This is a genomic window from Mycobacteroides sp. H003, assembly GCF_001440135.1.
Classification (GTDB): Bacteria; Actinomycetota; Actinomycetes; order Mycobacteriales; family Mycobacteriaceae; genus Mycobacterium; species Mycobacterium gwanakae.
The window spans coordinates 113,510-170,176 of sequence record NZ_LJYL01000015.1 but is presented as its reverse complement, the minus strand read 5'-3'; the positions used below and the strand labels follow the sequence as shown (position 1 = coordinate 170,176).

Genomic DNA, 56,667 nt, shown 5'->3' with positions numbered 1-56,667 from the left:
CGGTCCATCGCGATCCGACTGCCCGGCGCCACTGGCTACCCTGTCCTGGGATGGTTAGTGGCGCCTTGGCGCCGGATGGGAGATGAGGCGTGCGGCGCATCAGGGGCAGCACGGTCCTGCTGACCGCGCTCCTGACGTTCACAAGCCTGCAATTGCCCTGCTTCCCAGCCGCATTCGCTGACCCGCTGCAGCCCGCGTCGCTGCCTGCGCTGGACCCCGGTGAGGTGGTGCGTGTTGGGCCGGTCGCGGGAACGGGCACCGCGACCTCCGACTACAACCTGGGCGCGACCGATCTGTGCGAGTTCATGGTTTTCACCGGCGGGATGCTGCAGATCTGTGGTGACAGCTTCGCAGGGCAGGGCGTGGGATACGGCGGCTGGTACTCGCCGGTGGCGCTACGCGTCGACACGGAAACAGTGCCGAACGCATCCGGTGTGCGTCACTCCGGTGTGCTGGGCACCGACCGCCCACTTTTGGAAGACCCGACGCCGCCGGGATTCTCGCAACTTCCCTCGGGCGTCATCGACATCAACGGCACTAACTGGCTGTTCATCGCCGTCACCAAGAACTTGGTTCCGCAGTCGACACGGTTGGTGAAGCCTGACCCCTTCCGTGCCGGATGGCCGACCGTGCCCGGATCGGTACGACCCGGTGATTACGCGAATGGCCAGCAGACTCAGATCAGCGGCTATTACGACCCGCTATGGACCCCTGAGTCGCCGAAGGGGTGGGTGTACATCGTCAGCGACGGATTCGATCGTTCGCGACCCGTGGTTCTGTACCGGGCCAAGCCGGACACGTTCACCGACCGCGCGACGTGGCAGGGGTGGGGCGCCGATGCTCGCGGCAGATGGACCTGGGGTGCCGCCGTGACGCCGTTGTGGGATGACCACCTGGGCGAGCTGAGCATGAAGATGGTCGACGGACAGGCGGTGCTGTCTTACTTCAACCAGACCACGGGCAACGTCGAGGTGCGGGTTGCCGACAACCCCACGCGGCTCGGCGCGGTACCGGCGACCACGGTGGTGAACGCCGGGGCTTGGCCCGAGGTCGCCGACGAGCTGCCCGAGTCGTGGGACAACACCTTGGCTCAGCCGTATGGCGGATATATCGGGCCGGACTCCACGCTTGATCGGCTCAGCATTTACGTCAGCCAGTGGAACACCGATTCGCGCGACCATGCCCCCTATCGGGTGATCGAATTCGCGGTGAACCCGTTGCGGGCCGGTGTGGGCTAACTAACATTCGCTTGTTACCAGGGTTATCGACGCGTCTATGGCGGCTGGTTAGGATAGTTGCCGATGATTGCTAGCGGAACCTTGATCGACATCGCCGCCGATGAGTGGATAACCGGCGGGCAGGGTTCGCGTACCTTCGAATCTGTGGACGCTGAGGAGCTGGCAACCCGCGCAAGCGAGGCCCTGGCGTCTGGAGACGACAGCGAGGCGTTGCGTCTCGCCAATGATGCGCTGGAGCTGGAGCACAAGAATTCCCGGGCCTGGCGCATTCTGGCGTACTGCCTCGGCAGCATGGGGCGGCACTTCGATGCGATTGATTGCGCACTCTCTGCCGTGCGATACGGCGGCCATGACGCCATCAACCACTACGCCCACGCGTGGGCGCTCAAGGGTGCCAGCAAACCAAATGAAGCCCTCGCGGCGGTCGATGAGGCCCTCGATATCGAGTCCGGATTCGCCGATGCGCTCGCACTGCGCGCGGTGATCCGCAATGAGCTGGGCGACCGGGCGGGGGCCATCGAGGACATGCGCAGGGCGCGGGCGCTCTAGCCCTCCAGCGGGTGCCGCTTGAGGAACTCGTCGATGAGGGCGTTGACCTCGTCGGGGCGTTCCAATGCGGCCAGATGTCCGGTGTTCTCCATGATCACGAACTCGGCGCCGGGGATCGCTTCGGCCATCAGCTCGGTCTCGGCGACGGGAAAGGTGGGATCCTCGCGCCCGGCGACAACCAGGATCGGTGTACCGATGCGCCCGAACAGCTCGCGTTGGTCGGGCCGTGCCGGAACGACGCTGTTGACCGCCCAATAGACCGAGTCGACGTTGAGATCGCGCAGTTCGGCGCGGATCGCCTGTTCTACCTGGGGGCGCTCGCGCATGATGGTGGGGCCGACAAAGGCCTTCACCGCTCGGGTGGTGAGTGGTTCGCGGAATTTTCCCAGCAGCCGGACTATCTCGGTGAGCAGCCGAAACTCGACGGTCTGACGCATGTTCGCGCGCGAGGCGGTGGCGTTCATCAAGACGGACGCTCCGGCACGGCCGGGATGCAGTGCCGCGAAGGTTCCCCCGATCATTCCGCCCCAGGAATTGCCCACGAGGTGTGCGCGCTCGATGCCGAGGGTGTCGAGGATTTGTTCGATGCTGTGTGCGCAGTCTTCGAATCGGAACATTCGGTGCAAGGCCTGGCTGTCACCATGGCCGGGCGGGTCGACGAGGATCACGGTGTAGCGGTCGGCGAAGTATCGGGCCTGTTCGGCCCACATGGACCCGGTCATCAGCAGGCTGGGCCAGAAGAGGATGGCGGGCCCGTTACCGCCGACCCGCACATGCAGGCCGCCGAGGCAGCTCTGGACGTACCGGTCCTGCAATGCGGCACCGCTCATGCGCAGCAGGCTAGCGGTTGTGGGCGGTTGACAGGGAAGATCTGCAGAATGTGGACATGATTGCTGCCCGGTTCCTGCCGCCAGTGCTGCTCATCTGCTCAAACATCTTCATGACCTTTGCCTGGTACGGGCATCTGAAATTCAAGGATCACCCGTTGTGGGTGGTGGTCCTCGTCAGCTGGTTCATCGCATTCTTCGAGTACTGCCTGGCAGTTCCCGCGAATCGTCTTGGCAGTGAGGTGTATTCGGGCGCCGAGCTCAAGGCGATGCAAGAGGTCATCACGCTAACGGTGTTTCTCGGTTTCGCGGTGTGGTACCTGGGGGAGAAGCTCACCCTGAATCACCTGGTGGGGTTCGTATTGATCGCCGCCGGGGCCTACTTCGTATTCAACGGCCCGTTCGGATAGAGACACCATTTCTTGACTCATTCCAGAAAAGGCGCATACTGGTGAGGTGACCGCAGTACAGCCCCCCGCCCCAGCCGCTGCATTGCGCAGGGCGGGACTGCGTGTCACGGCTCCGCGCGTCGCGGTTCTGAACGCGATTGCGGCGCATCCACATTCAACCGCAGATGTCATCGCGATGGTGGTGCGTGCCGATCTTGGGAAGGTGTCCACACAGGCCGTCTATGACGTGCTCAAGGCCTGTGTGAGTGCCGGGCTGGTGCGACGTATCGAACCGGCTGGTTCCGCGGCGCTCTTTGAGACGCGTATCGGCGACAACCATCACCATCTGGTCTGTCGCCGTTGCGGTGCCGTCACCGATGTGGACTGCACCGTCGGGCATGCGCCGTGCCTGGAGCCGTCACATACCGCGGGGTTCGTGGTCGACGAGGCCGAAATCGTGTTCTGGGGCCTGTGCCCCGAATGTCAGCCCAATTAATCAGGTTTCGAGGAGGTTTTCATGTCCATCCGTACAACCACGAACACCGGTATCGCAGTGGAGAGCGACGACGAGTCGTTGACCGCGGGCATCCAGGGCCCGGTTCTGTTGCATGACCACTATCTGATCGAAAAGCTTGCGCAGTTCAACCGGGAACGCGTTCCCGAGCGCATCGTGCACGCCAAGGGTGCCGGCGCGTACGGAGAGCTCGTCGTCACCGCGGACGTCTCGAAGTACACCAAGGCCAAGCTGTTTCAGCCGGGTGCGAAAACAGCGTCACTGGTGCGCTTTTCGACGGTGGCAGGCGAACAGGGAAGTCCCGATACCTGGCGTGACCCGCGTGGTTTCGCCATCAAGTTCTATACCGAGGACGGCAATTACGACCTGGTCGGTAACAACACCCCCGTCTTCTTCATTCGCGATGCCATCAAGTTCCCGGACTTCATCCGCTCGCAGAAGCGGTTGCCGGGATCAGGATTGCGGGACCACAACATGCAGTGGGATTTTTGGACGCTGCGTCCCGAGACGGCACACCAGGTCACCTGGTTGATGGGTGATCGCGGGATCCCGAAGAACTACCGCCACATGAACGGATACGGCTCGCACACCTATCAGTGGGTCAATGCAGAGGGGGAGCGTTTCTGGGTGAAGTACCACTTCCGGACCGATCAGGGCCAGGATTTCCTGACCCAGCAGGAAGCGGATGCACTCGCCGGGTCCGACGCCGACGCGCATCGTCGCGATCTGTGGGATGCGATCGAGCAAGGCAATTTTCCGAGCTGGACCCTCCATGTGCAGATCATGCCGGTGGCCGAGGCACCGGGATACCGGTTCAATCCGTTCGATCTGACCAAGGTTTGGTCCAAGAAGGACTACCCCTTGATCGAGGTCGGCAAGTGGACGCTCAATCGCAACCCGGGGAACTACTTCGTCGACATCGAGCAGGCTGCCTTCGAACCATCGAATATCGTTCCGGGAATAGGCTTCTCACCCGACAAGATGCTGCTCGGCCGGGTGTTTGCCTACGCCGACGCACATCGGTACCGGATCGGCACCAACTATGCGCAGTTGCCGCCCAACGAGGCGCGGGCCGCGACCGTGAATTCCTACTCCAAGGAGGGCGCGATGCGGTATCACTTCAATGATCCCGAGGTTCCGGTGTACGCCCCCAACTCTTTCGGGGGTCCGCATGCCGATCCGCAGGCAGCGGGCGACCTGGGGGTGTGGGATTTCGACGGCACCGCCGTGCGTGCCGGGTATGTCCAGCACGCCGAGGACGACGACTTCGTCCAAGCCGGAACCTTGGTCCGTGAGGTGCTGGACGACGAACAGCGCGCGCGGCTGGCGAGCAACATCGTGGGCCATGTGCTGGGCGGCGTCAGTGAACCCGTGCTGTCCCGAGTGTTCGAATACTGGAAGAACGTAGATCCGGAGCTGGGCAAGGCCGTCGAAGAGGGTGTTCGCGCCGGTCTCGACGCGCAGTAGGGGAGTTCTTGGATGGCGCCGGTTCTCTTCAAGGGGGCCGGCGCCATCCGTATGCTCGTCGTATGTCCAATGAGGCCGTCTACACCGCAGAAGCCACGTCGACCGGGGGAGGCCGTGACGGGCATGTGCGCTCGTCGGATGGCCGGATAGATCTAGACACCCGAATTCCAAAAGCAATGGGCGGCAACGGCGAAGGCACCAATCCTGAGCAGTTGTTCGCGGCCGGGTACTCGGCGTGTTTCTTGAGCGCACTCAATCTGGTGGCGCGTATCGCGAAGGTGCAGCTCGACCCCGCGACATCGATCACCGCGAAGGTGGGAATCTCCAAGACCCCGGAGGGCGGATTCGATCTGTCGGCCGAGCTGGATGGGTACCTGCCCGGGCTGTCCCAGGAGGTCGCCGATGACCTGTTGGAGCAGGCGCATGAGGTATGCCCGTACTCCAACGCGACCCGCGGCAACATCGAGGTGACGGTAAAGGCGCGGGTCTGATGCGCGGGTTCGTCGTCGCGGGGGTATCGGCGCTGGCCTTGGTGTTCGCGCCGGCGGCCCAGGCGGTTGGTCCGGATGCCGTCGTGCTCAAGCCCAAGGTGGTGAATTCGATCGTCGGCACCGAACTTCCCGTCACCCGGACTGTCGAATCTCCGACGGCCGGCTACCAGGTGAGCGAACCGAGTTGTCTGAGCTTCGTCGATGTGGGGCTGGACGAGGTGTTCAACGGTAACGGCGAATTGGCCGAGTATCGCGGGCAGACGTCACAGAAATCGGATTCGGACACAACGTATTCCGTGAAGCAGGCGGTGGGGGTTTTTCAGCGCCCGATCGCCGCGGTGGATCCGGTTGTCGCGCTGTTGTTCATGGACAACTGCTACGGCGTACCTCTGGATGTGACCGATGGGCAGGGTGCGCGGGAAACGTGGACCATCACCAAGGGCAAGTCGGGAGACACCACGGCCAGCTGGTCGATGGCCAGCGCCACCGGGACTACTTGCTACGTGCAGATGCGTGCGAAGCGCGAGGTGTTATTGCAGGTGAAGGCGTGTGTACCGAAGAATGGCGAGAACATCGCCGCGGCCCTCGCCGATGCCATGGAGGGACGGGCATGACCATCAAGATCGCCTCGGCCGTGACTGCTGCGACGGTGGTCGCGCTTGCGCTGGCCCCCGTTGCGGGAGCTCGTCCATCCGATCCGGGCGTCGTGAACTATGCGGTGCTCGCGCGCGGATCGGTGAGCAATGTCCTGGGGGCGCAGCTCGGGTCGCATAGTGAGTTCACCCAGCCGTTCCAGGCGTTCTCGGTGGATATCCCCGAATGCAACAACTGGTCGGATATTGGGCTCGATGAGGTGTACGCCGATCCGGATCTGGCCTCGTTCCGGGGTGCGACGACGCAAGACTCGGCCACGGATGCAACGCATTTGGTCAAGCAGTCGATCGGGGTGTTCGCCAACGACGATGCCGCTGACCGCGCATTCCATCGAGTGGTGGACCGCACTCAAGGATGCTCCGGTCAGACGGCCACCTTGCTCCTGAATGACGGCCGACGCGAGGTGTGGACATTCACCGGACCCGCGGCCGGTGCCGCCGACGCCGCGTGGATGAAGGAGGAGGCCGGTCTCGACCGTCGCTGCTTCAACCAGACCCGCAGGCGCGAGAATGTGTTGCTTCAGGCCAAGGTCTGCCAGCCGGGGAACGGCAGCCTTGCGGTGAACGTGCTGGCCAACACGATGCAAAACGGCCTGGGCCAGTAGGGGTAGGTGTGGGGGGATTGCTTCTTTTTCTGGGGCTTATCGTCGTCCCGTTTTTGTTGTGGTCGATATTTGATCCGAAGAGCCAGTGGCAGGTGCTGTCTTCCTGGAAATACCGGAACCCCGAAGCCAACGAGCCCAGCGAGGCTGCCTACGCGATGACGCGGATCGGCGGTGTTGTGGGTCTGGTCGTGCTGGTGGTGGTTGGGTACAAGTTGGTGCAGGCCGACCGGAAGTATCGAGATCTGATGCCGCCGGCCAGCTCTGCGTCGATCACAAGCGCGCTGGATAGTTGAGTGTGCGGATCGTGTCGACATCCGGCCGGAAAACGACACGATCCACACACTCGATTGGTCCTTACACCGACGCGGCGGCCTCATTGAGTTCGTTGAGCGTGTTGGTGGCCTCCAGGTACTCCTTGACCCAACGCTCGATGACCGCGGCCGACTTCTCCACCTTGGTGAACTGGCCGACGACCTGGCCGATCGGGTTGAAGGCGACGTCGATGGTCTGATCCGGGAACTTGTGAGTGGCTGCCACCGCCATCCCGGAAACCATGTACTGCAAGGGCATTCCCAGCGGTTCGGGATTGCCCTCGGTCTGCCAGGCCTCGGTCCAATCGTTCTTGAGCATCCGGCACGGCTTGCCCGTGAAGGACCGGCTCCGCACGGTGTCGCGGCTGGTGGCCTTGACGTAGGTGTCCTGTTGCACCGCGGTGTTCTCGGCCTCCTCGACCATGAGCCACTGCGAGCCGCTCCATGCGCCCTGCGCACCCATGGCCAGCGCTGCGGCGATCTGGTAGCCGCTGCCGATACCCCCGGCGGCCAGCACGGGCACCGGTGCGATCTCCTTGACCACCTGGGGCCACAGCACGATCGAGCCGACCTCACCGCAGTGGCCGCCACCCTCGCCGCCCTGGGCGATGACGATGTCCACCCCGGCGTCGGCATGCTTGCGGGCCTGCTTGGGCGAACCGCACAACGCCGCGACCTTGCGGCCGGCGTCGTGGATGTGCTTGATCATGTCGGGCGGCGGGGTGCCGAGCGCGTTGGCGATGAGCGTCATCTTGGGATGGCGCAGCGCGATCTCCACCTGGGGGGTCGCGGTGGCTTCGGTCCAGCCCAGCAGTTGCAGGGCGTTGTCATTGCCCTCTTCGACGGGTACTCCGTGGTCGGCCAGCAGCTTGCGACCGAAATCCAGATGCTCCTGCGGAACCATCGACTGAAGCATCTTGGTGAGGTCTTCGGCCGACATGTTCGCGTCCATGCCCTCGTACTTGTTGGGGATGACGATGTCGACGCCATAGGGATGGTCACCGATGTGCTCGTCGATCCAGTTCAGTTCGATTTCGAGCTGTTCGGGGGTGAATCCGACGGCGCCCAGCACGCCGAAGCCACCGGCCTTGCTCACCGCGACGACGACGTCCCGGCAGTGGGTGAAGGCGAAAATCGGGAACTCGATACCGAGTTCGTCGCAGATCGGGGTGTGCATGACTTCTCCTTGGGTGATGGGAAGAGGGGCAGGCGGATGGCGGGATGGGGTCCCGGCAGCGGACTAGTAGGAGGGTCTAAAAACTGGAACGTGTTCTAGTTTAGAACAGGTCCTGCACGCCCGTCCGGCGGCTTCCCTACACTCACGCTGACCTAATCGCACGAGCCGGGAGTAGCCAGCGCATGTTTCCGCATATGGGAGTGCCGGACGCGGCCAATACCGCCTGGGTTCTGACGAGTGCCGCGCTGGTGCTCCTGATGACCCCGGCGCTGGCCTTCTTCTATGGCGGCATGGTGCGCGCCAAGAGCGTCCTCAACATGATGATGATGTGCTTCTCGGCCGTTGCCGTGGTGTGGGTGCTCTGGGTGGCCTTTGGGTACTCGATGGCGTTCGGTACCGACATCGGTGGCGGACTCCTCGGCGATCCGTTCCAGTTCGCCGGATTGCAGCATCTGTTCGAGGGCGACTACAAGGCCCCCTCGGTGCCGCTGTGGGGCCCGACCAACATTCCGGCGCTGGTGTTCGTCATGTTCCAGGCGGGGTTCGCCATGGTGACGGTGGCGCTCATCGCGGGTGCGGTTGCCGACCGGATGCGCTTCCTGCCGTGGATCGCGTTCACGGCACTGTGGGCAACTCTGGTGTACTTCCCGGTGGCGCACTGGGTATTCGCGGTTGAGGGCACCACTGCCGACAAGAGCGGATGGCTCGCGAACCTGGGCGTCCTCGACTTCGCGGGTGGTACGGCCGTGGAGATCAATTCGGGTGCTGCCGGATTGGCGCTGGCCATCGTTCTTGGCAAGCGGCGCGGATGGCCGCGCGAGGCCATGCGCCCCCACAACCTGCCTGCCGTCATGCTCGGTGCCGGGCTGCTGTGGTTCGGCTGGTTCGGATTCAACGCCGGTTCGGCGTTGGCCGCCGATGGCACCGCCGCGATCGTCATCGCCAACACGCTGGGTGCGGGCGCCATGTCGATGGCAGCCTGGCTGCTGGTTGAAAAGGTCCGGCACGGCAAGCCCACCTCATTCGGTGCGGCCTCGGGCGTCGTCGCGGGTTTGGTGGCCATCACGCCTTCGTGTGCCGCGGTCACGCCCATCGGCGCGCTGGTGATCGGCGCGGTGGCCGGTGCGGTGAGCTCTCTTGCCATCGAACTCAAATACCGCCTGGGATATGACGATTCGCTCGACGTGGTAGGTGTGCACCTGGTGGGTGGCGTGGTCGGTACGTTGATGATCGGTGTTGTCGGCAGTGCCGCGGCCCCCGCCGGCGTCAATGGGCTGCTGTACGGCGGCGGGTTGCATCAGTTCTGGCTGCAGCTCGTGGGGGTGGCAGCGGTGCTCGCCTACTCGGTTGCGGTCACCGGGGTCATCGGGCTGGGCCTGCGCCATTCCATGGGCATTCGGTCGCATCCGCAGCACGAGTCCGATGGTCTCGACGACGCCGAGCATGCGGAGTCGGCCTACGAGCTGGCCACCACCCGCGGTGGTGGGCTCATCAACCCGGGGCTCTGAATCTGCCGATCCCGGGTAGAAACCGTCCGACCCGGGATCCGTAGTCGCGGTAGGTCTTGCCGTGTGTCGCGAGTAGATACGGCTCTTCGACCACCCGCACCTGCAGTTCGATCGAGGCGGCGAGCAACACGAAACCGCTGAGGGCCAACAGGTTCGGGGTCATGAGGACCGACCCGGCCGCGAAGGTCAGCATTGCGGTGAAGATCGGGTTGCGCACCCAGCCGAAAACGCCGCTGCTCACCAACGTGGTGGTCTCGCGGGTGTCGACGCCGACCCGCCACGATTCGCCCATGGTCTGCTGAGCCCCGACCGTAGCGACGATTCCCGTTGCCGCCAGTGCGATTCCCGCGACTTGAAGGGATCGATGATCCAGTGCGGGAAGGGGCGCGATGAGTCCCGCCAGCTGCAGGATGGGTGCGAACAGGGCGGCGATTATCGCGGCGATGAATCCCACCCCCGCGAACCATTCGCGTGACCCGGGGCGTCCGTGGAATCCGCGGACGCCGGTGGAGCCGGTGGCTCGCCACTGTCGGTAGCTCTTCCAGCCCAGCCCGGCGGCGATGAAGACCAGATAGACGACGAGCGCTGCCACGGCCATGAACTTCCCTCCATTAATGCATACATTCGCATGGAACAATATTTCGAGAGGAGTGTCAATAACCCAGGGGGTCATTCCCGCTGCTCGTCTAGGCTCCTGCGGTTATGAGGTCTGTTCTGGGGGTGGCGTCGGTTCTTTGTGTGCTGGCGATGGCGGCGTCGTCGGGCACCGCCTCGGCGAATCCTGACGAGTTACCGGTGCTGGTGGACGCGCTCCCCGGTCTGATGCTTGAGCCCGGGGACGTGAGTCCCGTCATGGGGTCCGGCATGTCTGTATCCGGAGATTGGGCCGGGCTGGTGTCGGATCGGACCGACAGACCCGAATGCGGCAGTGTGGTTTTGGCGTCGGCAGCCAGTTACGAATCCTCCAATTACTTGTCTGGGCGGTACCGGTCATTGACGGACGGGCCGAGCTGGACGCGCTTGGTGGACCAGAGCATGGTGATCTTTCCCGAGTGGTCGGATGCGACGAACTTCGCGCTCGGTGAGGCGGATCGCTGGCGGGCCTGCGAAAACCAGCGGGTCACTTCGCTCCTGCCGCAACCTGACGGAAGCACGCGTCGTGAATGGGTGCAGCTTCGCAAGATCGTCCAGGTGCAGGAGGTTCTGGTGGTCGGGTACGCGTGGCCGACGGATTACGGCGGAGCCATGTACTGCCAGCACGCGCTCGCGCCACTACGGAACGTGGCTATCGACGTGCGGGTTTGTGGTCAACGCGACGGGAACCGTGCACTCGACCTCATCCAGGCCCTGCTGCCGCGGGTGGCTCAGGCGTAGGAACGCTCAAAGATGCTGTGACAAAACCTCTCTCGGGTAGCCTCGATGCGTGCCCGACAGAGATGGCCTCATCGTCTGCGGCGAGACGCTGGTCGACGTGGTGCCCGCGGCCGACGGATTGTGGCGCTCGGTACCGGGCGGTGGTCCGTACAACACCGCGATCGCCGCCGCCCGGCTTGGCACGCGAACCGCTCTTCTCACGCAGGTTTCTCACGACGTCTTCGGGCGCCGGTGCATCGACAACCTGACCGCGGCGGGTGTCGACGAGTCGTTGGTGATACGCCGTGACGTCCCTACGACATTGGCCATCGCGGAAATCGACGAGCTGGGTGTCGCCCAGTACCGGTTCTATTGGCAGGGAACCACCAATGATGTTGCTCCACCATCGCTTCCTGTTGCGGCGCTCGCGCCGGTGGCGGTATGGGCGGGCTCGATCGCCAGCGTCCTCTGGCCAGGGCGCGAGGCGCTGCGGGCCTGGATAGTCGAGCACTATTCGGACGCTCCACTCATTTTCGATGTGAATGTGCGCCCAACGCTCCTGGGCGACCGCCAGACGTATATCGAGCGCATCACTTCGTGGCTGGCTCTCGCGGAGGTGGCGCGGGCCAGCACCGAAGACCTCCAGTTCCTGTACCCGGGCGTATCGATCGCGGGTGTGGTGGGCCGCTGGTTCGATGATTATCCCCGCATCCGGATCGCGTTGATCACCTGCGGTGCGGCGGGCTCGCTGGCCTTCCGGCGGGGCGAATCCTCGCCGCTGCGCATCCCCGCCCACCAGGTCAGCGTTGTGGACACCGTCGGCGCCGGTGACACCTACACCGGGACCTTTCTCGATGGGTTCTATCAGCGCCGGCTCGATCTGCCCGAGGCGTTGCGCCGGGCAGCGGTGGCATCGGCGCTCACCTGCACCCGACCCGGCGCGCAACCACCGGATGCCGCTGAGCTGGCCAACGAGCTGCGCCGCATCGGGTCCTAGAGTTCAATACACAAGAATCGGGGGCCGAGGCCAGGGGGTGAGCATGCGATCAGTGGTGGGGGCACTGGTGGCGGTACTCGGCGTCCTGCACCCGGCTGTCGCAGCCGCCGAACCATCGCCCCATGTGCCGCCTTCGGCGATCGACCGCCTGATGCTCACCCAGCGAGAGGCCGAACGGGTGATGGGCGTGGCTCTGCCCAATGTCCAGCGGCAAAGTGCCACCTTCGCATTGGACACCGATCGCCCGGACTGCGGAAGTGTGGTGTTGGCTTCGGTGTCGAGCTATGACAGGTCCCCTTACGTGGCCGCGCATTCCCAGGCACTCTGGGATCACGCCGGCTGGTTCACCCTGGTCGATCAGAGCGTGGCCGTCTTCGGCACCGATGCGGAGGCCCGCGACTTCGCGCACAGCGAGGCCGATCGCTGGCGGGCGTGTGAGCATCAGACCATCAACGTCTCCGAGCTGGCCATCGACGGCACCACTCTGGTGGCGACGGTGGATATTCGGGATGTCACGCAGGTCGACAACCTGCTCGCGGTCGGCTATTCACGGAACGATTCGGCGTATGCGTCATGTCAGCATGTGCTTCTCAGCGAGCGCAACGTCACCATTGATATCCGAACGTGCTCAACGGTTTCCAAGAGTGACGGTGAGCGGGCATTCGAATTGATGAAGATCGTCGGTCCACGAGTGTGGGAGGCATAAGTCATGAGAGTTCCGGCATGGGCGGTCGTGACGACGATGGCGGGGATGCTTTTGGCGTCACCCGCGCACGCGGATCCGGGTTCGATCGTGCCGCCCGCCGCGATCGATGACCTGATGGTGACGCCGCAAGAGGCGTCGTCGGTGCTGGGAGTTGGCTTCCCGACGGTCAATCGGCTCAATGCGCTGCCAGATCTGTCGACGGACAGACCCGATTGTGGCAGCGTGGTTCGCGCGTCTATCGCCACCTACGACCGCGCGCCGTATATGGCCGCGCATGACCAGCAGCTCGAAGATGCGGCTCCGTGGACCGTCCAGGTCTCGCAAAGCGTTGCGGTCTTCCCCTCTGACGACGAGGCCCGCGACTTCGCTTCCAGTGAAATGGATTTGTGGCAGCGGTGCGCGAACCAAACAGTGCGTGACGGCTTCCAGTGGCGATACATGATCAGTGCGCTGCGCCGTGATGACGACGCGATCGTGGGACCGTACGTGATGATCGCCGATAACGGAGTGCGTAAGGCCTGTACGCATCTACTGGTCAGAGTCCGTAACACCGTGACTGACATGCGGACATGCTCGGACGGTCCCGAGCGTTACGAACGTGTTTTGCGCATCACCAGGATCATCGGGCCCCGCTACGAAGCGGCCTGAACACGCACCGCGCGAAGGGGATTGACGGACGTCTGCAGGGCGGCCACCTCGGGACCTGCCTGCGCCACCGCGAACCGATACAGGTCCGCCATGCTCGCGGTGCTGCCGGCAATGGTGCCGTCGGGCAGCCGCGCCTCGCCAGCTGCGACGGTGACCGGCAGCTGGCCCAATTGATAAGCACCATCGGGCATTCCGGCGGCGCACATCGCGTCGGTGACAAGAGCGATTCGGTCGGGTCCCACTGCGGCCAGCACCGTTCGGTAGATCGCGGGGTGGATGTGTACGCCATCGGCGATCAACTCGATGGTCACCGCCGGGCTCTCCAGTAGTGCCGGGATGGGGCCGGGCTCGCGATGGTGGATCGGGCGCATGGCGTTGAACAGATGAGTGGCGACGGTGGCACCGGACGAAATGGCCTGCAAGGTCTGCTCATACGTGGCATCGGTATGCCCCACTGCCGCCACCACGCCGCGCGCGACAAGCAGCTCGATCGCCGGGATCGCGCCAGGGAGCTCGGGCGCGATGGTGACCATCCGAATATGCCCGGCGCCCGCGTCCAGTAGCCGCTCGAGCTCGGCAAGATCCGGTTCGCGCAGCAGCCGCGGATCGTGAGCTCCGGCATATCGCGGCGACAGCCAGGGGCCTTCCAGGTGTATACCGGCGATACCCCGGGTGCCCGCCGTGCCGGCAAGCACGCGCACGGCGTTGAGCAGGTCATCGGGCGCCAGAGTCACCAGGCTGGCCAGCATGCCGTCGGTGCCGTGGGACCGATGCCATTCTGCGGCAGTGTGATTGGCGTCCGGATCGTCTCCAAATGATGCGCCGCCACCGCCGTGCACGTGCATGTCAAAAAACCCGGCAGAACCCACGTCGTGTCCTCAGAGCGTTTCGGTCACCTTGGATAGACCTCGTGGTACATCGGGGTCTTCTCCGCGGCCGATCGCCAATTGCAGGGCAAGTAGCTGCAGCGGAATGATGGCCAACATGGGCGAAAGCTCCTCGAGCGTCGGCTCTAGGGTGACGCCCAGCCCGGTGGCTGCCACCGCGTCCGCCGATCCTACGCAGCACACATCGGCTCCGCGTCCGGCCAACCGGTGCAGCACGTCGTTCATGGCCCGGCCGCCAACCCCATCGGGCACGATCGCGATCACCGGTACCTGCGGATCGATCATGGCCAACGGGCCATGCAACAGATCTGCCCCGGAGAATGCCTGGGCAGAAAGATAACTCGTTTCCATCAGCTTGAGGGCGGCTTCGCGTGCGGTGGGGTATGAGTAGCCGCGACCAGTGGTGACCAGGCGTGAGGCGAAGCGGTACCGGGTGGCCAGCTGCTGCACCACGGCGCTGTGCAGGATTTCCTCACCGCGTTCCGGGAGCAGGGCGGCCGCGGTGTTATCGCGGCCCGCCACATCGGTGAGCAGCAGATACAGCGCCAGCAATTGCGCCGTGTACGACTTGGTGGCTGCAACCGCCAGTTCAGGGCCGGCCAACACGTCCACGTGGTGTTCGGCAGCGGTGGCCAGCGCAGATTTCGGGGCGTTGGTCACGGCAACGGTCAGCGCTCCCTGCTCGCGTGCCACCGACAGCGTCTGCACCAGGTCGGGGGAGCCCCCCGATTGACTGACTCCGATTACCAGCACACCCGAAAGATCGGGCCGCGCACCGTAAGTCGTCATGGTCGAAGGGGAGGCCAGACCGGCCGGGACCTGCAGGATGATCTCGGTGAGGTACTTGCCGTACAGCGCGGCGTGGTCGCTGGTGCCGCGCGCGACGAAGAGCACGAAGCGCGGCCGGTACTCGACGATCTTGGCTGCTACCTCCGCGATGCCTGATCGGCCCTCCGAAAGCAGCCGCCCCCATACGGCAGGCTGTTGGCGGATCTCGTCAGCCATATGCGTCCCCGCGGTCATGCCTTCTCCAATCCGTCGACATCGACCCCGGCCAGGGCCAATGCTCCAAACACCGGTTCACGTTGCAGCACAGCGATATCCGAAACACCGGTGCTGCGTGTACGTTCGATGATATCGGCGACGAGGCCCGGTTGGTTGACCAGTAGGCCCCCGCCGAGTACCACAGGCAGTCCAGGGCCCAATCGTAGGCAGACACCCTCGATCAAGGCGGCCAAGTCGATGGCTGTTTGCCTGGTGATCACCTGTGCGGCGTCATCACCTGCCGAGGCGAGGTCGAAGACAAGCCCTGCCATCTTGGCCCAGTACCGGCGTTCGGGGTGGGCATAGAAATGATCCAGTAGCTGTGCGGGCTCGGTGACACCGCACTCGGTGGTGAACCGTTGCGAGAGCGCGTCGGGAGGATCGCCCCGATCGGACAAAGAGAGAGCGTGCCGCACAGCAGATCTAGACACGCCGTAGCCGCTGCCGTCGTCCCCGAGCAGGTAGCCCCAACCGCCGACTCGCGCGGTCGCGCCGTCGCCGCGTTTCCCCCAGGCCACTGATCCGGTACCGGATATCACCGCGATGCCGGCCGTGAGGCCACCCGCCGCCAGGATGAGCTGCGTATCGTGCACCGCGGTGATGTCGGCGTGAGGTGCATACGGTTGCAGCAGCCGAATCAGGGCCTGCGCGCCCTCGGGGGTATCCACCCCGGCCGACCCGGCGCTTACGCGGGAGACATCGTCCCGGTTCAACTCGGAAAAGATGTCGGCGAAAACGGTTTTCGCCTGCTCCTCGCTCACCGACTGCAAATTGGCGCTACCTGCCAGCGCCTCGCCGATCACCTTGCCGTCCGCGACGGCCAGTGCGCGGGTCTTGGACCCGCCGATGTCTATCCCAACTACTACGCCTCGGGCCACTTGCCTCCGCTTTCCCAGAAATGCCGGATCTCCTCAAGGTTGCGGCCCTTGGTTTCCGGTGCCAACAGATAGACGAACACGAGGGCGGCTAACGCCAGAGCGCCGAAGACCCCGAACGCCACGGTGCCGCCGAGTGCGGTCAACAACGTCAAGAAATACATGGAGACAACGGCATTGGCCACCAGGTCCGAAGTCAGCATGGCGCTGGCCCCATAGGAGCGCAGCCGTGCCGGGAAGCTCTCGCCCGCGTACACCCACACCAGCGAGCCGAACCCGAAGGTGAAGCCCACCGCAATGAGCACGATTCCCAGGAAGCCGAGAACTGTCAGCACGCCACCGAATGATGATCCACCGATTGCGAATACGGTGACCAGCAGGGCGTCGGCGATGATCATGATGGTAATGCCGATCATGAGGATGGGACGGCGGCCCATCCGGTCGATGGTCGACATGGACACGAATACCGCCAGCAGCGCTGCCACCTGAACGAGCGCGGGCAGTCCGAGCTTGGCGAAATATCCGGACATGCCCATTGCCTCGAAGATGCGAGGCCCGTAGTAGACGACAGCGTTGATGCCGGTGATCTGAATGAAGAACCCAAGGCCGACAACGAAAAAAGTTGCTCTGTTGTAGGGCGGAGTCACCATCTCTTTGAGTCGTGCCAGCACCGAACCGCCGCCTTCGGACCGCAGGGCGTCGGCAATCTCATCGAGCTCGTGGTCGACGTCGATATCGGGATCCACCGTGGTGAGGATCTCGCGTGCCCGTGCGCGGTCGCCACGCATCATGTACCAGCGAGCCGTATCGGGGAGCTTGCGCAGGGCGATCAATACCAGCACGGCGGGGATGGCTGCCAGACCCAGCATCAGTCGCCAGCTGCCCGTTGACGACAACGCCCAGGCGATGAGGTACCCGGCGATGATCCCTGTTACGCAGGCCAGTTGGTAGAGCACCAGCATCGTGCCCCGGATCTTGGTGGGGGAGGACTCGGCGACGAATACGGGAACCACCACCACCGACACACCCACCGTGAGCCCGAGCAAAAATCGCGCAGCGACCAGGGTGTTCAGGTCGACGGCCAGTGCGGAGAGCAGCGAGAAGATTCCAAACGTCGCCGCCACCAGGACCATTGACCGTTTCCGGCCGATCTTGTTGGACAGTGGGCCGCCGATGAGTGCGCCCACGATCTCGCCGATCACCACCGCGGTGGCGGCCACCTGCTGGTCATTGGTGGACAGATGTAGATCGTCGGTGAGGAACAACAGCGCACCCGCGATGTTCGAGGAGTCGTATCCGTAGATGACACCCACCGCTGCGGCCGTCACGGCCACCATCAGACCCAGACGTGATGTTGAGCGGAGGTCGGTGATCAGGCTCATCCCACGTATTAGACACTGAGGATGCGGCAGGCACGGGTTATTGGAGGTGGCGGTGAAGATCGGTGTTGTTGCTCCGGTAGAGCTCGGGATGACCGCGGAACCCGACAAGATCCTCGAATTCGCGCGTGCCGCAGAGCGGCTGGGATTCACGGAGATCTCTGTGGTGGAGCATGCGGTCGTCATCGGAGACACGCAGAGCACCTACCCGTACTCGCCGACCGGTCAGTCACACCTGCCCGATGATGTCGACATCCCCGACCCGCTGGAGCTGCTGTCGTTTGTCGCGGGTGCCACCACGACACTGGGGCTTTCCACCGGGGTGCTGGTGCTACCCGACCACCACCCCGTGGTGCTGGCAAAACGTCTGGCGACCCTAGACCGATTGAGCCGGGGGCGGCTGCGGGTCTGTCTGGGAGTCGGATGGATGCGTGAGGAGATCGAGGCGTGCGGGGGCGACTTCGACCATCGCGGCGCGGCTACCGATGAAGCCGTCGCGGTGATGCGCACACTGTGGTCAACCGATGGGCCTGCCGCATATGACGGGGATTTCTACCGGTTCCACAACGCCTATTCCTACCCCAAGCCTATTCGGCCACAAGGTGTTCCGCTGTACATCGGTGGGCACAGCAAGGCCGCGGCACGGCGCGCGGGGCGCCTGGGTGATGGCTTTCAACCGCTGGGTCTAGTTGGTGAGGAGCTGTCGGCCGCGCTCAATGTCATGCGGGCCGCGGCTACCGATGCGGGTCGAGATCCCGCGAGTATCGACCTCGTGCTGGGGCATGGTCTGCATCGTGTGGACCAGACGGCGCTGGAGCAGGCGCACCGGAGCGGTGCGGGACGAATCCTGCTGTCCGCGTCGCGGCGCGCCACGACGCTGGAAGCGGTGCTCGAGGAGATGGCCGCGTGCGCTAGCCGACTCGAACTGGCCGGTCCTCGCTGAACACCACGACCGGCTCGCGGCGGGTGAAGAGCCAACCGGCGGCTCCGCGCTCGTAGGTGTCGAGGTAGCGGACGGCCATCACGTTGTCGTGATGCCGGTCGCCGCGCAGGTAGATGTGGTGGGCCATGCAATAGACCTCGCCCGCCGCGGTGTCGCCGCGGACAGTGGCCGTCTGCTGGCCCACGAGGTGATACGTCGCATGCAGCGGCGTGAGGGCCGCGACAATCGAATCCGCGATCGCCTCGCGGCCCCGCAGGGCTGCTGAATCACCTGTGCGCAGCAGGGCCGGGGGCCGGATCAGTTCGGCGTCAGCCGAGAACAGTGCGACGAGCGCGTCGACGTCGCGGCGGTCCGCGGCGCTGGCATACCGGGCGACGAGATCCTGGATGGCGAGTCGGTCATCGGTCACGGATACAAAGACTATGGGGCCTCGATCTCCCAACCAACTGATCGGTTAGGGTGCGGCTCATGGATATCAATGGTGTGTCTGCAATCGTCACGGGTGGCGCCTCGGGTCTGGGTGCCGCAACTGCTCGCCTGCTCGCTGAGCAGGGCGCCAAGGTCGTCATCGCCGACGTCCAGGACGAAAAGGGTGAGGCTCTGGCCAAGGAACTCGGTGGCGCGTTCGTGCACACCGATGTCACCAGCGAGGCCGACGGTATCGCCGCCGTCGACGCCGCCAAGGAGCTGGGCCCGGTGCGCGTCCTCATCAACTGCGCGGGCGTCGGCTGGCCCGGCCGCACCATCGGCAAGGACGGGCAGTACGCCTCGGCACACTCGCTGGACATCTTCTCCAAGGTCATCGGTATCAACCTGATCGGCTCGTTCAACCTGATCCGTCTCGCGGCCACCGCGATCAGCCAGGAAGAGCCGGTCGACGAGTTCGGTGAGCGCGGCGCCATCGTCAACACAGCCTCCGTCGCGGCGTTCGACGGCCAGATCGGCCAGGCCGCCTACTCGGCATCCAAGGGCGGAATCGTGGGCATGACGCTGCCGATCGCGCGTGATCTGTCGGTCGTGGGCATCCGTGTCAACACCATCGCGCCGGGTCTCATCGACACCCCGATCTACGGTGAGGGCGACTCCGCGCAACAGTTCAAGGACCGCCTGGCACCGAACGTGCTCTACCCGCAGCGCCTGGGTAACCCCGAGGAATTCGCCTCGCTGGCCCTGGAGCTTGTCACCAACAGCTACATGAATGCCGAGACGATTCGCATCGACGGCGGAGCCCGCCTCCAGCCGAAGTAGCGCGACTTGTCGGTGGCCTATGGAACATTGGAGAGATGGCCACCACTTCGACAGTGGAGACACTGTCGAACGCGGACGAGGCTGCCGAGCACATCGCTCGGCAGTCTTTCGCCGACGCACATGTCGGCACGGTCGGGCTGGAGCTGGAATCTCATACCGTTGAGCTGACGGCTCCGCACCGCAGGGTCAGCTGGAATCGGCTGCATGACATCGCGGAGACCGTTCACGATCTGCCCGGTCGCAGCGCGATCACCTTTGAGCCGGGTGGGGCTGTCGAACTCTCCGGACCCCCGCACGCAGATATCTGGTCGGCGATCTCCTCGATGCGGGCCGATCACTCGATCCTTACCTCGACATACCGTGGCGCCGGGATTGCGCTGGCCAGCTTGGGCACCGACCCACTGCGCACCCCCGAACGCGTCAATCCCGCAGCACGGTACGGCGCCATGGCAGGCCATTTCGGTGCTGCTGGTTTCGGTGAGACCGCGCTGCAGATGATGACCTGCACCGCGTCATTGCAGGTCAATCTGCAGTCCGGGACACCGCGGCAGTGGCGGGACAGATTTGTGCTGGCGCAGCGGATGGGTCCGACGATGGCGGCGCTCTCGGCCTCCTCGCCGATGCTGGCCGGTCGCCGCACGGGACGGCGAAACACCCGACAGTGGATCTGGGACAACCTGGACCCGCGACGCTGCGCCCCGGTCGAGATCGGCGCCGACCCGACCGAATCGTGGGTCAGATATGCGCTGCGAGCACCCGTCATGCTGGTGCGAAACAAGGACGGCGCCGATGCGGTTGTCACCCATGTGCCGTTCCAATCCTGGGCTGACGGGACCGTGCGGCTTGCAGGGCGCGCTCCCACCACCGACGACCTCGACTATCACCTGACCACGCTGTTTCCTCCGGTGCGACCGCGCCGCTGGTTGGAGCTGCGGTACCTGGATGCCGCACCGGATTGGTGGTGGCCCGCGCTGGCATTCACCGTGGTCGCCGCGCTCGACCATCCGCAGGTCGCCGATATCGCAGCGGAGACGGTTGAACCCGTTGGTGACGCGTGGGAGGCGGCATCGCGAGCCGGCCTGGCCGATCCCGCCCTCCATGCGGCCGGGCGTCGGCTGGTGGCGGCGGCGTGCGCGGTGGCGCCGTCCGAGCTGGCCGCGGATATGGCCTTCCTATTGGAGCGTGTCGAAGAAGGCCGATGTCCCGCCGACGACTTCATGGACAATGTCGCGGAATACGGTGTGGAGCAGGCATTCTCGGGAGCAACGCAATGATCCGGGAAGAGTTGGCGCGCGACCTCGAAGCCGCGCGTCTGCGCACGCTGACCATTACCGATCATGACGATGCCGAGCTCCATCGTCAGTACGACCCCCTGATGAGTCCGCTGGTGTGGGACTTGGCGCATATCGGACAGCAGGAAGAACTCTGGCTACTGCGCGACGGTGATCCGCAGAAACCGGGAATGCTGCCCGGCGATATCGAGTCCCTGTATGACGCCTTCCGTCACACCCGGGCCAGCCGGGTACAGCTGCCGCTGCTCTCCCCGGCACAGGCACGTTCCTTCTGTCACGAGGTGCGAGGCCGGGTTCTGGACCGGCTGGAGGCACTGCCCTCCGACGGATCGGCACGTTCGGACGAATTCACCTACGCCATGGTGCTCAGCCATGAACATCAGCATGACGAAACCATGTTGCAGGCCTTATCGATTCGTCGCGGGGCTGCCCTGCTGGAGCGCGTGGACCCGTTGCCGTCGGGGCGCCCAGGAGTGGCGGGAACCTCGGTGCTAGTGCCTGCGGGTCCATTCGTACTCGGCGTCGACGCGATCGACGAACCGTTCGCGCTGGACAACGAACGCCCCGCACATGTGGTGGATCTCCCGAGTTTTCGGATCGGCACGGTTCCGGTGACCAACGCCGAGTGGTCGGCATTCATCGCCGACGGCGGATATCGGCGCGACGAGTTCTGGACCGAGGCCGGATGGACACATCGGTGCATGGAAGACCTGACGGCGCCCAAGTTTTGGAACCGCGGCGGAACGCTGACGCGGTTCGGGCGTGAGTTGCAGAGAGCGCCCGATGAGCCGGTGCAGCACGTCACCTTTCACGAGGCGCAGGCCTACGCCGCCTGGGCCGGCGCGCGATTGCCGACCGAAGCCGAATGGGAAAAGGCCTGTGTCTGGGATCCGGAGGTCAATGTGCGACGGCGCTTCCCGTGGGGCGAGGACCCCCCGGGCCGTGACCGGGCCAACCTCGGCGGAGGTGCCCTCGGGCCGGCCCCGATCGGCGCCTATCCGGCATCGGCGTCGCCTTATGGTGCCGAACAGATGCTCGGCGACGTGTGGGAGTGGACCACCTCACCACTGCGGCCCTGGCCCGGCTTCACCCCGATGATCTACCAGCAGTACAGCGAGCCGTTCTTCGAAGGTTCCGGAGCCGGTGACTACCGCGTGCTGCGCGGGGGCTCATGGGCGGTGTCCCCATCGATCATGCGGCCCAGCTTCCGCAACTGGGATCACCCGATCCGCCGGCAGATCTTCAGCGGCGTTCGTCTGGCCTGGGACGTCTAGCATGTGTCGTCATCTGGGCTGGTTGGGTGAGCCACGGAGCCTGGCGTCGTTGATGCTGGAGCCGCCGCATGGCCTTGAGGTGCAGTCGTATTCACCCCGACGCCAAAAGCATGGTCTGGTAAACGCCGACGGGTGGGGTGCCGGGTTCTTCATTGACGGGGCACCCCGTAGATGGCGCAGTGCACGTCCGCTGTGGGGTGATGTGTCCTTCGCTTCAGTGGCTCCGGTGTTACGCAGCGGATGCGTGGTGGCTGCGGTTCGGTCCGCAAGTGCCGGAATGCCCATCGACGAGTCCGCGGCCGCCCCGTTCACGGATGGAACCTGGCTGTTGTCGCACAACGGGATTGTCGATCGCGGCGCGGTGGGCCAGGTATCGGGTGCGGAGTCGGTGGTCGATAGCGCGGTGCTGGCGGCCCGGATCTTCGCGTCGGGCCCGGAGAACCTGGGAGAGACGGTTCGGCAGGTCGGCGCCGCGGATCCATCAGCGCGGCTGAATATTCTGGCGGCCAACGGAAATGAGTTGATCGCCACGACCTGGGGTGACACCCTGTCGATTCTGGAGGCCGCCGACGGTGTGGTGGTGGCGAGCGAACCGTACGACGACGACCCGTCCTGGGTCGACATCCCGGACCGGCGATTGGTGCGGGTACGCGATGGGAAGGTAGAGGTGGCGCCACTATGACCATGACTCTGGAGAATCACCTAGCCTCTGGTGCGGCGGCCGAGGCGCTGCGCCGTGATGTCCGGCAGGGCCTGACCGCAGATGCGAAATCGCTTCCTCCTAAATGGTTTTACGACGAGGTGGGTAGCGATCTGTTCGACGAGATCACTCGGCTGCCGGAGTACTACCCAACGCGGACAGAGGCTGGCCTACTTCGTACTCATGCGGCCGATATCGCGTCGGCTTCGGGTGCCGACACCCTGGTGGAGCTGGGTAGCGGCACCTCGGAAAAGACGCGAATGCTGCTCGACGCGTTGGCTCCCAAGACGTTCATCCCCTTCGACGTGGATTCCGGTGTGCTGCGCGCGGCGGGGGATGCTCTGGTCGCCGAGTATCCGGGGATGCGGGTGCGGGCCGTGTGTGGCGACTTCGAGCAGGACCTCGGGCGGATTCCCCGGGAGGGCCGGCGTCTCGTCGCCTTCTTGGGCTCCACGATCGGAAATCTGACCACGCAGCCGCGGGCACGATTCCTGGCCGATGTGGCGGCCACCCTGCAACCCGGTGAAATGCTTTTACTCGGAACTGATTTGGTGAAGGACACCGGCCGTCTGGTGCGTGCCTACGATGACAGCGCCGGTGTGACGGCCGCGTTCAATCGCAATGTGCTCGCGGTGATCAATCGTGAACTCGATGCTGATTTCGACCTGGAGGCTTTCGAGCACGTCGCATTGTGGAACGGCGACGAGGAACGCATGGAGATGTGGCTGCGCTCCGTGCGCGACCAGCGGGTAACCATCGAAGCTCTGAATCTCGTCGTAGATTTCGGGACGGGGGAGATGATGTTGACCGAGGTGTCGTGCAAGTTCCGGCGGGAGGGTGTGGCGCGGGAGTTGGCCGCTGCGGGCCTGCGCCAGACCCATTGGTGGACAGATGATTCCCATGACTTCGGACTGTCGCTGGCGGTGAAACAGTGAGCTTGGGTGAGGTGTGGCGGCAGGTCCGGCCACCGGTTCTCGGTGTGCACCTGGATTCGGCCGCCTGCTCACGGCAGAGCGTTGACACCATTCGGGCGGTGGCTCAGCACGCCGAACACGAGGCGCAGATCGGCGGATACGTGGCGCAGGAAGCCGCGGCCCCGGTACTCGAGGCTGGACGTGCGGCAGTACGTCACTTGACGAGCATGCCCGAGGCACAGGTGCAATTCACCACCGGCGCCGCCGATGCCCTGCGTACGCTGCTGCAGTCGTGGCCGGTCGATGCCGGACGGGTTGTCGCCTGTCTGCCCGGTGAATTCGGCCCGAACCTGATGATCATGAACCACTTCGGATTCACTCCGGTGTGGTTGCCTGTCGACGGAGACGGCCGCGCCGATATTGACGGGATCGAGGCGTTTCTGCGCCGCGAGAAGGTAGACCTGGTGCATTTCACCGTTGTCGGCAGCCACCGCGGCACCGTGCAGCCCGCCGCCGACGTGGTCGCGTTGGCGCGTGCGGCCGGGGTGCCGGTCGTTGTCGATGCCGCGCAGGCACTGGGACATATCGATTGCACGTTCGGTGCCGACGCCATGTACGCACCATCACGTAAGTGGTTGGCCGGTCCGCGTGGTGTGGGCGTGCTTGCCGTCAATCCAGCTCTTGCACATCTGATTCCGCAATGGGCCGGCCATGTCGAGGCACATGTCGCGGGCTGGGTGGGGCTGTCGGTCGCGGTGGGGCAGCATCTGGCGGCCGGTCCCTCGGAGGTTCAGGGCGCGTTGGCTGAGCGTGGACGGGCGGCCCGAAAGATCCTGGGAGAACTCAACGATTGGCGAGTGGTGGAGTCGGTGGACGAGCCCAGTGCCATCACCACACTGGAGCCCATCGGGGACATCGACGTCGTCGCGGTGCGAGCGCACCTCATCGAGGAGCATGCGATCGTGGCGACCGCTGCTGAGATCGTGCGAGCACCGTTCGAGATGACCAAGCCGGTGCTGCGGATCAGCCCGCATGTCGATGGCACCGATGAAGAGCTGGAACAGTTGGCCGAAGCGTTGGCCTAGTCCTCACGGCGTAGATCTGGGGCTTCTCGAGCACTTTTCGGCGCAGATGACCTATCTGATGCGAGTTCGGGTATAGGCGCGGCGAAATGTAGGTAGTCGGCTACTCGTGCCTAGGCGGGCAGTTCGATGCCACCGTAGCTTTGCCCGCGCGGTGGAACCGGATAGCTCTTCCTGAAAGGCAAAGGCGTGCCAGAGAATATACCTCCCTTGGATCCCCTGCCAACCTGCAGGACGATCGATGAAGTCGTTGCGGCGATCGACTCGATCATCATGTGGTCAATCGGGGTATCAAGCAGGCTCGGATACTTCGCGGCGCTGTATAAGAGGATCACCCTCGCGGTCGGCGTCGCGATTGAGCAGCATGTGTTCCAGGATGGCGCACGGATGGAACGGTTCGATGTGGAATTCGCCGAGCGCTATTTCGCTGCGTTGAATGGTTACTTCCACCCGGATCGGTACGGCAAACCCGCGCACTCGTGGCAGGTGACATTCGATTCGGCTCACCTGGAGCAGCCAATCCTGGTGCAGCACATGCTCGCCGGGGTCAATGCACACATCGGTCTCGACCTTGGAATTGTTGCCCAGAATGTCGCCGGTGGTGCCCAGCTGCAGTCGCTGCGCGAGGACTTCAACCGGCTCAATGCGGTGCTGGCCAGTCAGGTGAACGGCGTGGTGGGAGACATCAACGAGTTGTCTCCGGTGTTGGCCGACTTGTACGCGGTGCTCCAGGAACGTCAGATCGCGGTGATCAACGAATCGGTCAAAGCATTTCGCGATAGCGCTTGGCGGTTCGCCGCGGTGCTGGCCGCCGTGCCGGACGTTCTCGATCCCGGCGTGATCCTGGCGCGCGATCTGCAAATCGCACAGCAGGGGGCGCTGGTCTACAGTCCGCCCGCCCCCATGTCCGTGTTTGTCAACGCGATCGCTGCACGGGAGAGCCGCGATGTGGTGGCCAATCTGCGAGTGCTGGATCGAATTGCGGAGACACCGGCGCCGATATGCACCGTGATGTGATGCGGCACGCCATGTTTAGATCAGCTTCCAAGTGTGCACCGGTTCGTTGGAATGCATGTGTTCGCAATACATCCGGAGCATCTCGCTGAGCGCCGCCTTGCGAGTCAACCCACGCTCTTCGAGCGCGCCGACGGTGTGGGTCTGCCAGGCCGCGCCGTTGATGCCCGATTTCGCTCGCGCCTCAATGACCCCGAGGTAACGATCCCGCACCTCAGTGGCCACCCCCCAGCGTTGCAATCCTTCGTGTGCCATGGGCAGCAGGTGTCGCAGCGTCAGTTCATCGGCCGTGATCTCGCCGACGCCGGGCCAGTACATTCTGGCTTCTGCGCCACGCCGGGCACCCTCTAGGAAATTGTCATGTGCCGCAGCGAAAGTCATCTTCGTCCAGACCGGACGATCATCCTCGGACAGGGCTCGAAGCGCGCCGTAGTAGAACGCGGCATTGGCCATCACATCGATCACCGACGGCCCGGCGGGCAGCACGCGATTTTCCACGCGTAGATGCGGTGTGCCGTCGACGACGTCGTAGATCGGGCGGTTCCAGCGATAGACCGTTCCGTTGTGCAACCGCAGTTCCTGAAGTCGAGGCGCCCTCCCCGCCGCGAGCTCGGCCACCGGGTCCTCATCCGAGATCTCTGGCAGCAGCGATGGGAAGTAGAGGACGTTCTCTTCGAACAGGTCGAAGATCGAGGTGATCCAGCGCTCGCCGAACCACACCCGTGGGCGCACCCCCTGCACCTTGAGTTCCTGGGGCCGGGTGTCGGTGGACTGCGTGAAGAGCTCGATGCGCGTCTCCGCCCACAGGGACTTGCCGAAGAAGAACGGTGAGTTGGCGGCCAGCGCCAACTGAGGGCCCGCCAGCAGCTGGGCGGCGTTCCAGTTGGCGGCGAAGTCGTCGGGGGCCACCTGCAGATGCAGCTGCATGCTGGTGCACGCCGACTCCGGGGCGATGGACGGCGACCTGACGCTGAGCCGTTCTGCACCGGTGATGTCGATCTGCATGTCCTCACCACGGGCGTTGAACACCGCGTCGTTCAATGCCCGGTATCGGGAGGACGGGCTCATCCACGCGCCGTCCAGATGTTCGGGCATGACCGTTGGCAGGATGCCGATCATCACGATGTGGGCGCCTCTCTCGCCGGCCCGCTGCTCCGCCGCGTTCAGGCTCGTGCGCACGTCGTCTTCGAGTTCCAGGGCCGCCGAGCCGGGGAGTGCGCGGGGCGGCACATTGAGTTCGATGTTGTAGGCGCCCAGTTCCGTCTGAAAGGCCGGATCGGCGATCGACGCGAGGACTTCGGTATTGGTCATCGCCGGCTGGTAATTGCTGTCGACGAGGTTGAACTCGATCTCCATGCCGGTCAGCGGTCGTTCGAAGTCGAATCTGGACTCCGACAGCATGGTCTCGAACACGTCCAGACAGTTCTGCACCTTGGTGCGATAGGCCCGGCGGTGCTCACCGGTGAACTGGGTGCGTGCGACTTCGTCGCCCATGGGTCGTATTCTTCCCCACCGGGGGGCTAGGACCTGGTGATTCGCCCGTACGCGGCCCCGGACGATTCGGCGAAAAAAGGTTGAAAAACATGGAACCAAATCAGCAGCAGCGCCGTCGTATCTGATCAGAGGCACAATCTGGCGACGAACCGCGCCATCGTGTGCGCGTGGGACCGGTTCCTTGGGGAGGTATCTATGAGCGACATCATGAAGGCCAACGGTGCCGAGATGGCTCGGCTGGCGAGTCGCGTCGCAGGACGTGCGAAGGATGCGTTTCCCGATGTTGATTTCGAGGCGGCGGCCAACGCGGTTGCCGGTACCGAGTTCGCTGAGGTGCTGCGGGCCGTCAGTGCGGCACTCAAACGCGCCGGGGGTGGTGCGTCCGAACGTATCGAGGGCATCTCACACTTTGTTCAAACCAGTTCGGGCTCGTTGACGGGCCAGGACGCCGCTAACGGCAGGCAGGTCACCAGGGCCGGAGAGGTCAGGCTGTGAGACCGACGATTTCGCAGCTACGTGGGTGGGATGTCGCCAACCTGGACGCTGCCGCAAAGGCCATCGAAGATGCCAGCAAGAACCTGGACTTGTCCATCGACGGAGTGGTCCGCGATTTGGACTCGGCAGAGTCGTTCTGGAAGGGCAAGTCCTTCGCGGCGGCGTATGACCAGGCGTCGAGCGAGCAGTCCTCGACCAACCGGCTCTCGTTCGCGATCGGCAATGTGGCCGAGGCGGTCCGTGGCGGGCACTCGGCACTGACTGCGGCGCGTGACAAGGTGATGGCGCTGGTGGACGAGGCCAACGCGAAGGGCCTGCAGGTTGCCGACGACGGCACGGTCACGGCTCCGCAGGGCAACAGGGATCTGCAGGCCGAGGCCCGCCGGCTGACCGACGCGATTCGTCAGGCCCTGAAGTCGCTTGAGGAGGCCGATCGCGCCTCGTCGAATGACCTGCGCAAGGCATCGGAGACGGTCGACGCGGAGCACAAGGCGGCCAGCACGCAGCCCGCGGCGTTCGTACCGGCCAGCAGTGGCGGTGCGGCAAGCGGCTCGATGCGGGCCGGCAGCAGTGGATTCGGTGGCGGCAGCGGCAGCGGTGGCGGCGGTTTCGGTGGGGGCCATGGCGGCGGCAGCGGGGGCGGCCACGGTGGCGGCGGGGGTCATAGCGTGCCCGACGGGAGCTACTCCAACACCGGTGCTCCGTCGTTGCGTCCGTCGGGTCCGTCGGTGTTCATGAATCTGGACGCCGGACAGATGGACGTCGCGCGCAAGATCATCGAAGAAGGTCTTCGTCGGGGGCTTTCGCCCGAGGCGATTCAGATCGCGTTGGCCACCGCACTCACCGAGTCCGGCTTGCGCAGCCTCGCGAACTCCTCGGTTCCCGACTCGATGATGCTGGCCAATGACGGTGTGGGACATGACCACGACTCGGTGGGGCCGTTCCAGCAGCGTCAAAGCTGGGGTGCTACAGCCGATTTGATGGATCCGACGAGGTCGGCAGGCAAGTTCTACGACCAGTTGGTGAAGGTGTCCGGCTGGCAGGACATGAGCGTTGCCCAAGCCGCGCAGTCGGTTCAGCGCTCCGCCTTCCCTGACGCGTATGCGAAGTACGAGGCGCAGGCCGCGCAGATCTTCCACCAGGTCACCGGCCGATAGTCGCGTTGCCCGTCGGCTGACTGTGGTGCAATGTGGGCATGGCCACGCCGCGACGCACCCAGGAGGAACGTTCGGCGGCGATGCGTTCTCGCTTGCTTGAGGCGACCATCGACTGTCTCGTCGAGTTCGGGTATTCCGGCACCACCACCTCGCGTATCGCGAGTCGCGCCGGTGTCACGCGCGGTGCGCTGATCCATCACTTCCAGTCGAAGTCGGAACTGATGGCTGAGTCGGTGCGCCATCTCGCGTTCAAGCGCACCCAGGCGGTACTCGAAGAGCTGATGGCCATGGATCAATCTGCCGACTCTGTTGAGCGGTATCTCGACGTGCTGTGGCGGATTCATCAGGGGCCGTTGTTCACCGCGGTGGTGGAGCTGCTTATCGCGGCGCGGACCGAGCCTGACCTCCGTGTGCACCTGGACCAGTTCGAAAAGATGGTGCTGCACAATCTGTCGGCGTTGCATGTACTCGACGACGAGGATCCGACGTCTCCCAGAGATCGGCGTGACTTCGGTCTGCTGGCCATGGACATCATCCGCGGCATCCTGGTCAGCAGCTTGACCGCGTCTCAGGAAACCCGCGACCGTCGCTGGTCCAGGGCCAAGCAGATGCTGGAGCTGCGGCTTCGGGCGCCGCAGCTCGATACGCAAAAACAAACTGTCCTGTAGGTAAATGCCCGGGGTGATTCCGGGCAAGTTTTATGCACGTTCACCAAGTTCATCGTTCCATGGACCGGGCCTTCTTCGGGTTGACGATACATCTGTACCGGAACCTTACATTCAGGATAGAACGTATGTTACGTTGACGAAGCCCCCATCGAAGTGCGCGCAAAAGGAGCTTGGAACGATGCCCCCAAAGGCCCCCGAAAAGGTTTTCGTCATCGGCGTCGGGATGACGAAGTTCGAGAAACCCGGACGACGTGAGGGCTGGGACTACCCGGCCATGGCCAAGGAATCGGGCACCAATGCCCTGACCGACGCCGGCATTGACTACGACAAGGTGGAAGCCGCCTATGTCGGGTACTGCGCGGGGGAGTCCACCTCCGGTCAGCGTGCCGTCTATGAACTCGGCATGACCGGCATCCCGGTCACCAACGTCAACAACAACTGTTCAACCGGCTCGACCGCGCTGTTCAATGCGGCGCAGGCCATTCGCGGTGGACTCGCCGATGTCACGCTGGCGCTGGGATTCGAGAAGATGCAGCCCGGATCGTTGGGCGCGACCTTTACCGATCGCGAGCAGCCCATGCAGCGGCACATCGAAGCCCTCGCCGGGTTGTTCGATTTCGCCTTCCCACCTGCGCCCTGGATGTTCGGCGCCGCCGGTCGTGAGCACATGCAGAAGTACGGCACCACCGCCGAGCACTTCGCCAAGATCGGTTACAAGAACCACAAGCATTCGGTGAACAACCCTTACGCGCAGTTCCAGGAGGAGTACACCCTTCAGGACATCTTGGACGCCAAAGAGATCTACGCACCACTGACCAAACTGCAGTGCTCGCCGACCTCCGACGGATCGGGCGCGGCCATCTTGGCCTCGGAGCGGTTCGTCGAGGCCAACGGGCTCGGTGACCGTGCCGTGGAAATCGTCGGGCAGGCGATGACCACAGACACCCCGGGAACGCTGGAATCCAAGTCGGCGATCACGCTCATCGGATTCGACATGGCCAAGCTCGCCGCGCAGAAAGTGTATGAGCAGGCTCAGATTTCGGCCGACGACGTGGACGTCATCGAGTTGCACGACTGCTTCTCGGCCAACGAACTGATCACCTACGAGGCGTTGGGACTGTGCGCCGAGGGCGAGGGCGGCAAGCTGATCGACAACGGTGACACCACCTACGGCGGCCGTTGGGTGGTCAACCCGTCGGGTGGCCTGATCTCGAAGGGGCACCCGCTTGGTGCGACCGGTCTGGCGCAGTGCGCCGAGCTCACCTGGCAGCTGCGCGGTGAGGCCGACAAGCGCCAGGTGGCCGACGCAAAGGTGGCGTTGCAGCACAACCTCGGCCTCGGTGGGGCGTGCGTGGTCACCGCCTACAAGCCGGCCAACCGCTGAAAGGGGTTGGAAAACAATGGCTGACACCAAATACCCGTTCAACAACGATGGCCTGGACCAGTGGGGCGCCGAGGAGACCATCGAGGTCGACAAGGATCGCCTGATCGCCTATGCCGAGGCCACCAACGACCCGATCGAAGAGCATCGCAAGGGGGAGGTGGCACCACCGGTTTTCGCGGTGGTGCCCATCTTCCAGTCACTCGTTGGAACCACGATGAGTGTCGTTCCCTACCAGTTGATTCCGCGTGTGGTGCACGGCGAGCAGTTCTTCCGGTTTCACCGGCCCATCAAGCCCGGCGACACGCTGGTGGCCAAGTCGAAGATGACCGGCTACGAGGGTATGGAGAACGGCACTCGCGGCACGGTGTATGCCGAAACGCGCGACGCCTCGGGCGATCTGGTCAACGAACAGTACGTGACGTTCTTCTTCCGCAAGTACGACGTGGGTGAGACACGCGGTGTGCTTGGCCCGAACGTTGTGCTGGATGAGGCGATCAAGGCCAATGCGCCAGCCGCCTCCCTGGTTCAGCATGTCGATGATGACCAGACGTTCCGGTACAGCCCGGCCTCGGGTGATCCGATGCCGATCCACCTGGACAACGATGCCGCGGTGGCGGCCGGATTGCCCGGCATCATCGCGCATGGGTTGTGCACCATGGCATTTACATCGTGGGCCGCCCTGACCGAGCTGGCCGACTCACGCACCGAGCGTCTCAAGGAGCTGGCGGTGCGGTTCGCCAAGCCGGTGCTGCCCGGGCAGGACATCACCACCAGCTTCTGGAAGAACGGTGCCGCCGGCACCTATTCGTACGAAACGAGCGTCGGCGACGATCTCGTCATCAAAAACGGCCACGCCGTTATCGCCTAAGTCATCGCAGAAGGAGAGGGAATCACTATGGGACAACTTGACGGACGGGTGGCGGTCATCACCGGTGCCGGACGTGGCATCGGCCGTGAGCACGCGCTGCTCTTCGCCAGGGAAGGCGCGTCGGTGGTCGTCAACGACCTCGGCGGCGCCAACGACGGCTCCGGATCGGATGCCGGGCCCGCGCAGGAAGTGGTCGACGAGATCGTGGCCGCCGGAGGCAAAGCCGTTGCGAACACCGACAACATCTCGACCTGGGCCGGAGCCTCGAACCTGGTGAATCAGGCCGTCGAAACCTTCGGACAGCTGGACGCCGTCGTGAACAACGCGGGCATCCTGCGGGACGGCTTCGTCGCGGGCCTTGAGGAGGACCAGTGGGATTCGGTCATCCAGGTGCACCTCAAGGGGCATTTCGCGGTGCTGCGCCACGCAGCCGAGTACTGGAAGGCACAGTCCAAGGCCGGTGCCGATGTCAAGGCCACCGTGGTGAACACCGCATCGGATTCCGGTGTGACACTGCCGAATCCGGGTCAGGGTAACTATGGTGCGGCCAAGGCCGGTATCGCGGCGCTGTCCTGCGTCGCAGCCGCCGAGCTGGAGCGGTACGGGGTCAAGGTCAACGCGATCGCGCCGGTGGCGCGCACGCGCCTGACGCTGGCCACGCCGGGTATGGGTGCGATCTTCGCGGCGCCGGTGGAGGAGGGGCAGTTCGACATGTTCAGCCCGGCCAACATCTCACCGTTGGTGGCCTACCTGAGCACGGAGAAGAACCCGTGGACCGGTCAGGTGTTCAAGGTGACCGGTGGATCCATTCAGCGGCTCAAGGGATGGTCGGTGACCGACACCGCCGAGACCGACGGACCGTGGAGCATTGACCTGGTGCGCGAGAGCGTCGAGCCCTGGAAGTAGGAATTTCTTAACGCGAACGGTCCCCCGAAATCGGGGGACCGTTCGGCGTTTTCAGGTGTGTCCACGGCGGCGCGCCCCTAGATTCGGAGTTATGAGGCACACCGGTCAACTCGCCGCGGAGTTCGTCGGCACGCTGATCTTGATTCTGTTCGGCTTGGGTGTGGTCGCACAGGTGGTGACGGCCGGTAACGAGGACTACGGCAATCACAACTCCATCGCCTGGGCCTGGGGCATGGGAGTCGCCTTCGGCGTTTTCGCCGCCGGGCGGATATCCGGTGCGCACCTGAACCCGGCGGTGACGCTGGCATTGGCGGTGTTTCGTGGATTCCCCTGGAAACAGGTGATTCCGTTCATCCTGGCCCAGACGGCGGGTGCGTTCGTGGCGGCGCTGCTGGTTCGGTGGAACTACGGAAGTGTGTTGTCGGCTGTGGATCCCGGGCACACCATTGCGACGCAGGGGGTTTTCTCGACGCTCCCGGGTAACGGCGCCCTTGACGTCAGCCTGTGGGGCGGCCTGCGCGACCAGATCATCGGCACCGCGATCCTGTTGTTCCTGATCTTCGCCATTTCAGACCGGCGCAATATCCGTATGCCCGAGAGTCTTTTGCCGTTCGCGATCGGGGCGGTGGTGGTCGGTCTGGGCATGGCATGGGGGTCCATCGCGGGGTATGCGATCAATCCGGCCCGCGATTTCGGGCCCCGGCTGGCGTCTTATCTCACCGGTTTCGATACGGCCTTCCTGTACCAGCACGGCGCCCAGTACTGGTGGGTGCCGATAGTCGGACCACTCGTCGGGGGCCTGCTGGGGGCCGCCCTGTACCGCTATCTCGTGGAAGCATTCCTGTACGCAGACGATTCCGAAACCCAATCACCGTCGCACACCGAGGAGTTCGCCAATGGCTGATTTCGTGGCATCGATCGACCAGGGCACCACCAGCACGCGTGCCATGATCTTCAACCACCGCGGCGAGGAGGTCGGTCGCCACCAATTGGAGCATCAGCAGCTGCTGCCGCGGGCAGGTTGGGTGGAGCACAATCCGGTGGAGATCTGGGAACGCACCTGGTCGGTGCTGGCCACATCGCTCAACGTGACCGGATTGTCGGCCGGGGACCTCGCGGCAGTGGGGGTGACCAATCAGCGCGAGACCACCCTGGTGTGGAACCGTCACACCGGCAGGCCGTATTGCAATGCCATCGTGTGGCAGGACACTCGCACCGACAAGATCGCGACAGCACTGGATCGGGACGGGCGCGGTGATGTCATTCGCGAAAAGGCCGGATTGCCGCCTGCCACATACTTTTCCGGCGGGAAGCTGCAGTGGATTCTGGAGAATATCGATGGTGTGCGCCGCGATGCGGAGAACGGTGATGCGCTCTTCGGCACCCCCGACAGCTGGGTGATCTGGAACCTCACCGGAGGCATTCGCGGTGGGGTACACGTCACCGACGTGACCAATGCCAGCCGCACGATGCTGATGAACCTGGAGACCCTGGATTGGGACGACGAGCTGCTGTCGTTCTTTTCCATTCCACGCCAGATGCTTCCGCCGATCAAGGCGTCGTCGCCGGTCGAGCCGTTTGGCTTCACGACCCATATGGGGCCGCTCGGCGGTGAGGTGCCCATTGCCGGCGACCTGGGGGATCAGCAGGCGGCGATGGTGGGGCAGGTGTGCCTGAGTCCCGGCGAGGCCAAGAACACCTATGGCACCGGGAATTTCTTGCTACTCAACACCGGTGAAGAATTGGTCCACTCGCGCAACGGGCTCTTGACCACCGTGTGTTACCAGTTTGGGAACAACAAGCCGGTGTACGCGCTGGAAGGTTCCATCGCGGTGACCGGTTCGGCGGTGCAGTGGCTGCGTGACCAGCTCGGCATCATCAGCGGTGCCTCACAAAGCGAGGACTTGGCTCGTCAGGTCGAGGACAACGGCGGTGTCTACTTCGTACCGGCCTTTTCGGGTCTGTTCGCGCCGTATTGGCGTTCGGACGCCCGTGGCGCGATTGTGGGCCTTTCCCGGTTCAACACCAACGCGCATTTGGCGCGCGCAACACTCGAGGCGATCTGTTATCAGAGCCGCGAAGTGGTTGAGGCCATGGAGGCGGACTCGGGTGTGCACCTGGAGGTACTCAAGGTGGATGGAGGCATCACAGCCAACAAGCTCTGCATGCAGATCCAGGCCGATACGTTGGGCGTCGATGTCGTCAAACCCGTTGTCGCCGAGACGACCGCACTCGGCGCGGCATATGCGGCGGGATTGGCCGTCGGCTTCTGGAAGGACCCCGACGACCTTCGGCGGAACTGGCAGGAAGACGAGCGCTGGAGCCCGTCGATCAGTGAACAGCAGCGGGCCGACGGATTCGCCGGCTGGAAGAAGGCCGTGCAGCGCACGTTGGACTGGGTCGACGTGAGCTAGGCCCCCCGCCTGTCATAACGGGGGGCCTAGGCTCATTCAGTCGGTCTCACCCAAGATGCCGTAGATCTGCTTGCGGGCAGAGTTGACGATCTCGATAATCCGCTGCTGCTGCTCGGCTGAGGCGGCGTGGGCCGACTGCGCGACCGCACCCATCAGCTGGCCGAGTGCGGAACGAAGATCGAGGACCGATGGGTCGGCGTCCTCATTGATCTTGTCCCAGGGCGGGGTATCGAGTTTGGCCGCGCCCGCTTTGCCTTCTTCGGTGAGCTCGAACTGCTTGCGGCTGCCGCTGCCCTCGGCCTCAACGATGAGGCCCTCGTCGACGAGCAGTTGCAGTGTCGGATACACCGAACCGGGGCTCGGCCGCCAGATGTTGTTACTGCGTTCGGCGATCTCGCGGATCATCTCGTAGCCGTGCATCGGGCGTTCGGCGAGCAGCGCCAGGATGGCGGCCCGGACGTCGCCGCGCTGGCCACGTCCCCGTCCGCGTCCACGCTGCGGGTCACCGAAACCGAATCCGAAAGGACCAAAGCCGGGACCGAATCCACGTCCGAACCCGGGTCCGAACCCACGTTCCATGAACGCGCCGGGTCCGCGTCGCCCAGCCCAGGCTTGCTCCTGGAACTCGCCGCGCGGATCGCAGTCGTGCTGACGACCGCCGTGGCGCCGACCTGGTCCGCGACGTGTGGGGTCGAAACCGAATCCGAAACCAAAGGGTGTGTCGGGCCGGAACTGATCGGCCCTTTCCTCATGGGAAGTCATGTGTATCTCCTTGTGCTTGGGGGGAGGCGTTCTCACCTCTCGATACATAACGATATATCGGAATCGATCGTGATGCAACGAAAACTTTCGGAGACGATTTCGAGGGCTGCTGCCAGCTACGCGCCGTAGGGTGACCGCCATGACGGTGAAGTGGCTGGAACAACCCGAGGACCACGACTATGCGGCGGCCGTGGATTACCTGACGCTCGTCGGTGAGGCTGATGTGGTGAAGCGGACCGTGAAGGCGCTGCGCAACGCGACGCTGGAGTACCGCAAGGCCAAGGACATCCTGCGGGCGGCTCACCTGGAGATGCTTCCCAAGACCAACGCTCATGTCGCCCGCGACCTAGCGAAGATCGCCAAGGACAAGGCGTTGTCCCCCATCCTGTTGGTGCGCGGGGACGCACGCTCCGGGGCGCGGCTAGAGATCGCCGACGGCTACCATCGGGTCTGCGCTAGCTACATATCCGACGAAAATACCGATATCCCCTGCCATTTGGCTTCCTGGCAGTAGCTCCATGGGCGGATTTGGATTTCCGACCCTGGCGATCGTCGTCGTCGTCGGAATGGTGGGACCGCTGCTCGCGCTCAATACGCGGCTGCGGATCCCCGTTGTCATCGGCGAATTGCTCGCCGGAATCATCATCGGACGCACCGGGTTTGGCTGGATCGATGCGTTCGATCCCACGTTCAAGATGTTCGCCGACGTCGGATTCGCACTGGTCATGTTCGTCGCCGGCACGCATGTGCCCATACGCGATAGGACAATGGTGGCCGCGCTACCCAAGGCGGCGCTGCGCGCCGTCGTGGTGGGCGCGGTCGGTGCGGTGTTGGGAGTGCTGCTGGCCAACGCGTTCCACACGGGGCATGCACCGCTGTACGCGGTGCTCATCGCGTCCTCCTCGGCGGCGCTGGTGCTGCCGATCATCGACTCCCTGAGCCTGGAAGGGCCCAAGGTATTGAGCACCACCGCGCAGGTGGCCATCGCCGATACCGCATCGATTGTTCTGTTGCCCTTGGTTATCGACCTCAAGCATGCGCCCAGGGCGGCCGTCGGTGCGGTGGCCGTGGCGGCGTGCGCGGGCATTGTTTTCGTGATCCTGCGGGCGCTCGATCGGGCCGGAAAGCTTGACCGGTTCCACGATTATTCCAAGCAGCGCCGGGTGGCCATGGAGCTGCGGATCAGCCTGGCCATCGTCTTCGGGCTGGCGGCGCTGGCCGTGAAGACTCACGTGTCGATCATGTTGGCCGGGTTCGCTCTGGGCTTGGTCGTCGCGGGCATCGGGGAGCCGCGCCGACTTGCCAAGCAGCTGTTCGGCTTCACCGAAGGCTTCTTCTCGCCACTGTTCTTCGTCTGGCTGGGGGCCTCCCTGCACGTGCGCGAGCTCGGTGAGAACCCCAAGCTCATGCTGCTGGGGCTGGGCCTGGGTGGCGCGGCCGTCTTGGCACATATGGTCGGACGGATCTTCGGACAGCCGGTATCGCTGGGTGCGTTGGCGGCGGCTCAGCTCGGCGTGCCGATCGCGGCGGCCGCGATCGGCGAACAGCAACAATCATTACTGCACGGTGAGGCCGCGGCACTCATCTTGGGGGCGCTGGTCACGATCGTCGCGGCAACGCTGGGCGGCTCGCTCTACGCGAAGACATCTATCCGGAATCAGCCAGGGGTGGCGAAACCTGAAGGCCCTCGCGGGGGCTCGGACGGTTCTGACGCTGCCGATGCTGCGGGTGGTCCGGCCCAGCCCACCGGCGGGACAGGCAACGGCGCCGCAGGGTAGGCGGGCTGCATGTGTTCCAGGGCGCGGAGGTGGCGTTCGGCGAGCACCGCGGCCAGCATGAACTGTGGGGGTGTGCCGGGCGGCGGTGGCGGTGCGATGCTGGCAAGCACATCGGTGGAGATCTGGTAGAGCATCTGGTCGCGCGTTTGCGGCGCCAATTGTCCTGCGCGGTTGAGGAATTGGCGGGCAAGATTCGCCTGTTCGGTGGTGAGCCCCGACAGTTGTAGTGTCTGCGCCCATTCGGCCAGCGGTGGTGGCATCACCGGTGGCGGAGGTAGTTTAGGACCACGCTCGCTGATCACCATGGTGCCAGCGAAGATGTCGCCCAGACGTTTACCCTTGGCCGACACCAAGCTGCTGATCACGGCGGGTGCGCCCATGAACATGAAGATCTCGACCACGGCCGCAAGGGCGCGGATGACGGCTTGCCGCAGGCGTTCCGGGCCGCCGTCGTCGGATACCACCCGCAACCCCATGGCCATCTTGCCCAGCGAGCGTCCCCGGGTGGACATCTCCCAGATGACGGGATAGCCGACGAGCGCCAGCACGGAATAGGCGATGCTGAGCGCGCCGGCCAGCGCCTCGTCGAACTGCGAGAGCGAGAACGCGACGACGAAGATTCCGGCATACAGCAGGATCACCTGCACGAAGATGTCGATGAACGCTGACACCACCCGCACCGGAAGCTGGGCCACCTTGACGTCCAAGACAACCGCGTCACCCGTCACCAACTCGGACATCACTCGAGACTACTAGTATTTGCCAGATGGACGTGGACGCATTTGTCGCCACTCACCGGGGGACATGGGACCGGCTGGAGCTGCTGCTCAAGCGCAGGCGCAGCCTGAGCGGTCCAGAGATCGATGAGCTGGTCGAGCTGTACCAGCGGGTGTCGACGCACCTGTCGACCGTGCGGTCGTCCTCGGGGGATCCGGCTTTGGTCGGGCGGTTGTCCAACCTGGTTGCCCGGGCACGTTCGGCCGTCACGGGAGAGCATGCCCCGCTGTGGCGTCACTTCATCCGATTCTGGATGGTGTCCTTTCCCGTGGTCGCCTACCGGAGCTGGCGGTGGTGGCTGGGCGCGACGGTCGCCTCGATGGTGGTGGCAGTCGCCGTCGGCATCTGGGTGATGCACTCAGCCGAGCTGCAATCGGTGATCGGAACACCCGATGAGATCGCGCACCTGGTAAACGAGGACTTCGAAAACTATTACAGCGAGCATCCCGCCGCGGCCTTCGCGCTGCACGTGTGGATCAACAACTCGTGGGTGGCGGCGCAATGCATCATCTTCGCCGTGCTGCTGGGCATTCCCATCCCGTTCGTCTTGTTCATGAATGCGGCGAATGTGGGCGTGGCCGGTGGTTTGATGATCGCGGCGGGCCGCGGCGATGTGTTCTTCGGCCTGATCCTCCCGCACGGTCTCTTGGAGCTCACGGCGGTGTTCTTGGCCGCGGGCGCGGGAATGCGCCTGGGATGGAAGGTTATTGACCCCGGCGATCGGCCCCGTGGACAGGTGCTGGCCGAGCAGGGCCGCGCCGTCATGTCGGTGGCGGGCGGACTTGTCGGGGTACTGCTGGTGAGCGGTCTCATCGAGGCGCTGGTCACCCCGTCGCCATTGCCGACATTCGCACGTGTGGCAATCGGGGTGATCGCGGAGTCACTGTTTCTGGCCTATGTGGTGATTCTCGGTCGGCGCGGGGTGGCCGCCAACGAATCCGGCGATATGGAAGACGCTCCCGACTACGCTCCGGCTTCCTGAACGCTACAGGCGTCCGGACGCCTTCAACGATAGATACCGGTCGGCAAGAGCGGGGGCGATCTCATCCGGCGGGGCGTCGACAACCTCGACACCCTGCCGGCGCAACAAGGTGACGATGCGCCGGCGTCCGCCACGGGTACGTTCGGCAGCGGCCGCGTCATAGACCTGCTCGACGTCCAGTGACCTGATATTTCCTGGCCCCGTGGAGTTCTCGGGCATCACCATGTCCTCGACACGTGGATCGCTGACCGCGGCCACCAGCAGATGGTGATGGCTTGTCAGCTGGGGAAGCAGCGGTAGCAGGCCCTCCTCCAGCGCCTCGGGATTCAGGTCGGTGAGCAGCACGATGAGCGAGCGATGGCGGGATTTACGACGAATGGTGGCCACGAGATCGCGGGCGTCGGATTCAACAAGCGAGGATTCCAGCGGCGCCATCGCGTTGACCACCAGCGGAAGTAGTTCGTTGCGCGATGCACCGGACACCTGCGAGCGCACCGCGCGGTCGTGCGCCAGGAAGTCAACGCGATCTCCGGCGCGAGATGCCAATGCCACCAACAGCAATGCGGCGTCCATCGCCCAGTCCAACCGCGGCCACCCGGAGGGATCGCCCGATGTCGGGTCGACGCCGATACGTCCCGCCGAGGTGCGACCGGTGTCCAGCACCACGAGGATGCGGCGGTCTCGTTCCGGGCGCCAGGTGCGTACCACCACGTCATTGCGCCGGGCGGAGGCACGCCAGTCGATGGACCGGACGTCATCGCCCACGACATACTCACGCAGCGAATCGAATTCGGTGCCCTGACCGCGGATGAGCACAGGGATGGCACCTTCGAGTTCGCGCAGTTTGGCGAGGCGGGACGGCAGATGCTTGCGGCTCAGGAACGGTGGCAGCACGCGCAGCTGCCAGGGCACGTCGTGACGTCCCTGCCGCCCGGCCAGCCCCAGCGGTCCCACCGTACGCACGGTCACGGTGGCCGGCCGGTGATCGCCACGACGTAAGGGGTACAAGGAGGTAACGATCTGTGTGCGTTCGCCATTGCGCAGATTCAACCGGTGTGCCCGTGGTGTCGCACGCATGCTCGGTGCCCAACTGTCCCGGACCCATCCGCGTACCCGGCGGCCCGGATTCTGGATCTGCAGGGTGATGTCTGCGGATTCACCAAGCCGGATGGAATCCGGCCCCGACCGGACAAAGGTGAGACGGCGCGGGCTGGCGGCGGCGGCGATATCGATGACGATCAATACCGTGAGTGCCAGGAGTAGCAGCCAGAACAGCCGAACCGGCCACGGCGACACCAGGATCAGCAGCGCGCCGAGCAGCGCCGCCAATCCCGCGCGTCCGGTGAGAATCACTAGCGCGGCACCGGAACCGTGACGAGGATGCCGTCGAGCACTCGGTCCGAGGTGGCGCCCTCCAACTCCGCCTCGGGGCGCAGGCCGATGCGGTGGCGCAGCGTCGGGCGCGCCATCGCCTTGACGTCGTCCGGAGTGACATAGTTGCGGCCGGACAGCCACGCCCACGCACGGGAAGTCGCTAGCAGGGCCGTCGCCGCGCGCGGGGAGGCGCCCAGCTGCAGCGAGGGCGACTGGCGGGTGGCGCGGATGACGTCGACCACGTAGGCGAGCACCTCCGGGGCTACCAGCACGCGGCCCACCGCGGCGCGTCCGGCCTCCAGGTCGGCGGCAGAGGCGACCGGAGTGACATGGGACAGGTTGCGGGGGTCGAATCCGTGCGCATGCCGCTCCAGGATGGCGATCTCCTGATCACGTTCCGGCAGAGACACGTTGAGCTTCATCAGGAAGCGGTCCAACTGAGCCTCGGGCAGCTGATAGGTGCCCTCGTATTCGATGGGATTCTGGGTCGCGGCGACGATGAAGGGATTGGGGAGCGGTCGTGGAGTGCCATCGACCGTCACCTGACGCTCCTCCATGGCCTCCAGCAGTGCCGCCTGCGTCTTGGGCGGGGTGCGGTTGATCTCGTCGGCCAGTAGCAGATTGGTGAACACCGGACCGGCCCGGAACTCGAATGCCGCGGTGCGTGCGTCGTAGACCAGGGACCCGGTGACGTCACCCGGCATCAGGTCGGGAGTGAACTGCACCCGCTTGAACTCCAGGGACAGCGCCGCCGAGAGCGTACGCACCAGAAGGGTTTTCGCGACTCCGGGGACGCCTTCCAACAGGACGTGCCCGCGGCACAGGAGCGCGACGACCAGTCCGCTGACCACGGAATCCTGCCCCACGACCACGGTGGCGATTTGTTCGCGTAACGCGGCCAGGGCATTGCGCGCGGCGTCCTCAGAGTTCCCGGTGGTGGTTGCCTGTGTCACGATTCGCGTACCTGCCTTTCCAGAAGATCCAGTTGTCGAGTCAGATTGGTGAGCTGTTGGTCGTCCGACGGGACGGGGCCGAACAGCACATGGTGAATCTCGATGGGGTTACGGCCTATTCGCGAAGCGACGGTGGTGGTGACGACCTGCGGCGTCTCGTCGACCGGGAGGCCGAGCCGGCGCACGATCCGGTAGGTGGCGGCCTCGCGCAACGATGCGGCGGCGAGATCGCGGGCACGGCGCGACCGGTAGAGGCGCCCGCGCCCCTCGGTGGTTTCCGAAGCGCGCACGATCACCGGAAGCTTTTCGGCGACCACGGGCCCCAGGCGGCGGCCCCGCCAGAGAGCGAGCAGCAGTACGACGATGCAGAGCTGCCAAATAGCCATGCTCACTTGGTCGGGGATCAGATCGCCCATCGATTTCGGTTGGGCGCTGGTGCCCACCTTCGGCCGTTCGGGGACGTACCAAACCAGGTGCGAGGAGCGGCCGGCCAGATTCATGGCCAATGCCGCATTGCCCTGCTTGGCCAGTTGCAGGTTGGATAGCAGGGTGTCATCGCCCAGCACGGTGATGGTGCGGGCGCCCTCGGGATAGCGCAGCAGAGTGCCGCCGTAGCAGCTAATTTGGCCAGGACCTGGATTGGTGAATGTGTAGGTGGGGCCGATGTATGTCTGAATGGTGCCGGCCCGCTGAGCTTCCCGGAGATCGCAGTTGGGTTCGACGATCTCATCGCTTTGGTATGAGGTGATGCGTGCCTGCGAGGCCAGCCGCTCACGGGTCGCGGAGTACGGTGCCAGCAGGAGGCGATCCCCGGGAATCTCAATCAGAGAGTCCAGTATCTCGTCGGTGAGATTCCCATTGTCCAGCACCATGAGCTGGCTGTCGGGTCGCATCGCGGCACGGACCTCGGCGATGGTGGTGGCGCGTGTGACGGTGACACCTCGGTCGCGCAGCAGTTGCGCGAGAGCGTGCCCGCCCCGCTGGGTCACGGCTTCGGGGTCGAGATAGCCCTCGGGTCGAGGCGATTTGGTGACCAGTAGACCCGTGACGACGATGGCGGCCAGTGCGGTCAGGATCCATGCCCAGGTGCGCCAACGGTCCCGGAGGCGGGGAGAGGTGGCGGTGCTGGTGGTCACCGCACCGCCTCCCAGCCCGTCATCGCGCCCGGTTCTGTGGATGTCAACAGAACCGGGGCATCGCGGATATGGTCGTCCAAGTCGGCGATCTTGCGATAGGACTGTTCGGTGCCGGGGCGTTCGCCGTAGCTCACGTCATTGAAGATTTCCGCACTCGATCGGAATTCTGGTGCCAGTGAGGGTAATTCGCGTGATGCGTCGGCGGCCAGCTCGTTGGCGGTACGTCCCGGCACCGGGGTGAGGATTGTGCGTTCTTCGAGTTGGCGTGCCACGGCGCGCAGCCGGTGCCGGATTGCCGAGGCCCAGTCACCTTGGGATGCGGCAAGTTCGGCCGCCGCTCGATGCTCCGCCGCAGTGAGCTCAGCTGATTCGAAGAGTCCGAAATCCGCGCCGCCCTTGGTCCGGATGGCGCGGCGGGCGATGCGCACCAACAGCAGCACGACGGCGATGACGATGAGCGCGGTGACGACGATGGTGAACCAGCCGCCGGGAACCTCGCTGGCCCGGAACTCCAGGTAGTTCAGGTGTTCGATGATCCAGTTGACCAGACGATCCAGCGGCGAGGGGTGCTCGTAGATCGGTTTGGCGAGTTCGTGTTGGGCCGCCTCGGCCGCTGATTCGCGGTCGATGTCGACGGTCGGCATTACACCTGAACCGGGGGATACGCGGGCAGCCACAACGCATCAGGGTCGATGCCGGGTTGTCCGAGGCGCTCGCGCGTTCTGGTTTCGGTTTGCAACACGAGATCGAATGCCTCGGTGCGCATTCGCTGATCGGTGTAGAGCAGCACGTTCACCGCGGCGTTGAACGGCAGCGTGATGATCTGGGCGACGATGACACCGACACTGGTGAGCGCCAGACCCAGGAGCATTGTCGTGCTGCTGGTATTCGATGAGCCCAGGCCCATGCCGATCTGTCCGCCGAGGCTGAAGGGCATTCCCAGGATGCCGGCCACGATGCCGACGATGATGGATGTGAGCAGCAGGATGCCCAGGAGGCGCCAATAGCCCTTGCGTACCAAAGATATTGATCGGCCGATTGCGCCGAAGACACTCTGGCGCTCCAGGATCAAAACCGGGGACGCCAGGGCGAAGACGGGAATGAGATAGAAGTACAGCGCCAGGAAGCCGAACCCGAGCGCGAAGCCCGCAGGTACCGCGCCCCACGGGCCGACGGTGAGGGCAAGCCCGACCACTCCGGCGATACCGATCGCGAGAGGCAGGGTCAGCAGTAGCGCGGAGAGGAACGCCAACCCGATGAGCGCCCAGATGCGGGGCTTGGCACGCTGCCAGGCCGCCGAGGGCGTGGTGTGTTCACCGAATACGGAGCGTCCGACGGTGACCGTCAGCATGCCGCTCAGGACGATGGTGACCAGCATGGTGATCACGTAGCCGATGGCCGCGCCGCCGAAGTATCCGATCCCGAATGCGGCGGCGAACGCGTCGTCACTGTTCGCGTCGAAGCCGCCGACACCGCTGAGCAGTCCCAGGATGGGTCCGGCTTGCAACGCGAAGGTGAGTAGTTGGCTGATGACCACGACCACGGCGGTGAGACCGATCGTTGCCTTGGGGTTGGCGCGAATGGCGGCGACGGCACCGTTGTACAGCGCGGACAGATCCAGCGGGCGCAGCGGGATGATGCCGGGTTTCAGTGCCGGTGGCGCAGGTGTCACCCAGTAGGGAACCTGCGGCGGCCCCTGATATCCAGGCGGTGGCGGCTGGTATCCGGGCGGTGGTGGTTGATACCCAGGGGGTGGCGGCTGGTATCCGAATCCCGGGGGTGGATATCCGTAGGCCGGGGCGGGTGGATAGCCAGGCGCAGCAGGAGGGTAGGCGGGTGGGGGTCCCGGGGGTAGCGGAGACGGAGTGACGCCCCCCTCGTCGTTGCTCATTGCTCCATTTTGGCGGCTGAGGGCGTTCCTGGCAATTGCCTCCCAATTTTAATGTCAACACCCTTGACATATGTCAGGCGGATTGACATTCTGGGGATATGACTGAGAAGAGCGCCATACAGGAATTCGATCTCGCGTTTGAGGCCGCGTACCGCGGCGAGCGTCCCGACGGTCTGGGTGTCCGGCCGCCGTGGAGCATTGGTGAACCACAGCCCGAGATCGCGACGCTTATCGCCGAGGGCAAAGTGCGCGGGGAGGTGCTTGACGCCGGTTGCGGCGAGGCGGCAACCGCGCTGTATCTCGCCGAGGTGGGGCACACCACCGTAGGTCTGGACTCCGCGCCCAAGGCCATCGAACTGGCGAAAGGCTATGCGGCCGAACGCGGCCTGACCAATGCCAGCTTCGCGGTCGCCGACATCTCAGCCTTCACGGGATATGACGGACGGTTCGACACCATCATCGATTCGACGCTGTTCCACTCGATGCCTGTCGAGCTACGCGATGGCTATCAGCGTTCGATTGTCCGTGCCGCGGCGCCGGGCGCACGCTACTACGTACTGGTCTTCGATCGCGCCGCGTTCCCGGCGGAATCACCCGTCAATGCCGTCACCGAAAATGAACTGCGGGATGCGGTTTCGAAGTACTGGGCCATTGATGAGATCCGCCCCGCCAAGATCTACGCGAACTTCAACGGATTCGAACCGGGTGTGGCGCAGGGGTTCGCGCGGCACCAGGTCGAGCCCGACGGCCGGTCATCGGTGCCGGCGTGGCTACTTTCGGCGCACCTGGCGGGCTAGAAGTCCAGGACGAACCGCTCGGGGTGGTGGTAGTCGTTGGTGCGGGACTGGCCGGTATCGAGATGCGGCGGCGGAATCCATTCGGTGACCCCGTTACCGCGGCGTTTTCGGGTGGTCCAGCCCTGTTGGAGCAGCCGATGATGCGGGCCGCAGGCGAAGGTCAGGTTGTCGATGTCGGTGGGTCCATCGTCGCACCAATCGTCGACGTGATGCACCTGGCAGAGATAACCGGGCACCGTGCATCCCGGCGCCGAACAGCCACGATCTTTGGCGTGTAAGACAATTCGCTGATCGGCGGTGGCGATTCTTTTGGACCGACCCAGGTAGAGCGGGCGGCCGTCGTCGTCGAATATCGCGAGGTAATGCAGGGCGTGGGCGGCCATCCGGATCAGGTCGGGGATGGGCACTAGGTTGCCGCTACCCGATATCGCCTGACCGGCTGCCCTCTGCAGCTCGCTCACCGTCGTTGAGACCACGACGGTGACGGGTAATCCATGATGTGAGCCCAGTTTTCCCGAGGCCAAGGTGCTGCGCAGGCACGCTCGTAGTCCGTCGTGGTTTCGCTGGGCGGTCGTTCGTGTATCGCGCTCGGCCGCTGCCGCGTCGGGTTCGCCTTCGGTCGTGGGAGATTCATCACGAGGATCGCACATGCCCGGCGCTGCGAGCTTGCTCAGCACTGCATCGAGGTAGGAGCGCGTCTCCGGATCCAGCAGGCCGCTGATGGCGCTCATTCCGTCGGTTCCCTGGCGTCCGATCGATATGCCCCGCATGCGGGCACGGTCGACGTCAGAGAATCGTCCGTCGGGATTGATCAGAGCCGCGATCCGGTCGGCGCCGGCGCGGAGTTGTTCCGGGCCGAATTCGGTTCCCATGGATGCCAATCGCTGCTCGGCAGACTCGCGGGTATCGGCGTCGATCGCGTCGGGCAAGACGTCGAAGAACTTGCGGATGATCCGCACGTGCTCGTCGCCGATGCGGCCCTCTCGCAATGCGCGGGCGGTATGTGGGAGTAGGGGTTGTAAGGGCTCGCCGGTGAATGAATGCCGCGGGCCGAGATGTGCGGCATCGGCGAGGCGGCGCCGAGCGGTTGCGGTACTTATCGAGAGGTGCCGTGCCAGTACTTCTGCGAATGTCGTACCGCCCAGCGCGACCGGTGACCCGCGTTCCACTAGCCGGGCCGTGAGTGCGTGTGAGGCCGCGGTGATCTTGCGCTGTGCAATTTCCAGTTGCCTTAGTGCGGAGAGCAACTCGGGATTGTTCAGCTCATCACACGACGACTCGACGACAGCGGTGGCTGTCGCCAGTAGATCGTCGATTGGACTCATGTTTGAAGGCTATGGATGACGACCGACAGCTGGGCGAGGTTATCCACAACCACGATGGCCATTCACAAGTGGGATGAACCGCTTGTCGAATGTCAGAAGTTGCGGTAGTCGCGCACCGGCATCCGGGATCCGCGCCTCTCCGGCTTAGGTGCCATGAGTTCGATGAGTCGAATGACTCGATAGCGTTGTCCGGCATAGGGTTCTAAAAGTTCCAGCATGCCGGCATCATCGGTCTTATTGCCGGTGAGCGCGAATCCCACCTGCCCGGCGATGTGGTAGTCCCCGACGGGCACGGCGTCGGGATCGCCGAGCGCGCGGCTGCGGACCTCGGCCTCGGTCCACGGTCCGATGCCGTGGATCGAGGTCAGGTGCTCTGGCTTGGCTTCCACGTCGATGTTGGCAGCGATGCGGACGGTGCGCATGCGGACCGGTTCCGCACCGGATTTGTGCCACTCCCACGACGGGATGTCGAGCCATTCTCGTTGGGGTGGTGGAACCTTGGCGTCGCCCATGTCGGTGCCGACACGGTTGATGAGATACCGCCAGGCACGCCAGGCCTCTGCGCCGGGCACCTTCTGTTCCAGCACGGCGGGAACGAGGGCCTCCCACACGCGATCGGTGGCGCCAAGACGGATGCCTTTCGCGCCCTGGATCAGCCGGGTGACAACCTCGTGTTTGGGTGTGAGCGCTTCGGGTTCGTCGTCGGCACCCAACAGGCGTGGCAGGCGATCGAGCAGCCACCCGGCACCGTCACCGTAGGCCCGGCCGACGACAGTTTTGTCTTCGCGTGAGATCGTCAGTACCCCAGGGCCATCCGGGGTATAGGAGCCCGGGTGATGGATCCGCCGGGGGATACCCGATACGTGGGATCAGTCGAACCGCGCCGGTGGATGCCGAGGGTTCGGCGTATATCCAACGGCCACGGTGGAGTCCACTCACGGACGAGCGGAGCTGCTAGGCCCCCGGGCAGAACTTCCAGCCGCCGGTCTCCTTCTTGAACTCGATGTCGTGCTTGCCCTTGGCATCGGTGATGTGAATGACGGCGACGTCGCCGTCGATATCGAGGCCGGTGATCTTCGAAGGGCCATTGTCGGCCTTGGTCAAGGCGTTGAGATCGGGAGCCTGCCCACTTCCGGCGATGTCCTTGAACGCCTCGCGGTACTTGGCGCAGAAGAAGGTGAGCATCTTCTTGAAGTCGTTGGCCTTGGCGGCATCGGCCATTCCGGAGATGGTCTGCTTGATCGCTTTGATGTCCTCGTCCTTGTTGGAGCCGGAGGAGCGGGGCGAGTCGACGATCTGGTCGTTGGCGGACGTGCGGGTGCTCTGGGTGCTGGAGTTGGTGGTGGTGAGGCCGAGTACCAGCAGGGCGATCAGGAAGATGCCGAGCGAGCCACCGACGACGGCCAGGGCCTTCTGCTGCGGGGTCAGCGGCGGCCGGGGAGGCCTGGGAGCGGGGGCGTAGCCGCTGGGAGGCTGGCCATACGGGCCGGGCTGCGGGTATCCGGGGAACTGCTGTTGGGGCTGCTGGTACTGGCCGTGGGGGTACTGCGGTTGCGTCATCTGCGTATCTGTCCTAGCGCGGCTGCGGTCATGGCGTTCCATGCCAGTGTGCCGGATGGGCGCGTGGTTGGGGGGCTTGTGCGGCGCCGAACCCTCGACCCGCTGCTTGCCTGTGGCCGTTACTATCGTCGCAACGAAAGGTTTCAGGCTCTAGGGGATCGCCTGGTTTGGCCGTGACGCGAGGCACCTATCGGAACTACAGGCATGATGGAGTCGAGCAACGCTGGTTTGGGTATCAATGAGTAATGCGACGCCGCAGCCCTCAGTTAAGCCCATTGTCTGAACCGAGGCGCGCAAACTGGATATTTGTGCGCCGCTGCTACAGCGTTTGATGGTTACCGCGCCAGAGAGATTGCGTAATTCGAACTTGCGCATCATGGGGGCTATTCGGAGTCCTAAATACCATGTAAGCCAACGACTTACCAGTATTCCGCTACCGCGAAGCATGTCGTTGGTGACTGTCAATCGCACCCCGACTGTGTGGCCGCTTACCTGAATGTAGCCGGGCCGCTTAGGTTCTGTTTCTTCTACCGGTTTTGCGCCACGCTCGGCTAGGTCGTATCGGCCGTCACTTACGCGCCCTATGCCGGCGTTTGATAGGCACTGGTTGAACCGCCATGAACTGACTGGATATCGGCGTAGGACCTCTGCCCGTAGGTCGTTCAATTTCGTTGGGCCTAGTTCGCGGAGAACTTCTTCAACTACGTCCTGCGCGTTGGAATACCGGCGGTCTGTTCCGGGCAACTTCCAGTCTGTGAGCGCCCAGGTTCCTTCAGGCCTCACCTGTGTGAATTGGCTGTCTCGTCGCATGGCCTCGCGGACCCCTGGCTCGGCTGCACCCACCGCTAACGCAATCTCAGTCACGGGCTGTGGTGAGCCCTGCGCCTGGAGCCATAGGTATGCCAGATCTCGGTTGGCCCGCTTTGCACGTATCCAACCGAGCCGGTGGTGAACCAATCTGCTGTTCACAGAGTCCAGAAGACTAGTGACCGGCGGGGTGGGTTCTAGATCGAGATCTTTGAGAGCGCTATCCATATCAGTTTCAGACAGGGGGGCGAGTCCGACGAGGGCATCTAGCCGTTTTGCTAGTTCGTCACGGCTGCTTGTCCACCAGCCAGATAGGTCGCCATCCCAGCTGTTGGGATGAACCATTCCTAACGCCTTAAGCAACGCCACATGAGCGCCGTACGGGCTACTAGGAAGAAAGGGCAGTAAATCAAGCTCGTTCACGGCGGGCTTGTTCGCTATCAGAGTTGTAAGCCGCTCATTTAGCTCAGGGTTCACGGCCATGAGTTGCTTGATAAGCCTCTCGTCGGCGTCCTTCTGTAGCTGTCGAACACGTTCCCGAGTCAGCCCGAAGCTCTTCCCGATCGAGTCAAGCGAATCTCCTCTAGAACGGCGGATGAGGATTTCTTTCTGCTTGTCTGTCAGGGCATACCAGCAGTCAGCAAGCCAGCTCCTAGCGCTGCAGTCGCCCAGAGAGTGGGTGATTGGCAGTGCATCTAGGTTACGGTCTTTCATTCTGTGCTCACATGCCTAAAATATGCCTAAACGGTTACATGAACGAGTCGCAGTCCGCATCGTTCAGCGATTTGCTGGTGAGCTTGCTTCTCATTGGCGGGGGTCGGTTTGGTGAATGTATCGGTGACGCAAACAATCCAGCTACGGACATCGCCTTCTGCGCTCGCCTTTAGTGCGGCCCAGACCATATGTTTCAAGCCGTTGGCTGGCGCCCACGTGAGGACCACCTCATCCTCGCCATTTACCAAAGTAACTCGAAGCGGCTTGACTCGTAGTGTTCCCGCTGAGGGCTGCCATTCTGATCCCAGGATTTTCTGAACAATCCTCCGCGGCAGCGACTCCGTATCAACAACGAGCGCCGCGTATTTTCCGACCCCGCTGACTGCGCGTGTCCACTCCTTCATTGGGCCGTCCTTGATCCAGACGCGAGCAGCGCTAGGCGTTAAGTAATCGGCAAGCTTGCCGCCTACATAGGGGTCTTCAAGCCACTTGACATACTGGGCAGAGCGTTGCTGAGGGGTGAGGTTGGTCCAGTCGAGTTCAATCGCCTGGGTATAGAGCTGCTGGGCGACAATCAACTCTATGTTCGGCGGAATGCGGGACATTAGGCAATCCCATTTGAGGTTGGAAACTGCAGATGAACTTCGTCTGCGGCAGTTTCAAGATCGGCGGCATCGCGGATCCAATGATCAAGGAGACTGCCTGCGGTCTCGTCGCTGAATGTTATCCGCGAAAGGCTGGCTAGCGGTAGCGCCAATTCCTCGATCACGCCGCTATGCGTAGCCAAGGAACGCCTGAGATCTAATCCCGCCGCTACGCGCCGAATATCAGTTACAAAGTCAAGGACTTTCAACGATTCCTTCCCCTCTCTTAACCTGAGGCCCCTGCCGAGCTGTTGTACGAAGATCCGTCGGCTATGTGTAACGCGTAGAAATGCTATTAGATTGACATCGGGTACATCAACGCCTTCGTTAAATACATCGACGCAAGTGATGATTGGTACCCGACCTAGTCGAAATGCGTTGAGTAACACCTGCCGTCTCTGCCGGCTCATCCCGCTGTGCAAGAAGGCGGCACGGCGCCAGCTCTGATCTGCGCCCTGAAGGAGGCTGGCCATTCGCTCAGCGTGTTCAATTGTCTGGCAAAAGACTATCGCTCGCGGGTCATGTACATCACGCCAGGCTGAACGAAAGTTATCGACAATTTCTTCGTCTCGTTGAGGTAGGAACAATGATCTATTCAGCTCACGAACGGAATATCCGTGCTCACTTATGTTACGAACAAAATCCCAGTCAAGATTGTCTACAAACATTCTGTAGTCAACACGAGCTAGATAACCTTGAGCCATACCCTCGGCAATACTCATGCTGTAGGATGGAGCGCCGAAGTGTGTGGTTATGTCAAATTTGTCTCCACGCCAAGGCGTTGCTGTGACGCCGAACTGCTTTGCGTCGGAGCATGTGTCGAGCAATTCTGCAAACATTCCAGTTTCGGCCACGTGATGTGTTTCATCGATCATTATTAGAGCTGGCCGCCACCCACCCCGGATTAGCCCGAGCACTGAGTCGACCGTCGCAACTGTCACGCCGTCGAAACTCACGGGTCGGCGGTCACCGTGCAAGACCTGTGTAGGTGTCTTCTTGTCAAGGTGACGCCACAGCGCTTTCTCTAATTGTTCGACTAATTCTTTCACATGGGCGACAACCAGCACTGATGACTGAGGATGATCAGCGAGGTGACGTCTTATCACTTCGCCTCCGACCACAGTTTTACCGAGACCTGTGGCTAAGATTAGAAGTGATCTTTTTGTCGTCGATAGATCTTTTTCAATGCATTCAGCTGCATCGCTCTGATAATGGCGGAGAGCGTAAGTCTCCGGAACAGAATCAGGCATCTGATCAAAGATCTTACTCAGAGTTGCGCCATTCCACACGTCTATCTTGATGCCGATTCCAGCAAGAGCCTTTCGTCGTGCTTCTGCAGTCGAGTTGAGGCCCGTATTTGTGACAATAACTGCGTGGTCGGCGCCGTACTGCGCACGAGCACGCTCAGCGTCATCAACCCCGGTCCTATTGACAAATCCCCGACTCGAGAATTTGCATTGAAACACCCATTGTTCGCGTCGACGGACCGCGAGAATATCCGCACCGTGGTCATTCGCGCCGTCGATGAGCCGCACATCCTTGAACCCCAGGTGCCAAAGAGTCCTTTCCGCTGCATGATTGAGACCTGTGGGGCCGCCGGCTAGCAAGTGCTCCTGAGAGAGAAATCCGCTCATGGCTGATCGGGAGTAAGTTCGTCTTGCAATAGCTGAAGACTCAATCTGGTGCGCCTCAACTGGGTGGAGTTAGGCGTTGTCTCGAATGACAGAAGTGTAGCGATATCATTCAAGTACCCCACCACTCGTGCGAGACTAAGTCGTTTCGATGACGGAGATGGAAGACTTTGGTACGGTCCAATAAAGACCTGGCCATCCATAAATGCCTCTGGCCAATTCTCGACAAGCTTTACAATGAAGAGAGGCGGCGCATACCGGACAAAGTCGCCATTGGCGAGGGTTGCTGTTAGATTATCTCCTCCCTCGGCCACCAGCGCATTGGTTGTCACGGTTTGTTCATCGGAATCAAGATAACTGACTGCGCGTTCGGGATTATCGACGATGGCTGCCGATGCGCGCCGCCGTACGTCTGCGAATAGTTCTGACGCTTGCGCTCTAATTACTGTCGGATCAATTGTAGAATCTGGAAGGCAAGTTGCCCTAAGGCGACTCGCGATCTCTGAATGTGATAGGTCAATATCGGCTTTCACCCTTAACGCTGCAGTGATTTCAACTAGGAGCAGGTCTGTGAGCTCAGCACCTTGCTTCTTAAATGCGTCGTGGGTCAGGTTGATAATTGCTGTCGCGGTGCCGCCAGGCCCTTGAGCCAACCAGACTGGAGTGGTTGCACCCGATTCATCTAAAACAGGCTCGGGTACCGTACGGGTTTCTACTTTTAACCCGCCGGTCTGCGGGGTGTAGAACTCGCGGGAGAGTTCCCTAAGGATCGTTCCACTAGCCTTGTATCGGGTCAGTCTTTCTTGGACAGTTTCCTCGGCCAACGCAGAGACTTGTTGTATTGGAGACTCAGACTGACTAGCTTTGGTGTTTGTCGGCGGGATACTTCTGTCGGTGTTGACACCGAGTGCGGCAAGTACCGCGAGATCGTCTGCTGTCTCGACAGCTGGGATTCCGCCTTCGATTTGTTTCGCCGCCGCAGCTCGTTCCTCGTGGCTCTGGACTTGTTCCCACCACTTTTGGTCCGTTTGATACTCGGGGTCACCGGCCCAGAACCTCGCGGCCCATTGTCTGGTTTCTTCGTGCAGAGGTCCCGAACCGTCACCAGGTACAAGGCAGCGCCGTCCAGCTGTGTTTCGTCGGTAGCCTTTGAACAGCCGTCCGAGTGGGCTTGAGTTCTCTGGATAGCCAGCGGCCTTTGCTTTCTCTGGTTGCAGAGGGCCGACGCCGCGGAGAAACTGTACTGCTCCGCGCCAGGCTTTGTCAGAGTATTCAAAAGCGGTCTTATCGTAGTGAACTGGGACGTAGTCAAGGTGAATCTCGCCAATCAGCCGGCCACCCTGGTTGGCAAGTTCAACAGGATACTCGACATCAACTGCGGCAGAGGGGTTGTCTGGATTTCGCCAGTTGAATAATTGCTTGTCGAATTGAAGGATCTTCCGACCGTTACGGAGGAAGTCAATTCCAAAATCTCGTTTGTCTAGATGTCGCTGGACTCCCAACCAGCCGTGTAGTCGACGCTCTCGTTCGACTAACTCAGAAGCAGAGCATTGATCGCATATCTCTTTGCCCTGCTCTTGCCAGTTTCCGCAGATCTCGCAAGCGTCGGCAGGTAGTAGATGTTCGTCGATCTTGATGTACGCAGGAATTCTCTCTGCGTTGGAACCGGATCCGTATGTGATGTATCGGTCGTCGCCCCACCGGCATGTGCGTCGTGGCATAACCTTTGCGCCTTGCACCCAGAGCTCATACGGTTTGTTGTCGAGTAGCCATCCATAGGTGCGGCCAAGTTGCGTGCGCAACCCTGCAGCGTTCCGGCGTAGCCAGTCTGCACGGTTCGGGTTTAGGCGCGTGACTATGATCTTCGTTCCGTGGTCACTCGGATCGTCTTTGGATTCCGTAATGTCAGGAGCCTCGTAGTCGGCTCCCAGCATGTCGAGATCGATCTCGACGCCGATCCATTCGGGGTCACCCGATCGGGTAGTAAGTACACGAGTGCAGCGCCCGAGCCGGGCTGTGCTGACGTTGAAGCCCATCCCGAAAAGCCCAAGTTTGTCGAAACGATCGTTGCTTGACCAGCCTGCCTTGACGGCCTTTGCCAGCGTTTCATATGTCATTCCGCGGCCCGTATCTTGGACCACAATCTCGGCGCCGGAGAGTGAAGCGACCTTACCTGGCAATGTCACGCTGACCTTGTAGCCTCCGGGCCAGCTTTGCCCCGACTTGTGAATCTCAGTGAAGTCGTCAAAGGCATTGTCGACAAGCTCAGCGATGCATTGCCATTCATCGAACTCGATCTCGCCGAGCATCCTCAAAATTCGCGGTGACGGTGTGATGTCCATGTTGCCCTCCCTTTCAGCACCAAGAATCTAGGCGGTGCGTGTTCCATTCCTCGCCAGTCGTGGCAGTCTTTCTAGGCTCTACACCAGCCAGCCAATGATCCGGTGGTGTTTGTTCCGATTCAAGCACCCACCTACGACATCCCCGTCGGCATTCCCTAAGAGAGGATCGCACGTACCTCTGTCTCCTCGAGGGAGCATGCGCGTAGCGGGCACCCAGTCCGGCAGATGCAGGTTGGTTAGGTTGGTCTCACCCACAAGTTCTAGGTGACAGTGGGCGCTCCAAGCTGCGGCACGTAGGGGGAGGCGTGCTTAGGTGGGACAGTCAGGCGATGCGCAGCTGAATGTGTGGCAATCCAACGTTGCCGCTTCCTCATGTAGTGGTGAACGACGGTACGTTCGGCGGATCCTGAGCCTCAGAGATTGTGGATCGATGAGGATTAGACCTCGATCGAACAAGCAGTGGAAGTCTTTGTGTACGAGGAAGCCGTCAGCGATCTTATGTTCCACCGACTGAGGTGTGGGGGTGTTGTTGGCAGGCGTCGAGGGCTATCGGCGGGTAGGCATTCCGTAGAAGATGCAATCCCCACAGTGATTGGGTGCGTACCCAGCGATAGCGGGTCGTGACTGTCTTACTTCTCGGATGCTCGTACCCATTGAGCTATTTCGTCGACAGCCGTTGCGACGTCATCGTGTTCCCACACTACGATTAGGTTCCATCCGCTGGCTAGTAGGAGGTCCCGCTTCCTAGCGTCGCGTTCGATGTTTCCGACGATCTTTGCTGCCCAGAAACTAGAGTTATGTGTCGCGGGGCGGTGATGGGCGGGGCAGCCGTGCCAGAAACACCCGTGAACCTCGACGGCGAGACGGATGCGGGGAAACGCGATGTCCACCGTCATCCTTGATTCCGGTATCAGGCGCGCGTTCACGCGATACCGCAATCCCCGCGCATAGAGAGCCTGACGTAGCGCAATCTCGGGGGCGGTATCCCGTGCGCGGTTCGCCCGCATTACATTGCGCACTGCCGGCGATGACGCCCAGGAGGGCTTGGACATAGAACATTTTGCAACAGACAGTCGTCCGTAATCCAGCGAGCCTCACTCGATCGTCGTGCCCTCACGTTAGGGTGAACACTTGTGCGATCGGTAGAGCTGTTCGCGGGGGCGGGAGGTCTCGCGCTCGGGTGTGAGTTAGCGGGCTTTAAGACGGTTAGGGTTGTGGAATGGGATCGCTGGGCGTGTGACACGGTCCGACAGAACAAGAACGTCGGCTACCCGCTTGTGCGCAACTGGGATGTGGTTGAAGGTGATGTGCGGGCCGTCGACTGGTCCGATGTAGGTGGCCCGATAGACCTGCTGGCAGGTGGCCCACCATGTCAACCATTCAGCATCGGCGGGAAGTCGCGTATGGCCGATGACTCCCGCGACATGTTCCCCGCGACCGCTGAGGTTATCCGTCAGCTTCGCCCACGAGCCTTTATCATCGAAAACGTGCGGGGTTTGACCCGCGCAGCATTCGCTAATTACTTCGAGTACATAAGACTTCGTCTCGAGCACCCCGAGCTAACTTCGCGCGTAGATGAGATCTGGACGGACCACTTGCATCGTCTGCAGCGTGAACACACGTCGCAAGATGCGGGGGAACTGACCTACAGGGTATTGCCGACGCTAGTAAATGCTGCGGACTTCGGAGTCCCGCAGCAAAGATGGCGGGTGTTCCTCGTTGG

General features: G+C 63.3%; 55 protein-coding genes and 3 pseudogenes (1 of these 58 running past the window's edge). 35 read left to right on the top strand and 23 right to left on the bottom strand.

Translation table 11 applies throughout. The features are described 5' to 3' along the window. Positions 1–152 precede the first annotated feature (152 nt). A complete protein-coding gene (locus tag AOT87_RS11405; RefSeq protein ID WP_324613086.1) occupies positions 153–1,238 on the top strand; it encodes a DUF4185 domain-containing protein in 1,086 nt (361 codons plus the stop codon). Positions 1,239–1,301: 63 nt separating this feature from the next. Next, the gene (locus AOT87_RS11400; protein ID WP_057969003.1) at positions 1,302–1,787 is read left to right on the top strand and encodes a hypothetical protein; all 486 of its coding nucleotides are present in this window, start codon (positions 1,302–1,304) and stop codon (positions 1,785–1,787) included. On the opposite strand, the gene AOT87_RS11395 is transcribed toward AOT87_RS11400, so the two are convergent. Further along, a complete protein-coding gene (locus tag AOT87_RS11395; protein WP_057969002.1) occupies positions 1,784–2,617 on the bottom strand; it encodes an alpha/beta fold hydrolase in 834 nt (277 codons plus the stop codon). The two genes, AOT87_RS11400 and AOT87_RS11395, sit on opposite strands and share 4 nt — an antisense overlap. A 56-nt stretch (positions 2,618–2,673) precedes the next feature. Here AOT87_RS11395 and AOT87_RS11390 point away from each other — a divergent pair, with 56 nt between their 5' ends. The 7 genes and pseudogenes from AOT87_RS11390 (at position 2,674) to AOT87_RS11360 (ending at position 7,113) form a co-directional block, all read left to right on the top strand. After that, positions 2,674–3,024 (top strand): DMT family protein, encoded by a 351-nt coding sequence (locus tag AOT87_RS11390; RefSeq protein WP_030095976.1) that lies wholly within the window; start codon positions 2,674–2,676, stop codon positions 3,022–3,024. Between the two features lie 46 nt (positions 3,025–3,070). Further along, positions 3,071–3,499, top strand: coding sequence for a Fur family transcriptional regulator (locus AOT87_RS11385; protein ID WP_030095975.1), 429 nt, complete (start codon positions 3,071–3,073; stop codon positions 3,497–3,499). A 21-nt stretch (positions 3,500–3,520) separates the two neighbouring features. Then, positions 3,521–4,984 carry a catalase gene (locus AOT87_RS11380; protein ID WP_057969001.1) on the top strand — a complete coding sequence of 488 codons (1,464 nt, stop codon included), beginning with the start codon at positions 3,521–3,523 and terminating at the stop codon, positions 4,982–4,984. 62 nt (positions 4,985–5,046) lie between these two features. Next, positions 5,047–5,475 carry an organic hydroperoxide resistance protein gene (locus AOT87_RS11375; protein ID WP_030095973.1) on the top strand — a complete coding sequence of 143 codons (429 nt, stop codon included), beginning with the start codon at positions 5,047–5,049 and terminating at the stop codon, positions 5,473–5,475. Continuing rightward, complete coding sequence (locus AOT87_RS11370; RefSeq protein ID WP_057969000.1) at positions 5,475–6,089, top strand: sensor domain-containing protein; 615 nt, start codon at positions 5,475–5,477, stop codon at positions 6,087–6,089. Before AOT87_RS11375 ends, AOT87_RS11370 begins: the two co-directional genes overlap by 1 nt. Next, positions 6,086–6,733 (top strand): sensor domain-containing protein, encoded by a 648-nt coding sequence (locus AOT87_RS11365; protein WP_057968999.1) that lies wholly within the window; start codon positions 6,086–6,088, stop codon positions 6,731–6,733. Before AOT87_RS11370 ends, AOT87_RS11365 begins: the two co-directional genes overlap by 4 nt. A gap of 8 nt (positions 6,734–6,741) precedes the next feature. Continuing rightward, positions 6,742–7,113 (top strand): annotated as a pseudogene (locus tag AOT87_RS11360) (DUF6199 family natural product biosynthesis protein). Here the strand turns inward: AOT87_RS11360 and AOT87_RS11355 are convergent. Continuing rightward, entirely contained in the window at positions 7,088–8,221 is a 1,134-nt protein-coding gene (locus AOT87_RS11355; protein WP_057968998.1) for a nitronate monooxygenase family protein, read from the bottom strand. The pseudogene AOT87_RS11360 and the gene AOT87_RS11355 overlap by 26 nt on opposite strands. Before the next feature lie 182 nt (positions 8,222–8,403). Here AOT87_RS11355 and AOT87_RS11350 point away from each other — a divergent pair, with 182 nt between their 5' ends. Further along, the gene (locus AOT87_RS11350; protein ID WP_030095969.1) at positions 8,404–9,729 is read left to right on the top strand and encodes an ammonium transporter; all 1,326 of its coding nucleotides are present in this window, start codon (positions 8,404–8,406) and stop codon (positions 9,727–9,729) included. Here the strand turns inward: AOT87_RS11350 and AOT87_RS11345 are convergent. Continuing rightward, positions 9,713–10,327, bottom strand: coding sequence for an isoprenylcysteine carboxylmethyltransferase family protein (locus AOT87_RS11345; RefSeq protein ID WP_057968997.1), 615 nt, complete (start codon positions 10,325–10,327; stop codon positions 9,713–9,715). The two genes, AOT87_RS11350 and AOT87_RS11345, sit on opposite strands and share 17 nt — an antisense overlap. A gap of 122 nt (positions 10,328–10,449) precedes the next feature. Here AOT87_RS11345 and AOT87_RS11340 point away from each other — a divergent pair, with 122 nt between their 5' ends. From AOT87_RS11340 to AOT87_RS11325, 4 genes are read left to right on the top strand one after another with little or no spacing between them, the layout of a single operon-like run. Continuing rightward, a complete protein-coding gene (locus AOT87_RS11340; RefSeq protein ID WP_030095967.1) occupies positions 10,450–11,103 on the top strand; it encodes a sensor domain-containing protein in 654 nt (217 codons plus the stop codon). 49 nt (positions 11,104–11,152) lie between these two features. After that, complete coding sequence (locus tag AOT87_RS11335; RefSeq protein WP_057968996.1) at positions 11,153–12,079, top strand: carbohydrate kinase; 927 nt, start codon at positions 11,153–11,155, stop codon at positions 12,077–12,079. Between the two features lie 43 nt (positions 12,080–12,122). Further along, positions 12,123–12,785: a sensor domain-containing protein gene (locus tag AOT87_RS11330; protein ID WP_057963585.1), complete on the top strand. Its 663-nt coding sequence runs from the start codon at positions 12,123–12,125 to the stop codon at positions 12,783–12,785. A 3-nt stretch (positions 12,786–12,788) separates the two neighbouring features. After that, a complete protein-coding gene (locus AOT87_RS11325) occupies positions 12,789–13,433 on the top strand; it encodes a sensor domain-containing protein (RefSeq protein WP_044104875.1) in 645 nt (214 codons plus the stop codon). Here AOT87_RS11325 and AOT87_RS11320 read toward each other — a convergent pair. The 4 genes from AOT87_RS11320 to AOT87_RS11305 are packed head-to-tail and all read right to left on the bottom strand — an operon-like array spanning position 13,418 to position 17,621. Beyond that, positions 13,418–14,302, bottom strand: a complete 885-nt coding sequence (locus tag AOT87_RS11320) for an N-acetylglucosamine-6-phosphate deacetylase (protein WP_234795794.1) — start codon at positions 14,300–14,302, stop codon at positions 13,418–13,420. The genes AOT87_RS11325 and AOT87_RS11320 overlap by 16 nt on opposite strands. A 9-nt stretch (positions 14,303–14,311) precedes the next feature. Beyond that, positions 14,312–15,325 (bottom strand): SIS domain-containing protein, encoded by a 1,014-nt coding sequence (locus AOT87_RS11315; protein ID WP_046252274.1) that lies wholly within the window; start codon positions 15,323–15,325, stop codon positions 14,312–14,314. A gap of 14 nt (positions 15,326–15,339) precedes the next feature. Then, positions 15,340–16,242, bottom strand: coding sequence for a BadF/BadG/BcrA/BcrD ATPase family protein (locus tag AOT87_RS11310; protein ID WP_101312319.1), 903 nt, complete (start codon positions 16,240–16,242; stop codon positions 15,340–15,342). Then, positions 16,227–17,621, bottom strand: a complete 1,395-nt coding sequence (locus tag AOT87_RS11305; protein WP_057968994.1) for a sugar porter family MFS transporter — start codon at positions 17,619–17,621, stop codon at positions 16,227–16,229. The genes AOT87_RS11310 and AOT87_RS11305 overlap by 16 nt, the downstream gene beginning before the upstream one ends. Positions 17,622–17,673: 52 nt before the next feature. Between AOT87_RS11305 and AOT87_RS11300 the strand changes: the two genes are divergently transcribed. Further along, on the top strand, positions 17,674–18,561 hold the full coding sequence (locus AOT87_RS11300; protein WP_057969015.1) for an LLM class F420-dependent oxidoreductase: 888 nt from the start codon (positions 17,674–17,676) through the stop codon (positions 18,559–18,561). Here the strand turns inward: AOT87_RS11300 and AOT87_RS11295 are convergent. Next, positions 18,530–18,970: a nuclear transport factor 2 family protein gene (locus AOT87_RS11295; RefSeq protein ID WP_057968993.1), complete on the bottom strand. Its 441-nt coding sequence runs from the start codon at positions 18,968–18,970 to the stop codon at positions 18,530–18,532. The genes AOT87_RS11300 and AOT87_RS11295 overlap by 32 nt on opposite strands. Positions 18,971–19,029: 59 nt before the next feature. On the opposite strand from AOT87_RS11295, the gene AOT87_RS11290 reads away from it, so the two are divergent. The 7 genes from AOT87_RS11290 to AOT87_RS11260 all read left to right on the top strand — a co-directional run bounded on the left by AOT87_RS11290 (position 19,030) and on the right by AOT87_RS11260 (position 26,088). Further along, positions 19,030–19,809 carry an SDR family NAD(P)-dependent oxidoreductase gene (locus AOT87_RS11290; protein WP_030095957.1) on the top strand — a complete coding sequence of 260 codons (780 nt, stop codon included), beginning with the start codon at positions 19,030–19,032 and terminating at the stop codon, positions 19,807–19,809. A gap of 35 nt (positions 19,810–19,844) precedes the next feature. Further along, entirely contained in the window at positions 19,845–21,083 is a 1,239-nt protein-coding gene (gene egtA, locus AOT87_RS11285; RefSeq protein ID WP_057968992.1) for an ergothioneine biosynthesis glutamate--cysteine ligase EgtA, read from the top strand. Further along, a complete protein-coding gene (gene egtB / locus AOT87_RS11280) occupies positions 21,080–22,375 on the top strand; it encodes an ergothioneine biosynthesis protein EgtB (protein WP_057968991.1) in 1,296 nt (431 codons plus the stop codon). The genes egtA and egtB overlap by 4 nt, the downstream gene beginning before the upstream one ends. Position 22,376: 1 nt before the next feature. After that, complete coding sequence (gene egtC, locus AOT87_RS11275; RefSeq protein WP_057968990.1) at positions 22,377–23,057, top strand: ergothioneine biosynthesis protein EgtC; 681 nt, start codon at positions 22,377–22,379, stop codon at positions 23,055–23,057. Between the two features lie 2 nt (positions 23,058–23,059). Continuing rightward, positions 23,060–24,010 carry an L-histidine N(alpha)-methyltransferase gene (egtD, locus tag AOT87_RS11270; protein ID WP_198528397.1) on the top strand — a complete coding sequence of 317 codons (951 nt, stop codon included), beginning with the start codon at positions 23,060–23,062 and terminating at the stop codon, positions 24,008–24,010. Next, a complete protein-coding gene (gene egtE, locus AOT87_RS11265; RefSeq protein ID WP_057968988.1) occupies positions 24,007–25,074 on the top strand; it encodes an ergothioneine biosynthesis PLP-dependent enzyme EgtE in 1,068 nt (355 codons plus the stop codon). The genes egtD and egtE overlap by 4 nt, the downstream gene beginning before the upstream one ends. A gap of 207 nt (positions 25,075–25,281) precedes the next feature. After that, positions 25,282–26,088 carry a DUF5995 family protein gene (locus AOT87_RS11260; RefSeq protein ID WP_234795795.1) on the top strand — a complete coding sequence of 269 codons (807 nt, stop codon included), beginning with the start codon at positions 25,282–25,284 and terminating at the stop codon, positions 26,086–26,088. Between the two features lie 15 nt (positions 26,089–26,103). Here AOT87_RS11260 and AOT87_RS11255 read toward each other — a convergent pair whose 3' ends face one another. Further along, complete coding sequence (locus tag AOT87_RS11255; RefSeq protein WP_057968986.1) at positions 26,104–27,579, bottom strand: glutamate-cysteine ligase family protein; 1,476 nt, start codon at positions 27,577–27,579, stop codon at positions 26,104–26,106. A 195-nt stretch (positions 27,580–27,774) separates the two neighbouring features. Between AOT87_RS11255 and AOT87_RS11250 the strand changes: the two genes are divergently transcribed. From AOT87_RS11250 to glpK, 8 genes are all read left to right on the top strand, one after another. Continuing rightward, positions 27,775–28,074: a hypothetical protein gene (locus tag AOT87_RS11250; protein WP_030095948.1), complete on the top strand. Its 300-nt coding sequence runs from the start codon at positions 27,775–27,777 to the stop codon at positions 28,072–28,074. Next, positions 28,071–29,231 (top strand): hypothetical protein, encoded by a 1,161-nt coding sequence (locus tag AOT87_RS11245; protein ID WP_057968985.1) that lies wholly within the window; start codon positions 28,071–28,073, stop codon positions 29,229–29,231. Before AOT87_RS11250 ends, AOT87_RS11245 begins: the two co-directional genes overlap by 4 nt. A gap of 38 nt (positions 29,232–29,269) precedes the next feature. Further along, a complete protein-coding gene (locus AOT87_RS11240; RefSeq protein ID WP_081336308.1) occupies positions 29,270–29,899 on the top strand; it encodes a TetR/AcrR family transcriptional regulator in 630 nt (209 codons plus the stop codon). A 178-nt stretch (positions 29,900–30,077) separates the two neighbouring features. Then, the gene (locus AOT87_RS11235) at positions 30,078–31,283 is read left to right on the top strand and encodes a lipid-transfer protein (RefSeq protein WP_030095945.1); all 1,206 of its coding nucleotides are present in this window, start codon (positions 30,078–30,080) and stop codon (positions 31,281–31,283) included. A 16-nt stretch (positions 31,284–31,299) separates the two neighbouring features. Continuing rightward, entirely contained in the window at positions 31,300–32,151 is an 852-nt protein-coding gene (locus AOT87_RS11230) for a MaoC/PaaZ C-terminal domain-containing protein (protein ID WP_057968984.1), read from the top strand. Positions 32,152–32,178: 27 nt separating this feature from the next. After that, on the top strand, positions 32,179–33,057 hold the full coding sequence (locus AOT87_RS11225) for an SDR family oxidoreductase (protein ID WP_057965856.1): 879 nt from the start codon (positions 32,179–32,181) through the stop codon (positions 33,055–33,057). A gap of 91 nt (positions 33,058–33,148) precedes the next feature. Continuing rightward, positions 33,149–33,961, top strand: coding sequence for an MIP/aquaporin family protein (locus AOT87_RS11220; RefSeq protein WP_057968983.1), 813 nt, complete (start codon positions 33,149–33,151; stop codon positions 33,959–33,961). Next, positions 33,954–35,471 carry a glycerol kinase GlpK gene (gene glpK / locus AOT87_RS11215; RefSeq protein WP_057968982.1) on the top strand — a complete coding sequence of 506 codons (1,518 nt, stop codon included), beginning with the start codon at positions 33,954–33,956 and terminating at the stop codon, positions 35,469–35,471. Before AOT87_RS11220 ends, glpK begins: the two co-directional genes overlap by 8 nt. 36 nt (positions 35,472–35,507) lie before the next feature. Here glpK and AOT87_RS11210 read toward each other — a convergent pair whose 3' ends face one another. After that, positions 35,508–36,233, bottom strand: coding sequence for a PadR family transcriptional regulator (locus AOT87_RS11210; protein ID WP_030095940.1), 726 nt, complete (start codon positions 36,231–36,233; stop codon positions 35,508–35,510). Between the two features lie 139 nt (positions 36,234–36,372). Here AOT87_RS11210 and AOT87_RS11205 point away from each other — a divergent pair, with 139 nt between their 5' ends. Together AOT87_RS11205 and AOT87_RS11200 are read left to right on the top strand one after the other, a co-directional pair. After that, entirely contained in the window at positions 36,373–36,747 is a 375-nt protein-coding gene (locus AOT87_RS11205; RefSeq protein ID WP_030095939.1) for a hypothetical protein, read from the top strand. Between the two features lie 4 nt (positions 36,748–36,751). After that, complete coding sequence (locus AOT87_RS11200; protein WP_057968981.1) at positions 36,752–38,011, top strand: cation:proton antiporter; 1,260 nt, start codon at positions 36,752–36,754, stop codon at positions 38,009–38,011. Positions 38,012–38,379: 368 nt separating this feature from the next. Here AOT87_RS11200 and AOT87_RS29320 read toward each other — a convergent pair. Continuing rightward, positions 38,380–38,652: pseudogene (locus AOT87_RS29320) on the bottom strand (RDD family protein); the annotation flags it as partial. A gap of 125 nt (positions 38,653–38,777) precedes the next feature. On the opposite strand from AOT87_RS29320, the gene AOT87_RS11190 reads away from it, so the two are divergent. Next, entirely contained in the window at positions 38,778–39,770 is a 993-nt protein-coding gene (locus tag AOT87_RS11190) for a stage II sporulation protein M (protein ID WP_057968980.1), read from the top strand. 3 nt (positions 39,771–39,773) lie between these two features. Here the strand turns inward: AOT87_RS11190 and AOT87_RS11185 are convergent, their stop codons facing one another. From AOT87_RS11185 to AOT87_RS11165, 5 genes are read right to left on the bottom strand one after another with little or no spacing between them, the layout of a single operon-like run. Then, positions 39,774–41,123, bottom strand: coding sequence for a DUF58 domain-containing protein (locus AOT87_RS11185; protein WP_057968979.1), 1,350 nt, complete (start codon positions 41,121–41,123; stop codon positions 39,774–39,776). Continuing rightward, positions 41,123–42,097, bottom strand: coding sequence for a MoxR family ATPase (locus tag AOT87_RS11180; protein WP_057968978.1), 975 nt, complete (start codon positions 42,095–42,097; stop codon positions 41,123–41,125). Before AOT87_RS11180 ends, AOT87_RS11185 begins: the two co-directional genes overlap by 1 nt. Next, positions 42,094–43,233, bottom strand: a complete 1,140-nt coding sequence (locus AOT87_RS11175; protein ID WP_057968977.1) for a DUF4350 domain-containing protein — start codon at positions 43,231–43,233, stop codon at positions 42,094–42,096. The genes AOT87_RS11180 and AOT87_RS11175 overlap by 4 nt, the downstream gene beginning before the upstream one ends. Continuing rightward, positions 43,230–43,877 carry a DUF4129 domain-containing protein gene (locus AOT87_RS11170; protein ID WP_057968976.1) on the bottom strand — a complete coding sequence of 216 codons (648 nt, stop codon included), beginning with the start codon at positions 43,875–43,877 and terminating at the stop codon, positions 43,230–43,232. Before AOT87_RS11170 ends, AOT87_RS11175 begins: the two co-directional genes overlap by 4 nt. Beyond that, positions 43,877–44,905, bottom strand: a complete 1,029-nt coding sequence (locus AOT87_RS11165; protein ID WP_057968975.1) for a hypothetical protein — start codon at positions 44,903–44,905, stop codon at positions 43,877–43,879. The genes AOT87_RS11170 and AOT87_RS11165 overlap by 1 nt, the downstream gene beginning before the upstream one ends. A gap of 317 nt (positions 44,906–45,222) precedes the next feature. Between AOT87_RS11165 and AOT87_RS11160 the strand changes: the two genes are divergently transcribed. Further along, positions 45,223–45,921 carry a class I SAM-dependent methyltransferase gene (locus tag AOT87_RS11160; RefSeq protein ID WP_057968922.1) on the top strand — a complete coding sequence of 233 codons (699 nt, stop codon included), beginning with the start codon at positions 45,223–45,225 and terminating at the stop codon, positions 45,919–45,921. On the opposite strand, the gene AOT87_RS11155 is transcribed toward AOT87_RS11160, so the two are convergent. From AOT87_RS11155 to AOT87_RS11125, 7 genes and pseudogenes are all read right to left on the bottom strand, one after another. Continuing rightward, positions 45,918–47,246, bottom strand: a complete 1,329-nt coding sequence (locus AOT87_RS11155; RefSeq protein WP_057968921.1) for an HNH endonuclease signature motif containing protein — start codon at positions 47,244–47,246, stop codon at positions 45,918–45,920. The genes AOT87_RS11160 and AOT87_RS11155 overlap by 4 nt on opposite strands. Positions 47,247–47,338: 92 nt before the next feature. Then, positions 47,339–48,162 (bottom strand): annotated as a pseudogene (locus AOT87_RS11150) (3-methyladenine DNA glycosylase). Positions 48,163–48,200: 38 nt separating this feature from the next. Then, a complete protein-coding gene (locus AOT87_RS11145) occupies positions 48,201–48,806 on the bottom strand; it encodes a hypothetical protein (protein ID WP_057968923.1) in 606 nt (201 codons plus the stop codon). 1,547 nt (positions 48,807–50,353) lie between these two features. After that, on the bottom strand, positions 50,354–50,932 hold the full coding sequence (locus tag AOT87_RS11140; RefSeq protein ID WP_057970089.1) for a hypothetical protein: 579 nt from the start codon (positions 50,930–50,932) through the stop codon (positions 50,354–50,356). Beyond that, the gene (locus tag AOT87_RS11135) at positions 50,932–52,605 is read right to left on the bottom strand and encodes a DEAD/DEAH box helicase family protein (protein WP_057970090.1); all 1,674 of its coding nucleotides are present in this window, start codon (positions 52,603–52,605) and stop codon (positions 50,932–50,934) included. The genes AOT87_RS11140 and AOT87_RS11135 overlap by 1 nt, the downstream gene beginning before the upstream one ends. Further along, a complete protein-coding gene (locus AOT87_RS27770) occupies positions 52,602–54,944 on the bottom strand; it encodes an ATP-binding protein (protein WP_081343313.1) in 2,343 nt (780 codons plus the stop codon). Before AOT87_RS27770 ends, AOT87_RS11135 begins: the two co-directional genes overlap by 4 nt. Positions 54,945–55,573: 629 nt before the next feature. Next, positions 55,574–55,996, bottom strand: a complete 423-nt coding sequence (locus tag AOT87_RS11125; protein WP_057970092.1) for a very short patch repair endonuclease — start codon at positions 55,994–55,996, stop codon at positions 55,574–55,576. Positions 55,997–56,077: 81 nt separating this feature from the next. Here AOT87_RS11125 and AOT87_RS11120 point away from each other — a divergent pair, with 81 nt between their 5' ends. Further along, positions 56,078–56,667, top strand: partial view of a DNA cytosine methyltransferase gene (locus AOT87_RS11120; RefSeq protein ID WP_057970093.1) — the 5' end (the start) only. Its footprint extends 637 nt past the window's final position; the window shows 590 of its 1,227 coding nt (coding positions 1–590); its start codon is at positions 56,078–56,080; its stop codon lies beyond the right edge, outside the window.

Excerpts from the sequence above, each read along its gene's own strand:
- AOT87_RS11305 (WP_057968994.1), bottom strand. The coding sequence starts at position 17,621 with ATGAGCCTGATCACCGACCTCCGCTCAACATCACGTCTGGGTCTGATG.
- AOT87_RS11325 (WP_044104875.1), top strand. The coding sequence starts at position 12,789 with ATGAGAGTTCCGGCATGGGCGGTCGTGACGACGATGGCGGGGATGCTT.
- AOT87_RS11145 (WP_057968923.1), bottom strand. The coding sequence starts at position 48,806 with ATGACGCAACCGCAGTACCCCCACGGCCAGTACCAGCAGCCCCAACAG.
- AOT87_RS11380 (WP_057969001.1), top strand. The coding sequence starts at position 3,521 with ATGTCCATCCGTACAACCACGAACACCGGTATCGCAGTGGAGAGCGAC.
- AOT87_RS11225 (WP_057965856.1), top strand. The coding sequence starts at position 32,179 with ATGGGACAACTTGACGGACGGGTGGCGGTCATCACCGGTGCCGGACGT.
- AOT87_RS11125 (WP_057970092.1), bottom strand. The coding sequence starts at position 55,996 with ATGTCCAAGCCCTCCTGGGCGTCATCGCCGGCAGTGCGCAATGTAATG.
- AOT87_RS11220 (WP_057968983.1), top strand. The coding sequence starts at position 33,149 with ATGAGGCACACCGGTCAACTCGCCGCGGAGTTCGTCGGCACGCTGATC.
- AOT87_RS11155 (WP_057968921.1), bottom strand. The coding sequence starts at position 47,246 with ATGAGTCCAATCGACGATCTACTGGCGACAGCCACCGCTGTCGTCGAG.
- AOT87_RS11290 (WP_030095957.1), top strand. The coding sequence starts at position 19,030 with ATGGATATCAATGGTGTGTCTGCAATCGTCACGGGTGGCGCCTCGGGT.
- AOT87_RS11240 (WP_081336308.1), top strand. The coding sequence starts at position 29,270 with ATGGCCACGCCGCGACGCACCCAGGAGGAACGTTCGGCGGCGATGCGT.
- egtD (WP_198528397.1), top strand. The coding sequence starts at position 23,060 with ATGACTCTGGAGAATCACCTAGCCTCTGGTGCGGCGGCCGAGGCGCTG.
- AOT87_RS11315 (WP_046252274.1), bottom strand. The coding sequence starts at position 15,325 with ATGGCTGACGAGATCCGCCAACAGCCTGCCGTATGGGGGCGGCTGCTT.
- AOT87_RS11355 (WP_057968998.1), bottom strand. The coding sequence starts at position 8,221 with ATGCACACCCCGATCTGCGACGAACTCGGTATCGAGTTCCCGATTTTC.
- egtA (WP_057968992.1), top strand. The coding sequence starts at position 19,845 with ATGGCCACCACTTCGACAGTGGAGACACTGTCGAACGCGGACGAGGCT.
- AOT87_RS27770 (WP_081343313.1), bottom strand. The coding sequence starts at position 54,944 with ATGGACATCACACCGTCACCGCGAATTTTGAGGATGCTCGGCGAGATC.
- egtC (WP_057968990.1), top strand. The coding sequence starts at position 22,377 with ATGTGTCGTCATCTGGGCTGGTTGGGTGAGCCACGGAGCCTGGCGTCG.
- AOT87_RS11210 (WP_030095940.1), bottom strand. The coding sequence starts at position 36,233 with ATGACTTCCCATGAGGAAAGGGCCGATCAGTTCCGGCCCGACACACCC.
- AOT87_RS11365 (WP_057968999.1), top strand. The coding sequence starts at position 6,086 with ATGACCATCAAGATCGCCTCGGCCGTGACTGCTGCGACGGTGGTCGCG.
- AOT87_RS11375 (WP_030095973.1), top strand. The coding sequence starts at position 5,047 with ATGTCCAATGAGGCCGTCTACACCGCAGAAGCCACGTCGACCGGGGGA.
- AOT87_RS11205 (WP_030095939.1), top strand. The coding sequence starts at position 36,373 with ATGACGGTGAAGTGGCTGGAACAACCCGAGGACCACGACTATGCGGCG.
- egtB (WP_057968991.1), top strand. The coding sequence starts at position 21,080 with ATGATCCGGGAAGAGTTGGCGCGCGACCTCGAAGCCGCGCGTCTGCGC.
- AOT87_RS11255 (WP_057968986.1), bottom strand. The coding sequence starts at position 27,579 with ATGGGCGACGAAGTCGCACGCACCCAGTTCACCGGTGAGCACCGCCGG.
- AOT87_RS11170 (WP_057968976.1), bottom strand. The coding sequence starts at position 43,877 with ATGCCGACCGTCGACATCGACCGCGAATCAGCGGCCGAGGCGGCCCAA.
- AOT87_RS11345 (WP_057968997.1), bottom strand. The coding sequence starts at position 10,327 with ATGGCCGTGGCAGCGCTCGTCGTCTATCTGGTCTTCATCGCCGCCGGG.
- AOT87_RS11235 (WP_030095945.1), top strand. The coding sequence starts at position 30,078 with ATGCCCCCAAAGGCCCCCGAAAAGGTTTTCGTCATCGGCGTCGGGATG.
- AOT87_RS11395 (WP_057969002.1), bottom strand. The coding sequence starts at position 2,617 with ATGAGCGGTGCCGCATTGCAGGACCGGTACGTCCAGAGCTGCCTCGGC.
- AOT87_RS11370 (WP_057969000.1), top strand. The coding sequence starts at position 5,475 with ATGCGCGGGTTCGTCGTCGCGGGGGTATCGGCGCTGGCCTTGGTGTTC.
- AOT87_RS11400 (WP_057969003.1), top strand. The coding sequence starts at position 1,302 with ATGATTGCTAGCGGAACCTTGATCGACATCGCCGCCGATGAGTGGATA.
- AOT87_RS11330 (WP_057963585.1), top strand. The coding sequence starts at position 12,123 with ATGCGATCAGTGGTGGGGGCACTGGTGGCGGTACTCGGCGTCCTGCAC.
- AOT87_RS11135 (WP_057970090.1), bottom strand. The coding sequence starts at position 52,605 with ATGAGCGGATTTCTCTCTCAGGAGCACTTGCTAGCCGGCGGCCCCACA.
- AOT87_RS11160 (WP_057968922.1), top strand. The coding sequence starts at position 45,223 with ATGACTGAGAAGAGCGCCATACAGGAATTCGATCTCGCGTTTGAGGCC.
- AOT87_RS11390 (WP_030095976.1), top strand. The coding sequence starts at position 2,674 with ATGATTGCTGCCCGGTTCCTGCCGCCAGTGCTGCTCATCTGCTCAAAC.
- AOT87_RS11140 (WP_057970089.1), bottom strand. The coding sequence starts at position 50,932 with ATGTCCCGCATTCCGCCGAACATAGAGTTGATTGTCGCCCAGCAGCTC.
- AOT87_RS11350 (WP_030095969.1), top strand. The coding sequence starts at position 8,404 with ATGTTTCCGCATATGGGAGTGCCGGACGCGGCCAATACCGCCTGGGTT.
- AOT87_RS11190 (WP_057968980.1), top strand. The coding sequence starts at position 38,778 with ATGGACGTGGACGCATTTGTCGCCACTCACCGGGGGACATGGGACCGG.
- AOT87_RS11230 (WP_057968984.1), top strand. The coding sequence starts at position 31,300 with ATGGCTGACACCAAATACCCGTTCAACAACGATGGCCTGGACCAGTGG.
- glpK (WP_057968982.1), top strand. The coding sequence starts at position 33,954 with ATGGCTGATTTCGTGGCATCGATCGACCAGGGCACCACCAGCACGCGT.
- AOT87_RS11250 (WP_030095948.1), top strand. The coding sequence starts at position 27,775 with ATGAGCGACATCATGAAGGCCAACGGTGCCGAGATGGCTCGGCTGGCG.
- AOT87_RS11200 (WP_057968981.1), top strand. The coding sequence starts at position 36,752 with ATGGGCGGATTTGGATTTCCGACCCTGGCGATCGTCGTCGTCGTCGGA.